Here is a 56459-nt window from a genome sequence, read left to right on the forward strand (position 1 = left end):
CGGTCGGCGCGCTCCGGCATGCGGGCCGCGATGGTGGTGGGGAGCGCGGCGGCCAGTACGTCGTCGATCTCGACGGCGGTGACGCGGTCGGCCACCTCCAGCAGGGCGAGTGTGAGGGAGCCGAGTCCCGGGCCGACCTCCACCACCACGTCGTCGGGGCGGACCTCCGCGGTGCGGACGATACGGCGGACCGTGTTCGCGTCGATCACGAAGTTCTGGCCGCGCTGTTTGGTGGGACGCACACCGAGGGCTGCCGCGAGCTCTCGGACGTCGGCGGGGCCCAGCAGGGCGTCGGGGGTGGGGCTGCTCACCCGACAAGGGTACGGGGCGCCGCCGGGCGCGATCGTCCGCGCCTGCCCGGTGAGCGGGGCCTCACCTGTGCAACCGGCCGCCGCAGTGCGGCCAAGGACTCGCGCCCTGCCGCACATACAGCTTCTTCGCGCGCATCGTCTGTTCCGCCGCCGGTGCGTCCTGTGGCCGGCCCTCGCCGCCGAGGCTTCGCCAGGTCTCCGTGTCGAACTGGTACAGCCCGCCGTACGTCCCCGACGAGTCCACCGCGTCCGCCTGCCCGCCGGACTCGCACGCCGCGAGGCCGTCCCAGTCCAGCTGACCGGCACCGCTGACGGACGTCGGCAGGGGCTTCGTGCCCACCTTCACCACCTGTGTCTGCGGCTCGCGCACCACCTCGCTCTTGAGCCGCCGCGGCTTCTGCCTGACGCCGTTGACGGTGCGCAGCGAGTACGTGATCCGCCGCAGGCCCGCCTGCCCGGCCCGCTCTACGATCTCCGTGCCCTTGAAGACCGAGGGATCCTCGATCCGCTCCACGGCGAACGGGAGCGCCTCGTCGCGGATCTCCTTGCGGCCGGTGATCCTCAGGACGGTGACCGTCTGCCCGTCGCGCGGGAAGCTGTCCAGGGGGACGGAGGTGGTGTCCTGCCCGCGCAGGGTGATCCCGGCCTGCTCCACGACCTCGCTCACCGTCGCGGCGTTCGTCCGGATGGTGCGTGCCCGCCCGTCCGCCATCACCGTCACCGCCCGCTCGGTCCGCACATCCAGCGCGAGCCCCTCACGCCCGATGCGCCGGGAGCGCGAGGTCGATAGATACGCGCCCTCGGCACGCACCCCGAGCTGGGTGAGCGCCTCCTCCACCGTGTGCGCCGTCGTCCACACCTCACGCCGCTGACCGTCGATCGTCAGTCGTACGGGGCGGCCGTAGCGCACGGCGACCTCGTCACCGTTGGCGAGCCCCGCGTCCGACGCGGGTGCAACCACGTCGTGCGCCCCCACCTCGACGCCCTCCTCGGTGAGCAGTTCGGTGACGTCGTCGGCGAAGGTGTGCAGACTGCGCGGCTTGCCGTCGACACTCAGCTCGATCGCCTTGTCCTTGGCGACGAACGCGCTCGTCCCGCCCGCGAGGAACGCCACGACCAGCGCCTGCGGGACGAGCCGGCGCATCGTCCCGTCGCCCCGCTCGGCCGCCCGCGCCCTGCGCCGGTGCGCGGCACGCCGCCCGCTGCTGGGGCGCACTACGGGCGGATGCACGGTCTCGATCGCCTCGTAGGCGGGCCGGTATGTGTCCTCGTACGCCCCGTAGGTCTCGTGCGCCCCGTGGGACTCGTATCTGTCGTAACCGGTTCCGTAACTGTCCGTACGCGTCTGGTAAGGGTTGGGCACCCCGTATGTCAGCGTCTGAGCGCTGTACGGGTCGAAGCCGTCGTACCCCCAGGGCTCATGGGCCGGGGTCGGGCCGTACGTCTCGAACTGCGCGTTGCTCACGACGACACGCTCCAGCGGAGGGGTCCGTTTCGGGCCCCCAGAACCTAGCGGAGGGTCGGTTGCACTCCAAAGCGACGCGGCTACACACAGTGGCGAGCGGCCCGGCGTAAATCCGTGCGAGCGTTACCCGGCGTTATCGGTCAGTAACCGAAGGCGTGTTTCGTGTTCGACCCCAGGGCCGCCGCCAGCGCGTCCTCGTCGATCCCTCGTACGGCCGCCATGGCGCGCACCGTGATCGGAATGAGATACGGCGCGTTGGGCCGTCCGCGGTACGGCGCCGGAGTGAGGAAGGGCGCGTCGGTCTCCACCAGGAGCAGCTCCAGCGGGGCCACCGCCACCGCGTCCCGCAGATTCTGGGCGTTCTTGAAGGTGACGTTGCCGGCGAAGGACATGAAGTATCCGGCGCGGGCGCACACCCCCGCCATCTCGGCGTCCCCGGAGTAGCAGTGGAAGACGGTCCGCTCGGGAGCGCCCTCCTCCTTCAGCACGCGCAGCACGTCCTCGTGGGCGTCGCGGTCGTGGATGACGAGGGTCTTGCCGTGCCGCTTGGCGATCTCGATGTGGGCGCGGAAGGACGCCTCCTGCGCCTCCTTGCCCTCGGGCCCGGTGCGGAAGTGGTCGAGGCCGGTCTCGCCGACGCCCTTGACCTGAGGGAGCGCGGCCAGGCGGTCGATCTCGGCGAGCGCCTCGTCGAGCGCCCGCACGCCCCCGGGCTCGCGCGCCCCCTGCCGGGACCAGCCGTCGGGGTCTCCGTGCACGATGCGCGGCGCCTCGTTCGGATGCAGCGCGACGGTCGCGTGCACGGCGTCGTACGCCGCCGCCGTCTCGGCCGCCCACTGCGAGCCGCGTATGTCACAGCCCACCTGCACGACGGTGGTCACCCCCACCGACGCCGCCTTGGCGAGCCCCTCCGCCACGGTGCCGGACTGCATGTCGAGGTGGGTGTGCGAGTCGGCCACCGGTACCCGGAGCGGTTCCGGGAGGGGCGGGGCGGCGTGCTTTTCGGCGGCGTTCGAAGGCATGCCCCGATCCTACGAAAGGGGCATGCCTTCCCGGCCCGGTGTCCGGCTCAGCTCGCCTTGCGCTGGAAGACGTGCAGGAGATCGGACAGATGCCAGTGGTGGTGGTGCTCCTTGGGCGCCGTACCGTCGGCCGGGACGCCCGGCACCTCCACCGGGCCCGCCGGCGGCACCCGGCGCTGGCGGTGCACCGCGTCGCGCACCGACGCCACCCGCCCCGACTGCATGATCCGTACGACGTGGTTGTCGCAGTTGGCACACGTGGGCCGGCTCAGCGGCGACGGCACGACCTGGCCGTCGGCCACGTACATCACGAACTCACGGCCCTCGCCGTCTATGTGGTGCTCTATCTCGTACGACTGCTCCCAGCCGTGCCCGCAGCGCATGCAGGCGAAGGAGTACGACTCGTTCACGATGGCGGTCGCCCCGTTGCGAAGGCCGGTCTGCCCAGTGATCTCGCTCATGCCAGCTCCTGTAGTCCGCTGGTGGGACGGGTCGCGTCCCACAACCAGTGGACTCCTCCGCAGGAGTCAACGCACGGGATCTGTCCAGTGTTGGCGCCGACTTGGACGTTCCTTGCCGAAAGTCCCAGGCCGCTTTACTCCGGCATGGGGCGCGCGCTCATGCGATATACGCCCTGCTCACAAGGCGTTTCACGCCCCGGCTTTCTTGGCCGCCACCACGGCGTCGAAGACCTCCCGCTTGGGCACTCCGGCCTCCACCGCGACGGCCGCGATGGCCTCCTTGCGCCGCTCCCCCGCTTCTTCACGGATGCGAACCCGGCGCACCAGCTCCCCGGCGTCGACCTCCTCGGCCCCCTTCTCCGGAGCCCCCTCGACGACGACGGTGATCTCCCCGCGCACGCCCTCCGCCGCCCAGGCCGCGAGCGCTCCCAGCCCGCCCCGCCTGACCTCCTCGTACGTCTTGGTCAGTTCCCGGCACACGGCGGCCCGCCGCTCGGCGCCGAAGACCTCGGCCATCGCGGCGAGTGTGTCGTCGAGCCGGTGCGGTGCCTCGAAGTAGACGAGCGTGCGCCGCTCCTCGGCCACCTCCCTGAGCCGCCCCAGCCGCTCCCCCGCCTTGCGCGGCAGGAACCCCTCGAAGCAGAACCGGTCCACCGGCAGCCCGGACAGCGCGAGCGCGGTGAGCACGGCGGACGGCCCGGGTACGGCGGTGACCTTGATGTCCTTCTCGACGGCCGCGGCGACCAGCCGGTACCCGGGGTCGGACACGGACGGCATCCCGGCGTCGGTCACCAGCAGCACCCGCGAGCCCGCCAGGAGCGCCTCGACCAGCTCGGGCGTGCGGGCCGACTCATTGCCCTCGAAGTACGACACGACCCGCCCCGCCGGCTGCACGCCCAGCGCCTGGGTCAGGCGCTTGAGCCGCCGGGTGTCCTCGGCGGCGACCACGTCCGCGCCGGCCAGTTCCTCGGCGAGCCGGGGCGGGGCGTCCTTGACGTCGCCGATGGGGGTGCCTGCCAAAACAAGGGTTCCTGTCACGTTTCCATCCTCGCAGGGCGCATCCACGCGACTGTCACAGACGTGTTCCCTACGATGGCGCGGTGACCAGTACCGCGTCCTCCATGGACACCCGGCAGGGCCAGGCGCCGCACGAGCAGCGGCCGTCGTGGCAGCAGCGGCTGCGCCGATTCGGCTACACGGCGGCGCCCAGAAGCGATGTACGCGACCAGCTGGTGCCGCCGTATGTCCAGCCCGGCCCGCGGATGTGGCAGTTCCTCGGCGTCTCCCGCCCGCTCGCCGAGAAGATCGCGCGCTGGTCGGGCTGGGGCGGTCCGCTGCTGGTGACACTGCTGGCCGGGATGCTGCGGTTCTGGAACCTGGGCAACCCGAAGAAGGTGATATTCGACGAGACGTACTACGCCAAGGACGCGTGGGCGCTCGTCCACCGCGGCTTCGAGGTCAACTGGGACAAGAACGTCAACAACCTGATCCTGTCGACCAACGGCGACGTGCCCGTCCCGACGGACGCGGCGTACGTCGTGCATCCGCCGGTCGGCAAGTACGTCATCGGGCTCGGCGAGCTGATGTTCGGGTTCAACCCGTTCGGCTGGCGCTTCATGACCGCGCTGCTGGGCACCCTCGCGGTGCTGATGCTGTGCCGCATCGGCCGCCGTGTCTTCCGCTCGACCTTCCTCGGCTGTCTCGCGGGCGGGCTGATGGCGGTGGACGGGCTGGCCTTCGTGATGGCGCGCACCTCGCTGCTCGACGGGGTGCTGATGTTCTTCGTGCTGGCGGCGTTCGGCTGTCTGGTCCTCGACCGGGACCGGGCCCGAGCGAAACTCGCCGCCGCGCTGCCGGCCGACGCCGACGGCCGGGTCCGCCCCGACGCGCACATCGCCGAAACCCTCCGCCTCGGGGCGCGCCCCTACCGCTGGCTGGCCGGTCTGATGCTGGGCCTGGCCATCGGCACCAAGTGGAACGGCCTGTACTTCCTGGTCGCGTTCGGCCTGATGACGGTGCTCTGGGACGTCGGCGCCCGCAAGGTCGCCGGGGCCCACCACCCGTACACGGCGGTGGTCAAGCACGACCTGGGCCTGGCGTTCCTGGCGACGGTGCCGGTGGCGATCGTCACCTACATCGTGTCGTGGGCGGGCTGGATCCTGTCCCCGACCAACGGCAGCGGCGGCTACTACCGCGACTGGGCCACCGCCAACGGCCGCTCCAGCGACTGGTCGTGGCTGTTCCCCGACTGGTGGCTCAGCCTGTGGCACTACGAGCACCAGGTGTACGAGTTCCACGTCGGCCTCTCGTCCCCGCACACCTACCAGTCCAACCCGTGGAGCTGGCTCGTCGTCGGCCGCCCGGTGTCCTACTTCTACGAGTCCCCCACCCCCGGCAAGGACGGCTGCCCCGTCGACGCGGGCGAGAAGTGCGCCCGCGAGGTACTGGCCCTCGGCACACCGCTGCTGTGGTGGGTGGCCGCGTTCGCGGTCCTCTACATCCTGTGGCGCTGGGCCTTCCGCCGGGACTGGCGCGCCGGCGCCATCGCCTGCGGCGTGGCGGCGGGCTACCTCCCCTGGTTCCTCTACCAGGAACGCACGATCTTCTTCTTCTACGCCGTCGTCTTCCTCCCCTTCCTGTGCCTGGCCGTGGCCATGCTCCTCGGCGCGATCATTGGCCCACCGGGCTCCAGCGACACCCGGCGGGTGGTGGGCGCGACGGGGGCGGGGGTGCTGGTGCTGCTGATCGTCTGGAACTTCATCTACTTCTGGCCGATCTACACCGGGCAGGCGATCCCGATCGACCAGTGGCGGTCGCGGATGTGGCTGGACACCTGGGTGTAGGCGGGGGTTGAGTGGGGCGGCGTCAGTCCTGGACGACGGTGTTCGGGCTGGTGCCGCCGTCCAGATGGTCGGTGCCGGGGCCTCCGTGCAGCTCGTCCGGGCCCGGTCCGCCGTACAGCTGGTCCGTGCCGGGGCCGCCGTACAGCTTGTCGTCGCGCTTCTTGCCGAGCTTCTCGTCCCGCGACAGTTCGAAGCCGTCGCCCACCCTGCGCTCGCCCCACAGCACGTCGTCGCCGTCGTCGCCGTACAGGACGTCGTTGCCCTCGTTGCCGGACAGCCGGTCGTCGCCGGGGCCACCGTGGATCGAGTCGTCGCCCTGCTCGCCGGACAGGACCTGGTCGCCCTCCCTGCCCTGGAGCACGTCGTCGCCGGGGCCGCCCGCGGCACTGGACCCGTCGCCGACGGCGTAGATCGCGTCGTCACCGGGGCCGCCCAAGGCACTTGCCCCGTCGCCGGCGTAGATCGTGTCGTCGCCGTCATTGCCGCTGACCTGCACGCCGTGGATCGCCGTCAGCTTGTCGTCGCCGGGGCCGCCGTAGACAGTCGAGACCCCGTTCGAGGTGGCTGCCCAGGTGTCGTTGCCGGAGCCGAAGCTGAACACGGTGTAGCCCATGCTCGATTCGCCGACCCGGTGGGCACTGGCGGTGTCCTCTCCATCGCCGAGCTCCACGAGCAGCGTCTGGTACGGACTCGTGGCCATCTCCTCGATCCTCACCCTGCAGGAGACCTTGGTGTGGTCGGCGTCGCTGAGGTAGGCGCAACCTCCCCCTGGGGAGATGGGGACCACGTCGTCGATCACATAGGTGATGTCGTAGGAGCCGGAAGACGACTCGGTGACGGCCACCTTGTTGTTCTGGCCCGGGGCCGCCTGGTACTCGAGCCCTGCTACCGGGGCCGCCCGGTCTTTGACCGGCCCCTGCACGCCGACCGTCGCAGGCGGCACCGGCTTGCCGCGCCCGGGGCCGAGGGCGGCCGGCAGGGCGAGGGCCGTGCCGAGCGCCAGCACCAGTACGAAAGCGGCATGAAACGTTCGGAATCCGGCGAATCGATACGGCACGGTAGGACCTCCGGGCCCGGTTGCGGTGACCGACGACCCGTCCGACTAGCGGACCGCGTACTTGGTTGCCAGAAATCGGTCAATCATTCGGACAACAAAAGAAAACAACTCCCCCAGGTTTCCGTCATGTCACTTACAGTGCTGAGGACTTAACGGGGAGGGGACCATGACCAAGGGGGTCAAGGCCGCCGTCATAGGCAGCGTGTTCGCCGTGATGGTGGGCGGAGCCGGGTACGGGGCCTATAACATCGTGTCGGCGCTGAACGGCGGCGGGGCGACGGGGGCGGCGGGGCCCGCGCCGGCCAGGACCGGGCCGCCGAGCGCGGAGGAGGTCGAGGAGACCACGACCAAGTTCTTCGCGGCCTGGGAGAAGGGCGAGGCGGCACAGGCCTCGACGTACACGCACAACGACGCGGCCGCCGAAGCGGTGCTGTCCTCCTACAGCGAGGACGCCCACATCACCGACGTGAAGATCACGCCCGGCGCCGTGAAGAACACCACCGTGCCCTTCACCGTGAAGGCGAAGGTGTCCTACGGCGGGAAGTCCAAGCCGCTGACGTACAAGAGCGAGCTCGGCGTCGTGCGCGGGCGCACCACCGGGCGGGCCCTCGTCGACTGGCAGCCGGCCGTCGTCCACCCGCAGCTGAAGCGGGACGACACCCTGGTCACCGGCGAGGCCGCGAGCCCGCCCATCGAGGCCCTCGGCCGTGACGGCACCGTGCTGACGAAGGAGAAGTACCCCTCGCTCGGCCCGGTCCTGGACGCGCTGCGCGCCAAGTACGGCGACAAGGCGGGCGGCGAGCCCGGCATCGAGCTGTCGATACGGCACGCCGACGAGTCGCCGGACACCTCGCTGCTGACCCTGTCGAAGGGCAGACCGGGCAAGCTGGAGACGACGCTCAGCGCGAGCGTGCAGGCGGCGGCCGAGAAGGCCGTGAAGCGGTACGCCCAGTCGTCGGTCGTCGCCGTCAAGCCCAGCACCGGCGAGGTGCTGGCGGTGGCGAACCACCGCGACGACGCCTTCAACGCGGCCTTCGAGGGACGTGTCGCCCCCGGCTCCACGATGAAGATCCTCACCTCGGCGATGCTCATCGACAACGGCGTGACCACGATGAACGGCCCGGCGCCCTGTCCGCCCACCGCCACCTGGCAGAGCCAGACCTTCAAGAACCTCGACGGTCTGAAGCCGAACGAGAGCGCGAGCGCCACCCTCGCCAACGGCTTCCTGCGCTCCTGCAACACGGCCTTCATCAAGCTCGTCGACGAGGAACCGCTCACCGACGCCTCGCTGATGAACGAGGCCCAGGAGCGGTTCGGGCTCGGCCGGGACGACTGGAAGACCGGCATCGCCTCCTTCGACGGCAGCGTCCCCGCCTCCACCGGCCCGGACCGCGCGGCCAACGCCATCGGCCAGGGCCAGGTCCAGATGAGCCCGCTGAACATGGCGTCGGTGACGGCCACCGCGATCACCGGCTCGTTCCACCAGCCGTATCTGATCTCGCCCGAGCTCGACGACCGCCAACTGGCCACCGCGCAGGGGCTGCCGGCGAGCACCGCGGCCCAGCTGAAGCAGATGATGCGGCTGACCGCGACCCAGGGCACCGCCGCACCGGCCATGGCCGGGCTGGGCGGGGACATCGGCGCCAAGACCGGTTCCGCCGAGGTCGACGGAAAGGCCACCTCGGACAGCTGGTTCACCGGCTTCCGCGATGATGTGGCGGCTGCGGCCATGTCCGAGCAGGGCGGCCACGGCGGCGACGCGGCGGGCCCGATTGTCGCAGCCGTGCTACGAGCGTCCGGCTGAACTTATCCGCCGCGGCACGGGACTCTAGGGTGGTCGTCGTCGTTGGTATGCGTGAGGTCGGTGGGGCGGCGGGGGCCCCTGGAATACGCGAGGGAACGGAAAGAAGTGGGTAACAGAAGGCGCGTCGCCGAGCGACGGAAGACCAACCCCGCCGTACTCGGCGGGATGATCGCCGTGGTGCTCGGCGGCGCCGGGATCGGGGTCTACGCTCTGCTCGGCAGCGGCGCGGCCGCCGAGAACGGCACGGGCTCGTCGAGCTCCAGCCAGCGGGCCAAGGCCGTCAAGACCGGCCCGCTGTCGGCCAAGGAGGTCACGACCGCGGCCGAGGACTTCCTCACCGCCTGGCAGCAGGGCAAGGTGACCGCGGCGGCCAACGCCACCGACGACACCGTGGCCGCGAAGGCCCTGCTGACCGGATACACCAAGGACGCCCACATCAAGGACGTCACCCTCACCGCCGGCACCCGCACCGGCGACAAGGTCCCCTTCTCCGTGAAGGGCTCGGTGTCGTACAAGGGCACCACCAAGCCGCTGGCGTACGACAGTTCGCTCACCGTCGTCCGGCGCGCCGAGGACGGCAAGCCGCTGGTCCAGTGGCACGCCGCGGTCGTCCACCCCGACCTGGAGGACGGCGACACCCTCGTCACCGGCGAGTCCGGCACCCCGCCGGTCAAGGCGCTCGACCGGGACGGCGGCGAGCTGACGGAGAAGGAGTACCCGTCGCTGGGCTCGGTCCTGGACAGCCTGCGTGAGAAGTACGGCGAGAAGGCCGGCGGCAAGGCGGGCGTCGAGCTCCAGGTGGTCCGGGGCAAGGAGTCCAAGAAGGCCGAGCTGTCCGACAAGACCCTGCTGGAGCTGAGCGAGGGCACGCCGGGCACCGTGAAGACGACGCTCAGCCCGGCCATGCAGGCCGCCGCGGAGCAGCAGGTCGCCTCGAAGACGAAGGCCTCGGTGGTCGTGCTGCGCCCGTCGACCGGCGAGATCCTGGCGGTCGCCAACTCCTCGCACGGCTTCAACACCGCGTTCCAGGGCTCCCTCGCGCCCGGCTCCACGATGAAGGTCATCACCTCCTCGCTGCTGCTGGAGAAGGGCCTGGCGTCGGCGGACAAGGAGCACCCCTGCCCGAAGTTCTTCACGTACGGCCACTGGAAGTTCCAGAACGACGACAAGTTCGAGATCAAGGGCGGCACCTTCAAGGCGAGCTTCGCCCGCTCCTGCAACACGGCCTTCATCAGCCAGGCGCCCGAGCTGGACGACGACAGCCTCACCAAGCAGGCCCAGCAGGTCTTCGGCCTCTCCCTGAACAACTGGTCCGTCGGCGTCTCCACCTTCGACGGCGCCGTCCCGGTCCAGTCGCAGGCCCAGATGGCGGCCGAGCTCATCGGCCAGGGCGGGGTGCGGATGAACCCGCTGAACATGGCGTCCGTCTCGGCGACCGTGCAGACGGGCACCTTCAAGCAGCCGTACCTGGTCTCCCCCGAGGTCGACGGACGGCAGCTCGCGACGGCCTCGCGCACCATGTCCGCGTCCACGCTGTCCCAGCTGCGCGAACTGATGGCCTACACGGCGGCCTACGGCACGGCGGCCGAGGCGATGTCCGGGGTCACCGGTGACGTCGGCGCCAAGACAGGCTCGGCGGAGGTCGACGGTCAGAAGAAGCCGAACGGCTGGTTCACCGCGTACCGGGGCGACCTGGCGGCGGCCGGCGTCGTGCAGCAGGGCGGCCACGGCGGCGACACGGCCGGCCCGATCGTGGCGGCGCTGCTGAAGATGGGCGGCTGAGCCTCAGCACCCCCGTTGAGCCTCAGTACCCCCGCTGGGCCTCAGCGCCCCAGTTGAGCTTCATGCCCCACGGGTGCGGCGGCGGCCAGATACGTCCGCCGCAGAAACCTCATCAGCGCCTTCGTCTCGAACTGCACCACCGAGACTCCCTGCGCGGAGTGGAACTCCACCACGGCCTGCACCCGCCCGCACGGCCACACCCGGATCTCCCCACTCCCCGCGGGGGCCCGCAGCCCCTGCTCCAGCAGAGAGCGCGAGAAGGTCCACTCATGGGCCTCGCGTCCCGGCAACCGCACGCGCACCGAGCGCGGATCGCTGTCCGGGTCGTACCGCAGGATCACCGGCACCGCGTCCTGCTCTTCCAGCAGGAGGTCCGCGTCCGTGACGATATGGGCTCGTGCGTACTGCTCGACTACAGACATCGGACCGGCCCCTTACACTGCGTGACCTGAGCGAAAGCTGTGCTTCCGCCCCCCTCCAATGTCGCATATCTTCCGGAAAGCGCCCTTCGGGGCCGCCGTATCTCACATGTGCGATACACAAGCTCCTCGCTCTTGCAAGTGGTTCGCATTAAGCCACTATCATCGAACGGTGCACGTACCTGACGGATTCATAGACGCCCCCACCTCCGCCGTGGCCGGAGTGGTCGCCGCCGCCGCCGTCGCCGTGAGCCTGCGCGGCGCGCGCCGCGAGCTCGACGAGCGGACGGCTCCGCTGGCCGGTCTGGTGGCCGCGTTCATCTTCGCCGTGCAGATGCTGAACTTCCCCGTCGCGGCGGGGACCAGCGGCCATCTGCTCGGGGGCGCGCTCGCGGCGATACTCGTCGGCCCCTGCACAGGGGTGCTGTGCGTCTCGGTCGTCCTGCTCATGCAGGGCATCCTGTTCGCGGACGGCGGGCTGACCGCCCTCGGCGTGAACATCACCGACATGGCGATCGTCACGACGGTCGTCGCCTACGCCGTCTTCCGCGGCCTGGTGAAGGTGCTGCCCCGCGGCCGCCGTTCGATCACCGTCGCCTCCTTCGTCGCCGCCCTGCTGTCCGTCCCGGCGGCCGCGCTTGCCTTCACGCTGATGTACGCGGTCGGCGGCACCACCGACGTCTCCATCGGCAAGGTCGCCACCGCCATGGTCGGCGTGCATCTGCTGATCGGCATCGGCGAGGCCGCGATCACCGCGCTGACCGTCGGCGCCGTCGTCGCCGTACGCCCGGATCTCGTGCACGGCGCCCGCGATCTGCGGCAGCGCCTGCAACTGCGGGTCAACGGCGAGCTGGTGGACGCGCCCGCCGCCGGGCCGGCCGTCCCGGTCGCCGCCCGCTCCCCGCGCAAGGTGTGGGCCGTCGGCCTCGTCACCTCCCTCGTCCTCGCCGGGTTCGTCAGCTTCTACGCCTCCGCCGACCCGGACGGCCTGGAGAAGGTCGCCGCCGACCACGGCATCGACAAGAAGGCCGAGGACCACGCGAACTCCGACTCCCCGCTCGCCGACTACGGCGTCAAGGACGTCACCGACGCCCGCCTCTCCGGCGGCCTCGCGGGCGTCATCGGCGTCGGCGTGACCGTGGTCGCGGGCACCGGCGTCTTCTGGGCGCTGCGCAGGCGGCGTACGGCCGACGCGTCCGACGTGTCGTCCGCGAGCACGAGCGTCTGACATGGGTGCGGGACACGCGCACCGGCTCTACCGGCACGGGCACTCGCCCGTGCACGGTCTGCCGCCGCACACCAAGCTCGCCGCGACGTTCGCGTTCGTGGTGGTCGTGGTGTCGACACCGCGGGAGGCGATGTGGGCGTTCGGCCTGTACGCCGGGCTGCTCGGCCTCGTCGCGTACGCCGCCCGCGTACCCGCCGGATTTCTGCTGAAGCGGCTGCTGATCGAGGTGCCGTTCGTCGCGTTCGCCGTGCTGATGCCGTTCGTGGCGGAGGGCGAGCGGGTCGAGGTGCTGGGCATGTCGCTGAGCGTCAGTGGACTGTGGGGCGCCTGGAACGTGCTCGCCAAGGGGACCTTGGGCGTCGCCGCCTCCGTACTCCTCGCTTCCACGACCGAGCTGCGCGAACTGCTGCTCGGCCTCCAGCGGTTGAAGCTCCCGCCGCTCCTGGTGCAGATCGCGTCCTTCATGATCCGGTACGGCGATGTCATCGCGGACGAGATGCGGCGCATGCGCATCGCCCGGGAGTCGCGCGGATTCGAGGCGAAGGGCGTGCGGCACTGGGGTGTGCTCGCGAAGTCGGCGGGCGCGCTGTTCATCCGGTCCTACGAGCGGGGCGAGCGGGTGCATCTGGCCATGGTCAGCCGTGGGTACGCCGGTTCGATGCCGGTGATCGACGAGGTGACCGCGTCCCGGGCGCAGTGGTCGTACGCCCTCGCGCTCCCCTTCGCCGCCCTTGTCGTCTGCGTGTTGGGATGGGCCCTGTGAGTACTGCTTCCCTGGAGGTCTCCGGCCTCGCCTTCGCCTACCCCGACGGCCACCAGGCCCTGTTCGGCGCGGACTTCTCCATCGCGCGCGGCGAACGGGTCGCGCTGCTGGGCCCGAACGGTGCCGGCAAGACCACCCTCGTGCTGCATCTGAACGGCATCCTGACCGGCGGCACGGGCACGGTGAAGGTCGCCGGGCTGCCCGTCGGCAAGGAGCACATGGCCGAGATCCGGCGCCGGGTCGGGATCGTGTTCCAGGACCCGGACGACCAGTTGTTCATGCCGACGGTCCGTGAGGACGTCGCCTTCGGTCCCGCGGCGGCAGGCCTCAAGGGCCCGGAGCTGGAGGAGCGGGTCGACCGGGCGCTGGAGCGGGTCGGCATGGCGGAGTTCAAGGACCGCCCGCCGCACCACCTCTCCTTCGGCCAGCGGCGCCGGGTCGCGGTGGCGACCGTGCTGGCGATGGAACCGGAGATCCTCGTCCTCGACGAACCCTCCTCCAATCTCGACCCCGCCTCCCGCCGCGAACTGGCCGACATCCTGCGCTCGTTGGACGTGACCGTCCTGATGGTCACGCACGACCTGCCGTACGCCCTGGAGCTGTGCTCGCGCTCCCTGATCCTCAGCGAGGGCGTGATCGCGGCGGACGGGAAGACCGGTGCGCTCCTCGCGGACGACGAGCTGATGCGCGCCCACCGACTGGAGCTGCCGTTCGGCTTCGACCCGCGGTCCGTGACAATGGGCGCGTGACACATCAAGAGGACGCGGGATCGCTGTTCCTGGACGACCAGCTCTGCTTCGCGCTGTACGCCGCCCATCGCGCGGTGACGGCCGCCTACCGCCCGCTCCTCGACGAACTCGGCCTCACCTACCCGCAGTACCTCGTGCTGCTGGTCCTCTGGGAGCGCGGCGAGACGACGGTGAAGGAGCTGGCCGGGGCGCTGCGGCTCGACTACGGCACCGTCTCCCCCCTGCTGAAGCGGCTGGAGGCGGCGGGCCTGGTACGCCGTGAGCGGTCGGCACGGGACGAGCGGTCCGTGCTCGTGGCCGTCACCGGGCGCGGCGAGGAGCTGCGCGAGCGCGCGAAGTGCGTCCCCGGCGCGCTGCTCACCGCGACGGGGCTCGACGCGACGGGGATCGCGCGGTTGCGCGAGGAGCTGTGGCAGCTCGCGCGCAGAGCGCACACCGCCGCGGACCGGACCTCCTGAACTCGGGTTACCCGCGGTTGCTACCCCCTGGTAACGGCCCCTGACCTACCGGCAAGTACCTTGTGCACGATGCACTTGTGCGCGCCTTTTCCGATGCGCGCTGTTCCGGGGGGAGGGCCACCCATGACCGACGAGGGCACCGCCGTCGACACCCGTCCGACGAAGATCATGTACGTCGCCGAGGCCACCGCGCACGGCGGCCGGGACGGCTATGTCACCAGCCAGGACGGTCAGATCGAGCTGAAGGTCGCGATGCCGCCGCAGCTGGGCGGCGACGGCAACGGCACCAACCCCGAGCAGCTGTTCGCCGCCGGCTACAGCACCTGCTTCCACAGCGCGCTGATCCTCGTCGGCAACCGCGAGGGCTACGACCTCACCGGATCCACGGTCGCCGCGAAGGTAGGCATCGGCCCCAACAAGCACCGCGGCTACGGCCTCGCGGTCGCCCTCAGCGTCTCCCTGCCGGTGCTGGACGCGGACCTCGCGGCCAAGCTGGTCGACGCCGCGCACGAGGTCTGCCCGTACTCCAACGCCACCCGGGGGAACATCGACGTCACCATCCTGCTTGGGTAGAGGGGCACCCCGCACCAGTCAGGACGAGGAGACGGACGTGGACGCGAACGGCACAGTGGCCGAGGGCTTCGAGCCGGTCAGGGAGGCGTTCGTACGGAACTTCGCCGCGCTCGGGGAGCGGGGCGCGGCCGTCACCGTGTACCGGGACGGGCGCAAGGTCGTCGACCTGTGGGCCGGCACGAAGGACGTCGACGGCGAGCAGCCGTGGCAGCACGGCACCGCGCAGGTCGTGCGCTCGGCGACCAAGGGCGTCGCCGCGGCCGTACCGCTCTTGCTGCACCAGCGTGGGGTGCTGGACCTGGACGCGCCGGTCGGCGAGTACTGGCCGGAGTTCAAGGCGCACGGCAAGGAGCGGCTGCTGGTGCGGCAGGTGCTGAACCACCGCGCCGGGCTGCCGGTCCTGGACCGCCCGCTCACGCCCGAGGAGGCGCTGGACCCGCACCGCGGACCGGCGGCGGTGGCCGCGCAGACGCCCGTGTGGGAGCCGGGCACCGACCACGGCTATCACGCGCTGACATACGGCTGGCTGCTGGACGAACTGGTGCGGCGAGTGACGGGCCGCCTGCTCGGCGAGTGGCTCGCGGCGGAGGTCGCCGGTCCGCTGGGCGCGGATCTGTGGCTGGGGCTGCCGGAGTCGGAGGCGGACCGGGTGGGCCGTACCGGCAGGGTCGAGGGGCCGGAGCCGGCGGGCGGGCTGCGGGCGCGGCCGAGGCGCTCGGTCACCGAGGCCTACCAGGACCCGGACTCCCTCACCCGCCGCGCGTTCGCCGCGATCACCCCCTTCCCCGACCAGAACGAGCCCGCCTATCACGCCGCCGCCCTCCCCGCGACGAACGGCATCGCGACGGCCGAGGGTCTGGCCCGCGTCTACGCGGCGCTGATCGGCGAGGTCGACGGCGTACGGCTCTTCGACCCGGCGACGGTGGAACTGGCCCGCGCCGAGGAGTCGTCGGGCCCGGACCGCGTCCTGGTCGTGAACACCCGCTTCGGCCTCGGCTACATGCTCCACGGCACCGCGTCCCCCCTGCTGGGCCCCGGCTCCTTCGGCCACCCCGGCCGCGGCGGCGCCCTCGGCTTCGCCGACCCGGAGACGGGGATCGCGTTCGGCTATGTGACGAACGGCTTCCGCAAGACGGTGACGGCGGATCCGAGGGCGCAGGGTCTGGTACGGGCGGTACGGGCGTCGCTGGCAGGCTAGGGCCGGAGCCGGTGGCTCACACGTGGATCGGGTGCGACGTGCGGCCTGACGCCGAGTCGATCTCGCTGTGCGCCTTGGTGAGCATCTGCATCGCGAGTTCGTTCAGCGCGCGGGCGCCGGCGATCTCCTCCCCGACACGTGGCTGATGGGAGTCGGTGTGGTGCCGTGTGGCGTGTCCGTGGGCCCGTACTTCGGTGCCGTCGGGAAGCCGCACCATCGCCACCGCCCGCGTGTGCTGGTCGTCCTCCAGGAACTCCAGCTCGACATGCCATCCCACTGTGGTGTGCATCATGACGATCACCTCCGGAAGAACTGCTTCCAGGGTGCTCCTTCCGGGGCGCCCGCGCCTAGTCGGGTGCCACGACGCTTTCGTGTACAGATGCCGCCCCCGGACGAACGGCGCAACTCGGGATCAGGTGACACTCGGCACAGAACCTACGACTGACGGTCGCGGCCTGCTTCCATGGAAGATGTCGCGCGCCGGACCTGGCCCCGCCGTCACCGCCACCTCCCCCGTTAACCACCCCGGGCCACACCAAGGACATGCGCTGCTGCTTCTCCGCTCATCTGCCCGCTCTCGCAGCACTGTCGGCCTTCCCCGGCCCCTGCGAGGTGCTGCGCTCCGGCGCGCGTCTCGCGCCTGCCCTGGCGCGGTCGGCCTCGGCCGCCGTACGCCGGGCCCGCTCCCATCACCCCGATGACCTGGCCGCCGTCAACCTGGAACTGGTCACGCTGACCGAGGACCGTGCCGTCATCACCTGGTACACCGCCATCCCCGGCACCAACGACGGCCTGGGCCACCCCCTCCCCGCGATCACCGAGGGCGAGGTCGTCTACGGCACCCACCCCGGCCGGCTCAACCGCACCGCGTCCGAGGGCCGGACGACCGCCCATCACCAGGTCGAGCTCACCGACCTGGAGCCGGGGCAGACGTACTACTACCAGGCCCGCTCCCGTGGCGTGGCCGCGACGCCCACCCCGCTGCATCTGGTACGCGGCAACGCGGTGGGCACCTCGACGTTCGGGTTCGGCTCCGGCGGCGGGCCGTACTCCTTCACCACCCCGCAGCCCCCGCCCGGCCGGCACCTGCTGTCGATCGCGCTCTGCAACGACCTGCACCTCGGCGAGACCACCGCCGGACTCGTCGGCGGGCTGCCCCTGCTGCGCGGGGTCGCGCAGCAGCCGGGGCGGGCGCCGTATCCGGAGCTCATGAGCCGGGCCCTGGTCGAGGAGGCCCGCCGGCGCGGGGCCGACCTGCTGCTGGCCGGGGGCGACATCTCGGCCGGCGGGGCGGCCGCCGACCTGGGCGAGGCCCGGCGGATCCTGGACGGCTTCGGCACGCACGGGCAGGACTACTTCGTCGTCCGCGGCAATCACGACCGCTCCCAGGACAGCGGCACCTTCCGCGCGGCCTTCCCGGTCGCCGACGGACCCGGCTACTTCGCCCGTGACCTCGGCGGGCTGCGGATCATCGGCCTCGACACCTACGCCAAGTCCGGCAACGGCGCCGACGCGGGCGGCCTCGGCCCCGAGCAGCTGGCGTGGTTCCGGGAGCGGCTGCGGGAGCAGCCCGACCAGCCGACGGTGGTGTTCGGCCACCATCCGCTGGCCGTACGGGACTCCCTCTTCCCGGTGACCCGCGGCCAGTGCCTGGAGCGCCGACAGGCCCGCGCCGTCGTCGACGCCTACGCCGCCGCGCCCGGTGTCTTCCTGCACCACGCGGGCCACACCCACCGCAACAAGCGCACGACGCTGCTGCGCGCCCCGCACGTCACCCATCAGGAGGTCGCCGCCGCCAAGGAATACCCCGGCGGTTTCACTCTTCTGCGCATCCACTCCGGCGGCTACGCCCTCAACCACTACAAGGCCGGCGCCACGGCGGCCCGGCAGTGGAGCGAGCGCAGCAGACGGGTCGCCGCCGGTCTGTGGCCGCACCACGCGCTCGGCCGCTCGGTCACCGACCGCAACAGCATGCGGGCGCACGACCTGTCCGGGGTCGCGGGGCGTGAATAGCGCGTGACGGTGGGTGTTCGTAGCATCGAGACATGGCGACCCTCTGGGAGCTCATGCGCGACTGCATCCCCGACGACCATGCCCGGCAGGTCACCTCGCGGTACTACGTCGACGAGGTGATGGCCGCCCCCGGCGCGCCCGGGCTGGTCGTCGACCTGGGGTGCGGCCGTGGCACCTCCGCCAAGCTGTTCCGCAGGCACGACCCCGATGTGCGGTGGGTCGGCGTGGACATCCGTGACTCGCCGGAGGCCGGCCAGCGCACGCCGGGCGGCGACCCGGTCGTGCACTACGACGGCGTCCACCTCCCCCTCGGCTGCGGCTCACTCCCGCTGGTCTACTCGCACCAGGTCTTCGAACACGTCGCCCGTCCGCGCGAGCTGCTCGCGGAGATCGCCCGGGTGCTGAAGCCCGGCGGCCGCTTCATCGGGTCGACGAGCCAGTTCGAGCCGTACCACTCCTTCAGCCTGTGGAACTACACGCCGTACGGCTTCCGGATGCTGGTCGAAGAGGCCGGGCTGGCGCTGGAGGAGATCCGGCCCTCCCTCGACGGGGTCGCGCTGATCATGCGCAGCTACCTCGGCCGACCGCCCGAGTACAGCCGCTACTGGGACGAGCAGTCCCCGCTCAACACCGAGATCGACGACTGGGCGAAGCAGGGCCGCCGCAAGACGGCCCTGGTGAACCTGCGGAAGCTGACGTACTGCGGCCAGTTCGCGTTCCGGGTCACCAAGCCGGCGCTCGCCGCCTAACTCGTGTGCAGCATCATCCCGATCCCGACAACGAGCAGCACCGCCGCCGCGATCCGGGGCGCACCGAAGCGCTCCTTGAAGAACACCGCCCCGATCGCCGCCCCCACGATGATGGACGACTCCCGCAGCGCTGCGATCGGCGCCAGCTCCGCCTTCGTCTGCGCCCACAGGACCAGCGCGTACGCGGTGACGGACAGCGCGGCGCCGAGCAGCCCGATCGCTGCGAACGGCCGCAGCAGGGCGACCGTCTCCCCGCGCAGGCGCCAGACCGTGTACGCGGGGACGACGAGCCCCTCGACTGCCATCAGCCAGGCGATATAGCCGAGCGACGACCCCGACGCCCGCACGCCCAGCCCGTCGAGGACGGTGTACGCGGCGATGCTCAGCCCGGTCGCCAACGCGGCGCCGATCGCGGCCCAGTCGGGCCGGCTCCCGCGCAGGCCCCACAGGGCCACGCCCGTAAGTCCCGCGCAGGACAGGGCGATTCCGGTGGCCGCCCAGCCGTCCGGCACCTCGTGCGCGAACACGGCGGCGAGCACGGCGACCACGAGCGGCGCGGTGCCGCGCGCGATGGGGTAGGCCTGTCCGAAGTCGCCCAGCCGGAAGGACTTCATGAGCAGCGCGAAGTAGACGATGTGGACAACGGCGGAGGCCAGCAGATACGGCCACGCCCGCGCCGCCGGGAACGCCCCGAAGGGCATCAGCGCCAGCCCGATCAGCACCCCGCCGCCCGAGATGAGCGTGAACGCCACCAGCTTGTCGGTGATCTTGTGGGCGATGGCGTTCCAACTGGCGTGCGTGACGGCCGCCAACAGCACGGCGGCGGTGACCAGCGGGGTCACGAAGTCAGCTCGCGCACGTCCACGAGGGTGGCACCGGCATGGGCGACGAGGTCCTTGGGGGCCATGGGGAAGACCGCGTGCGGATTCCCGGCGGCGGCCCACACGACCTCGTGCTCCAGCAGCGACCGGTCGGCGAGCACGCGCGTCTTCGTACGGTGCCCGAAGGGCGGCACGCCCCCGATGGCGTACCCGGTCGTCTCCCGTACGACGTCGGCCTTGGCCCGCGTGACCTTCTGAACGCCGAGTTCCTTCCGGACGAGCTCCAGGTCGACCCGCGACGCCCCGTCCATCAGCACCAGCACCGGCACCCCGTCCGCCGCGAAGATCAGCGACTTGCAGATCTGACTCAGCTCACACCCAACGGCCGCGGCGGCCTCGGCGGCGGTACGGGTGGCGTCCGGGAAGCGCCGGATCCGGGCGTGGAGGCCGGTCAGCCCGAGCTCACGAAGAGCCTCGTCGAAGCGGGTCATGCCCCGCAGGCTAGCTGGCGGACACGTGCATCACGAACGAATTCCAGGTGCCGGGGGCGACGGTGAAGTGGCCCCGGTCAAGAGGGTGTGGGCCGAGATCAGGAGTGGTACAGCACCCGCACGACCATCGTGTCCGTCGGCAGGGCGTCCAGGTAGGTGTTGAACCACTCCCGGTAACCGGGCCCGCCGTACTCGACCCAGCGGCCGTCCAGGGTGAGCAGCGCCGTGCTGGGAAGCACGTCGGCTGCGCGTTCTGCGATGTACGCCTCCCGGTCCCGGCCGAACGAGTCGTAGGGGCTGTGGGTGAACCGCTCCCTCAGCTCCGGGTCCCGGGCGATGGCCCGCAGCACCGACTCCGGACCGGTGTGGCGGGCCTCGAACCTCCGCCAGTCGTCCCAGCGGCGCGCGGCGTCCCGGGCCACCTCCGCCCGGTCGGTGTCGAGGTCGAGCAGTCCGCGTGGACCGCCGTGGCACCGCGACCGGGGCAGCTCCTCGGCCGGCTCTCTCCACTCGTCGTGCCTTACGAGGCGGGGGTCGTCCTCGTGCCCGGGCAGAACGGCGAACTCACACCCGGCGCCCGAGATGAACCAGTAGTCCCACTCCCCCACCCAGTCCGGGTGGGGGATGTCCTCGCGGTTGTAGTCGTACGGAGCCATGGCCCGTCCGATCGCCCGGCGCAGCGACTCGGGGTCCTCCGGGTCGCAGGCGGGTACACAGACGGTGACGCGTCCCTTGGCCATGGCTCCTTCTTCGCTGCTCTCTTTTTGCGGGCGGTCAGACGCGTGCCAGCTCCTTGTCCGGGTCCGCGCCCTTCGCCCGGTCCTCGTCCGTGCGCAGGCCCTCGCCCTCCACGTCCACGTTCGGCAGGGCCCGGTCCAGCCACTTCGGGAGCCACCAGGCGCGGCGGCCGAGCAGGGCGAGCACCGCCGGGACGATCGCCATCCGCACGATGAACGCGTCGAAGAAGACCGCAATCGCCAGTCCGAAGCCGATCATCTTGACCATGGACTCGGACGAGCCGATGAAGCCCGCGAAGACCGCCATCATGATCACGGCCGCGGCCGTGACGACCCGCGCGCCGTGCTTGAACCCGGTCACCACCGCCTGGCTCGGCTTCTCGCCGTGGACGTACGCCTCGCGCATCCGCGTCACGAGGAACACTTCGTAGTCCATGGCCAGGCCGAAGACCACGCCGACCATGAAGATCGGCATCATCGACATCACCGGGCCGGTCTCCTCCACGCCCATGAGGCCCGCGAACCAGCCCCACTGGAACACCGCGACCACCGCGCCGAGCGCCGCCATCACACTCAGCAGGAAGCCGAGCGCCGCCTTCAGCGGGACCAGGATCGAGCGGAAGACCACGATCAGCAGGAGGAATGCGAGGCCAACCACCAGCGCGAGGTACGGGATCAGCGCGTCGTTCAGCTTCTGCGAGACGTCGATGTTCATCGCCGTCGAGCCGGTGACCAGCACGGTCGCGTCCGTGTCGGCCTTCACCTCCGCGCCCTTGTCACGGATGGAGTGCACCAGGTCCTCGGTGGTCACCGACGACGGCTTCGACTTCGGGATGACCGTGATCGTCGCCGTGTCGCCCGCCTTGTTGGGCGCCGCCGGCGTCACCGTCACGACGTTCTTCAGGCCCTTGATGTCATCGCCGACCTGCTGGAAGACGGCGTCCGGATCGTCGTTCCCCTTCGCGTCGACCACGACCATCAGCGGACCGTTGAAGCCCGGCCCGAAGCCGTCGGACAGGAGGTCGTACGCCCGCCGCTGGGTCGTGGACGTCGGCTGCGAACCGTCGTCGCCCAGACCCAGTTCGAGGGAGCCCGCCGGGACGGCCGCCGCTCCGAGACCTACGACTGCCAGCAGCAGCACGGCGATCGGGCGGCGTACGACGAAGCTGGCCCAGCGGGTGCCCATGTTCGGCTTGGTCCTGCCGGAAGCCGCCTTCTTCTCGGCCCGGTTGCCGCCCATCCACCGGCTCTTCCTCCCGGCGGGCTGGACCTTCTTGCCGGCGTAGCCGAGCAGCGCCGGGATCATCGTCAGCGCGATCAGCACCGCGATCACGACCGTGCCCGCCGCCGCGATGCCCATCTTGGTCAGCATCGGGATGTTGACCACCGACAGACCGACCAGCGCGATCACGACCGTCAGGCCCGCGAAGACCACCGCCGAGCCCGCCGTGCCCACGGCCCGGCCGGCCGCCTCCTCGCGCTCGCGGCCCTCGGCGAGCTCGGCGCGGTAGCGGGAGACGATGAACAGGGCGTAGTCGATGCCGACCGCGAGGCCGATCATCATCGCCAGCGTCGAGGTCGTGGAGCCCAGCTCCAGCGCGCTCGCCAGGGCGGTGATCGTCGAGATGCCGATGCCGACGCCGATCAGGGCGGTGAGCAGCGGGAGCCCTGCCGCGATCAGCGAGCCGAAGGTGATGACCAGGACGACCGCGGCGACCGCGATGCCGATGATCTCCGTGGCTCCGGTCTCGGGCGTCGTCTGGAGCGCGTCACCGCCGACCTCCACGGTCAGCCCCGCGCCCCGCGCGTCCTGCGCGGCGTCCTCCAGAGCCTCGCGCGAGGAGTCCTTCAGCTCCATGCCGGAGACCTCGTACTTCACGGACGCGTACGCGATCGTGCCGTCCTTGCTCACGGCCTTCGCGGTGTACGGGTCGGCGACGGAGGCCACCTCGGAGCCGTCGGACAGCTCCTTGACGGTGTCCTGCACGGTCGCCTTGTTGCCCGGGTCGGTCATCTTCTGGCCGTCCGGTGCCTTGAAGACGACCCGGGCCGTGGCGCCGTCGGCGCTCATGCCGGGGAAGCGCTGTTCCAGCAGGTCGAAGGCCTTCTGCGCCTCGGTGCCGGGGATCGAGAAGGAGGTGGTGCCCGCCGCGGGCGCACTGGCCGCGCCCACACCGGCGAGGGTGAGCAGCGCGACCCATATCAGGGCGACGAAGTGCCGTCGCCGGAAGGCGAGCCGGCCGACTTTGTAGAGGAACGTGGCCACGAGGGCAACTCCCGGTCAGGTCGTGGGGGTTGGTACTTGGGCAGGGGTGATCAGCCCGACGACGTGAGCGGTTACGTCAGGAGGAGGGCTAGCTGAGGGGACTCGTCAGTTGACGCGAACGCCGAGGGCGGGGAGGACCACGGCGTCGATGTACGACGTGAGGAACGTCTGGGTCGGAGGCTGGTCGTCGATCAGCGTGCGGGTGGCGAACGCGCCGACGAGCATGTGCACCACGTAGCCCAGCGCGGGACAGTCGGCGCGGATCTCGCCGCGGTCGACGGCCCGCCGGACCACCCGGTGGAACTCCTCCATCTCGGGTTCGATCAGCAGTTCCTTGAACGCCTGGAGGAGGTCCGGGTTGCCGTGCACCGCCATGAACAGACCCCGCATCAGCGCGGCGTTCTGCTGCATGGTGCAGTCGTCCTCACGCGAGGTGAGGGCGTGCAGGTCGCCCCGCAGGGTCCCGGTGTCGACGTCGCCGATGCTGCCCGGCTTGTTGTGCCGGATCGCCTTCGCCACCAGCTCCGGCTTGCCGCCCCACTGGCGGTAGAGCGTCGCCTTGCTGGACCGGGTGCGGGCCGCCACGGCGTCCATGGTGAGGGCGTCGTAGCCGACCTCTCGGAGCAGGTCGAGCACGGCCGCGTACAGCTCGGCCTCGCGCTCGGGGGTGATACGGCTGCGACGTGCCGATGCGACCTCCGCCACCGCTGTCACCTTCCCTCTCCGAACGACACGGTTTCGTACACCACGACGATAGCGCACCCGCGAGCGAAACGAAACGGTTTCGTTCGTGTTCTGACTCACGCGACGGCTTCATGGGGGAGATGTCACGAGTTGCTCAGGTACGTCCACGGGAAAAGCATGGGGAGGTGAGCTATCTGCGCCTGCCGCACCTCCATGACGACGTGCTGTGCTTCGTGGCCGAGGACGACCTGTGGCTGACCCCCCTCGACCGCCCGGGCCGCGCCTGGCGGCTCACCGTGGACCGCACCAAGATCGGCCACCCCCGCTTCTCCCCCGACGGCCGGCACATCGCGTACACGAGCTGGCGCAGCCTGGTCCCCGAGATCCACCTGGTCCCGGTGGACGGCGGACCGGGCCGGCAGCTCACCCACTGGGGGTCGGCGGACACCCAGGTGTGCGGCTGGACCCCCGACGGCGTGATCCTCGCCGTCGCCTCCCACGGCGAGCCCTTCTCCCACTACACCTGGGCCTACAAGGTCCGCCCCGACGGCGACCCCGGCCGCAAGCTGCCCTGGGGCCCCTGCTCCGACATCCAGGTCGCCGACCTCGACGGCGAGCGCAAGAGCCTGCTCCTGACCGGCACCCCACCGCACGAACCGGCCTCCTGGAAGCGCTACCGGGGCGGCGCCACCGGCCGCCTGTGGCTGCACGGCGAACGCCTGCTCGCGGACCTCGCCGGGCACCTCGCCTCCCCCATGTTCGTCGGCGGCCGGATCGCCTTCCTCTCCGACCACGAGGGCGTCGGCAACCTCTACTCGTGCGCCTACGACGGCACCGACCTGCGCCGCCACACCGACCACGACGCCTTCTACGCCCGGTGCGCCTCCAGTGACGGCACCCGGGTGGTGTACCAGTGCGCGGGCGACCTGTGGATCGTGGACGACCTGGCCGCGGACTCCGAGCCGCGCAAGCTCGACGTACGGCTCAGCGGGCCGCGCGCGGGCCGGCGTACCTACCAGGTGCCCGCCGCCCAGCACGTCGACGGAATCTCCGTGGACGAGACGGGCCGCGCGAGCGCCGTCGTCGTACGCGGCAGCCTGTACTGGCTCACCCACCGCGACGGCCCGGCCCGCACGATCACCGACACCCCGGGCGTACGGGTCCGGCTCCCGGAGATGCTCGGCCCGGTCGGCCAGGTCGCGTATGTGACGGACGCGGAGGGCGAGGACGCGATCGAGATCGCCCACCTGCCCCGCGCGACCGGCGACCGCGAGCCTCGGCGCATGGCCTCGGGCGAGGTGGGCCGGGTCCTTGAGATGGTCGCCGACCCGAAGGGCGAACGCCTCGCCATCGCCGCGCACGACGGACGGCTGCTCCTGCTCGACGCGACCGAGGACTCGGGCGGCGAGGTCACGGAACTGATCCGGTCGGTCAACGGACCCGTGCGGGACCTGGCCTTCTCCCCGGACGGGACCTGGCTGACCTGGTCGCACCCCGGGATCGGCCGGACCCTGCGCCAGATCAAGCTGGCCCGCATAAAGGACAGTTTGATCGTCGATGTCACGGGCGGCCGGTTCGAGGACGAGAACCCGGTGTTCACCAGGGACGGCCGCTATCTCGCCTTCCTCTCCTGGCGGGGCTTCGACCCGGTGTACGACGTCCACACCGGCGACCTCTCCTTCCCGCTCGGCTGCCGCCCCTACCTGGTACCCCTGTCCTCCGCGACCCCCTCCCCCTTCGCCCTGAACCCCGAGGGCCGCCCGGCCGCCGGTGGCCTGGACCCGGTGGAGGACGAGGAGGGCGACGGCGGCGGCGCGACGACCGTCGAGGTCGAGGGCCTGGAGAGCAGGGTCACCCCCTTCCCGGTCACCGCCTCCAAGTACTCGGCGCTGTGCCCGGTCTCGGGCGGCGGGCTGGTGTGGCTGCGCTGGCCGATCTCGGGCGCGCTGGGCGAGACGTTCGCCAACCCGGACGACATGACGGGCCGGCCGACCCTCGAACACTTCAGCATCACCAAGGCCAAGAAGTCCGAACTCGTCGACCATCTCGACTGGTTCACCGTCAGCGGCGACGGCACCCGCCTGGTCGTGGTCGACGAGGGCGAACTACGGGCGGTGCCCGCCACCGAGTCCGGCGACGGCGACACCACGGTCTGGATCGACGCCCGCCGCATCCTGCACGAGGTGGACCCGGCGGCCGAGTGGAGACAGTCCTACGAGGAGGCGGGCCGGCTGATCCGGGCGTACTTCTGGGAGCCGAAGATGTGCGGCATCGACTGGAACGCGGTCCTCGACCAGTACCGCCCCCTGGTCGAACGGGTCGCCTCCCCCGACGAGTTCGCGGATCTGCTCCGCGAGGTCCTGGGCGAGCTCGGCACCTCGCACGCCTATGTCGCCGCCGCCCGCCGCAACGAGGGCCCATCGCACTACCAGCGCTGGCAGGGCCTTCTGGGCGCCAACTTCGTGCGCCGCGACGACGGCTGGATGGTCAAGCGCATCCTGCCCGGCGAGTCCTCCGACTCCAAAGCCCGCTCCCCGCTGGCCGGCACGGGAATCCGGGAAGGTGCGGTGCTCACCCACGTCGACGGCCGCCCCGTGGACCCGGTCGCCGGCCCGTATCCCCTGCTCGCCGGGGCGGGCGGTACGACGGTGGAGCTGACGTTCACCCCGGCCGAGGGCGAGGGGGGCCGGGCCCGCCGCGTGGCGGTGGTCCCCCTCATCGACGAACGCCCCCTGCGCTACCAGGACTGGGTCGCCAAACGCCGCGCCGTCGTACGGGAGTTGAGCGGCGGCCGCTGCGGATATCTACACATCCCGGACATGGGCGGCTCGGGCTGGGCCCAGTTCAACCGGGACCTGCGCATGGAGATGTCCCGGCCCGCCCTGATCGTCGACGTACGCGGCAACGCGGGCGGCCACATCAGCGAACTGGTGGTGGAGAAGCTGACCCGCACGATCCTCGGCTGGGACCTCACACGCAACGCCCAGCCGGTGTCGTACGCCTCGAACGCCCCGCGCGGGCCGATCGTCGCCCTGGCCGACGAGGCGACCTCCTCGGACGGCGACATGATCACGGCGGCCTTCAAACTCCTCAAGCTGGGCCCGGTGGTGGGCCAGCGCACCTGGGGCGGAGTGGTCGGCATGACCGGCCGCCACCGCCTGGGCGACGGCACGGTGATCACGGTCCCCATGAACGCGGCGTGGTTCGACGCGTACGGCTGGAGCATCGAGAACAAGGGGGTGAGCCCGGATGTCGAGGTCCTTCGCACGCCGCTGGACTGGGCGGAGGGCAGACACGCGCAGCTGACGGACGCGGTGACGCTCGCGCTTGAGCTCCTGGAGACGAACCCGCCGGCAACGCCCCCCGACTACGCGCATGTCCCGGACCGTTCGAGACCGAAATTGCCGCCACGCACTTAGGGCACGGCCGGGCAACTCCACAACACAAACGCGGGGCACCCCCAGAACCAGGGGGCACCCCGCGTTTCAGCGCAACGTCTGACTACCGGTCGTAGTCCTCGTCGAACCGCTCCTCGTCCTCACGCATCCGCTCGGACTCCTCGTCCCGCTGCGGCCGCTGACGGCGCTCCTGCTGGCCCTGCTGACCGTGCTGGCGCGCACGCTCCTGCAGCTGCTCGGACTTCTCCTTGAACTGGTCCTTCATGCCCATGTGGGTTCACTCCCGTAGTGGGTGGGGGGTTGGCCCCTCGCTGGGGCCTCGACCAGATTCACACGGGCGACAACCCTGCGCATGTCGATCAGTTACGCCGCGTAATACGCTCCTGCTCATCGGCGGCGCCGCCCGCTCCGACCAGCCCCGTCCGCACCCCCTGAAGCCGGTCCCCGAACCGCCGCATCTCCCGCTGCCCCACGGCCCCGATGATCCCCGGCAGATACCCGCGCACACCCTGCATCCCGCGCAGCCACCACTGCGCGTACACATGGCTCGACCGCCGCTCGATCCCGGCCACGATCCGGTCGACCGCCGGCCCCAGCGGATAGGTCTTGTTGGACGGCCACGGCAGCCGCCCCCGCAACTCCCGCATGACGTCGTCCTGATCGGCCCCGCGCACCATGTCAGTGTCGGTCCAGGACAGATACCCGACCCCCACTCGCACGCCCTTGTACCCGACTTCGGCCCGCAGACTGTGCGCGTACGCCTCCACACCCGACTTGGACGCGCAGTACGCCGTCATCATCGGCGCCGGGGTGATGGCCGCGAGCGAGGCGATCTGGAGCAGATAGCCCCGGCTCTCCATCAGCACCGGCAAGAACGCGCGGGCCGTCACCGCCGACCCGATGAGATTGACCTCGATGACCCGCCGCCACGCCTCCGGGTCGGAGTCCATGAACGGTCCCCCGCTGGCGACACCCGCGTTGGCGACGACGATGTCGACCTTCCCGAACCGTTCCTTCACCTCCTGCGCGACCCGCGCCATCGCCTCGTGATCCGTCACATCGGCGTACCAGTGGTCGCTGTCGCCGTGCAGTCGTTCGCAGACCTGCTTGAGGGCGTCCGGCTCAAGGCCCACGAGCGCCACCGTGGCACCGCGCGCGGAGAGCTTGCGCGCGAGCAGCTCGCCGACACCCCGCGCCGCGCCCGTGACGACGGCCACCTGTCCTTCGAGGCTCACCCTGCTCATGCGCCCTCCTTCACCTGCGTGTGCGTCCTGGTCTGCGGGTACGTCGTGACGAGTTCCCGTATCTTCGCGGTCACCAGCTCGGGCGCCTCGACGGGCGTCATGTGCCCGAGGCCGGGCAGTTCGGTGACACCGAGGCAGTTCGGCAGCGCGGCGGCCAGCGCGTGTGCGTGCACCGGCGGGGTCAGCCGGTCGGCCGTGCCCACGATCACGGCGGTCGGTGCCGTCAACTCCCGTACACCGTGGTCGAGATCGAGCAGGTCGAGCACCCGCGACCAGGCGTGGCGCACCTTGCGCGGGCACGCGTGCACGATCCGCGCGCACGCCTCGACCATGTGCGGGGCCGAACCGGGGCCCATCGTCGCGTACTTGAGGATCGCCCGGGCGATCGGCGTGACCGGCCCGAGCGGCGCCCGCGAGCCGAGGACGCGCCCGGTCAGCCAGGTGCGCAGCCGGCCCGCGCGCAGGGGTATCACCGTCGACTCGGCGACCAGCCGCGAGGCGCCCGTGCTGCACAGCAGGACGGCGGCGGCATGCTCGCGAAAGCACGGACGCGCGGCGGCGGCCATCACCGTCATGCCGCCCATGGAGTGGCCGACGATCACGGCCTTCTCGCCGGGTCCCAGCGTCGCCTTCAGTACGGCTTCGAGGTCGTCGGCGAGAGAGTCGGTGCTGTACGCCGAGCCGACCGGGCTGCGTCCGTGGCCGCGCTGGTCGTAGGCGATGACCCGGTGGTCGACGGCCAGTTCCCGGATCTGCGCGGCCCAGAAGGCGGTCGAGCAGGCCCAGCCGTGCGCGAGGACGACGGCGGGAGCTTCCATGTCGTCGACGGGTCCGTGCACCTCTATGTGCAGCCGGGCCCCGTCGGCGGACTCGGCCGTCAGCTCGCGGGCGGGGGCGGGAGGGGCGTACGGCCCGGAGGCCACGTTCATCAGGCGGCTCACGCGACGACCTCCGCGCTCTTGTCGTTGTCGGCCTTGACCGGCGCCCGCACGACGGCGTACTCCGCGAGATCCACCCGCCGTGTCGCCTGCCGGAACTCGCTCGTCGTACCGGGCCAGATGGTGGTGTTACGGCCGCTCGCGTCGAGGTACCAGCTCGTGCACCCGCCCGTGTTCCACACAGTCCGCTTCATCCGCTCCTGCACCCGCCGGTTCCAGGCCTGCACGGCGCTCGGCCGCGCGTCGAGCGCCACCCGACCACCCAGGACGTTCAACTGCCGTACGAAGTCGGCCAGGTAGTTCAGCTGGGACTCGATCATGAGGATCATGGACGAGTTCCCGAGGCCGGTGTTCGGCCCGATGATGGTCATCCAGTTCGGGAACCCGGCGGCCGACGCACCCCGCAGCGCCTCCATCCCGCCCTTCCACGCCTCGGCCAGCGTCTTGCCCTCCGCGCCCACGACCCGCTCGGCGATGGGCATGTCGGTGACATGGAACCCGGTGCCGAAGACGATCGCGTCGACCTCGGCCTCACTTCCGTCGGCGGCCACGACGGTCGAGCCGCGGATCTCGCTCAGCCCACTGGCGACGACGTCCACATTGGGCCGGGCGAGCGCCGGGTAGTACTCGCTGCTCAGCAGGATCCGCTTGCAGCCGATGCGGTAGTCGGGGGTGAGCTTGGCGCGCAGCGCCGGGTCCTTGATGGAACGGCCCATGTTCCGCTTGGCCAGGTTCTCGACGAGTCCCAGTTCGCCCGGACGCTTGGTGAACGCCTGGACCTGCAACTCCCGGATGCCCCACAGCAGTCCGCGGCGCAGCCGGCTGGTGAAGGGCAGGGCCCGGTGCAGGGAGCGCTCGGCTCCGCTGATGGCGCGGTCGATGCGGGGCATGACCCAGGGCGGGGTGCGCTGGAAGAGGGTCAGCCGGTCGACCTCGGGCTGGATGGCCGGCACGATCTGGATGGCGGAGGCGCCGGTGCCGACCATGGCGACGCGCTTGCCGCGCAGGTCGTAGTCGTGGTCCCAGCGGGCGGAGTGGAAGACCTTGCCGGGGAAGGAGTCGAGCCCCGGGATGTCGGGGATCTTCGGGTCGGACAGCGGCCCGGTGGCGGAGACGACGAGGTCGGCCGACAGACTCCCGCTACTGGTCTCGATGTCCCAGCACAGCCGCTCGCCGTTCCAGGTCATCCGCTTCACCTCCGAGTCGAAGCGGATGTGCGGCCGCAGCCCGAAGACATCCGTCACATGCTCCAGGTACGCGCGGATGTGCTCCTGCCCGGAGAAGGTGCGCGGCCAGTCGGGATTGGGCGCGAAGGAGAACGAGTACAGATGGGACGGCACATCGCACGCGCACCCCGGATAGCTGTTGTCCCGCCAGGTGCCCCCGACGCTGCCGGCCCGCTCCAGCACCACGAAGTCGGTGACGCCCTCGCGCCGCAGCCGTACGGCGGCCCCCAGCCCGCCGAACCCGGACCCGACCACCGCGACCCGCACATGTTCGCGTTCGGCCATGCCTGTGCCTCCACACATCGAACCGGAACCACGCCAGTGAACACTGGCGCAATGGGGAGAGTAGAGGAGGTCCGTACCGACCGGTAGGGGTCGGAGCCACGAAAGTTACCGCCGGTACGAATTAAGGTTCCCCAGTGACCGAGAAGCGTGAATACCGCATGGAGGAGCTCGCCCGTCTGGCCGGCATCACGGTGCGCACCCTGCGCTTCTACCGAGAACGCAAGCTGATCCCGCCACCGCGCCGCGAGGGCCGTATCGCCTGGTACGACGACCACCACCTGGCCCGTCTGCGCACCATCGCGGCACTGCTGGAGCGCGGCCACACCCTGACCGGCATCGGTGAACTGGCCGAGGCCCTCGACCACGGCCGCGACGTCGCCGACGTCCTCGGGGTCAGCCCGACCGAGGAGGAACCGGTCCGCCTCACCCCCGAGGAGCTCGCCGCCCGCTTCGAGGGCCAGGTCACCCCGGAGAACCTCGCCGCCGCGCTGGACCTGGGCTACCTGGGCACCGACGGCGACGAGATCGTCCACATCAGCCGCCGCCTGCTGGACGTCTCCTCGGCCCTGGTCCGCGAGGGCATCCCGCTCGCGGAGGTACTGGCGGCGGGCGCACGGGTCCGCGAGCACGTGGACGACCTGGCGGAGATGTTCGCCGACCTGGTCCTGCGCCACGCCCACGAGCAAGACCTCCCCCGCCTGCGCCCACTCGCCCGCAGCGTGGTGGAGGCGGAGCTGTCCCTGGCACTGGACCGGCGGCTGCGGAAGCAGCAGTAGCTCAAACCCTCTACAAAGCCCGGAGATTCACACTATCGAAGTACCTTTCCGCCTTTGGTACCCGGAATGACGTTCGCGCTCCGAGAGTGAGATCGAAAAGGCCCCGGCGGCTGTTCCAGCAGCCCCGGGGTATGGCCGACACTGCCCAAGGAGCGTCGACATGCCCAAGAGTAGCCCCCGACCAGCCCTGCGCACGCCCCACTCGCCCTCCGCCGGGCAGCCGAGGGCGCTTGCGGCCCTGCGTCTCAGTTGCCTCACGAGTGTGACCACTTCGCCGAGCCGACAGCGGTCTGCCATCCAGCTCTACGCCGAGAGGCTCGGCTTCACTCTGGTCGCCGAGGCGTCGGACCTTGGGATCTCGGCCCGCCGGACGTCCCCGTTCGAGAGGCCTTCCCTCTCGTCCTGGCTGCGTCGGCCTCACGACTACGAAGCCGTCGTGTGGTCACACGTGGATCGCGCCGTCCGCTCCGTGGCGCACATGGTGGAGTTGATCGCGTGGGGTCGACAGCACGCCCGGACACTCGTATTCGGCATGCCCGAAGCCGACCACCCGCTAGTTGTGACACCGCAGGCGGACGGCGCGACCATCCGGCGGTGCATGGACCTTGCTCACGACGCCGAGCAGGAGGCCCGCACCATCTCTGCGCGGCTCAGCAGCTGCCATGAGGCATTGCGTGCCGCCGGTCGCTACGGAGGCGGGTTGGTCCCCTTCGGCTACCAGAAGGCACCGCACCCCTCAGGCAGCGGGTGGTGCCTGACTCCCGAACCCGAGAGCGCAGCGCTCATCCGCATGATCGTGGACGATGTACATGCGGGACGGTCGCTGAACGCCATCGCACGCGAACTGAACGCCTCAGACATGCTGGTGCCACGCGACCGTCATGCCCAGCTCCGGGGACGCCCAACTGGCGGCCGTCGCCACGGACGTGACTTCGAACGATTCCGTTGGACTTCAAGCACTCTGTCCAAAGTGCTACGCAGCCCGTCACTGATGGGACATCGGATTCACGGAGGGAGGACGGTTCGCGACGCATCGGGTGCCCCGGTCCTCATCGGACAGCCGGTACTGTCCGATGAGGAGTTCCAGGCGCTGCAACACGCCCTTGACGCACGCTCCGTCGGCCCTCGTTCACCGAGCGACCGAACGACCGCGCTGCTCACCGGCGTTGTGCACTGCGCAAGCTGTGAGGGACGCATGTACTTCGCCGCGCGCAAGGGCTATCCGTACGGCGACTACACGTGCCGAACATCGACTCGGGGTGGAGTGTGCCCCGCCCCAGCGGGCATGCGGTCCGACTGGCTTGAAACGTACACGGTCGACCGCTACCGCGAGGCCGCGACGGACATCACCGTCTCGCGAGCACTTCTCCTAGCAAGCGGCGTGCGCGTCACCGTCGCCAAGGGCCACTGTGGCGGTGGCCCCGCCCGGCTGGCCGGGCCGGACATCTCACGCCTGACCTTCACGCTCGGTGAACGCCTCGGGGCACGCCCAAACAACTGAGGCCTGAGGGGCGGACCGAGCGAGGCATGCGATTTTCCCGATCACCTCGCTCGGCCCGCGTCACATCTCGAAGACCACCGATACCGGAGCATGGTCCGACCACCGCTCCTGGTGGCTTGCCGCTCGCTCCACGACTGCCTTGACGGCCCGTGCCGCCAGCCCAGGGGTCGCCACGGCAAGATCAATGCGCCACCCTGAATCGTTGTCAAAGGCGCGCCCGCGGTAGGACCACCACGTGTACGGCCCCTCGGTGTCCGGATGCAGCGCCCGCACGACATCGACGTAGCCGCCCGCGGCGGGGTCGAGCACCTGGGTCAGCCACTCCCGCTCCTCCGGCAGGAAGCCGGAGTTCTTGGTGTTGCCGCGCCAGTTCTTCAGGTCGGCCTGCTGGTGGGCGATGTTCCAGTCGCCGCAGACGAGGACCTCTCGGCCGTCGGCGGCGGCGCGCTCGCGCAGGCCCTTCAGATAGGCCAGGAACTCGCCCATGAAGCGGACCTTCTCGTCCTGCCGCTCGGTGCCGACCTCGCCGGAGGGGAGATAGAGCGAGGCGATGGTCACACCCGGCAGATCGGCCTCGACATAGCGGCCGCTGCCGTCGAACTCCGTCGACCCGAAGCCGACCTGGATACGGTCGGGCTCGCGGCGGGTGTAGAGGGAGACCCCGGCGCGGCCCTTGGCGGCCGCGGGCGCGTGCACGACATGCCAGCCGTCGGGCCTGCGGACGTGCTCGGGCAGCTGCTGCGGCTCCGCGCGCACCTCCTGGAGGCACAGCACATCGGCCTCGGTGCCGGCGAGCCACTCCACGAAGCCCTTCTTCGCGGCGGCCCGCAGCCCGTTCACATTCACAGAGGTCACAGTGAGCACTCCGGCACCCTACCGGCACACTGGACGGTGTCCGGTTCTGGAACCTCTTGACTTGAATTGATATACGGTATCTAGCATGTATATACGTCGCGTCCCCTTCGACCACCCCGACGCCGTGAAGCTCAACGACCAGGTCCAGGCCGAGTACGCCGTCCGCTACGGCGACGACGGCGACGCCACACCCCTGGCCACGAGCGACTTCACGCCGCCGAACGGCCTGTACCTGATCGCGTACGACGAGCTCGGCGTCCCCGTCGCCTCCGGCGGCTGGCGGGCCCAGGACGACAACGGCGAGGGCAACCAGGACGGCGACGCCGAACTCAAGCGGATGTACGTCGTCGAGGCGGTGCGCGGGCGCGGCCTAGCGAGACGCATCCTGGCCGCGCTGGAGGAGGACGCGCGGGCGGCGGGCCGTATCCGCATGGTGCTGGAGACCGGCGCCAAGCAGCCGGAGGCGGTGGCGCTGTACACGTCCAGCGGGTACGAGCCGTGCGAGAAGTTCGGCTACTACCGCTTCCACGAGCTGAGCCTGTGTTACGCGAAGGCGCTGTGAGCGGTCACTTCCGTGCCGCGTTGATGCGATACAGGTCCCGTACACAGAGGTTGAGGACGACGGCGGCGACGATGAGTCCGGCACACGCCACCAGCACCGTCCGGTCGTCCCACATGCCCGCCGCGAGAGCGGTGAGCAGATAGCCGAGCGGAATCGCCAGCCGCTCCCCGACGCTGTTGAAGGCGCTCATCCGCCCCAACTCCCCCGGCGGCACATGCTGCTGGAAGGCGGTCGTCCAGGTGACGATCGCCACATCCAGCCCGATCCCGGCGAGCAGCGCGGCCAACAGCAGCCAGGGCAGCGGCAGTCCCCAGCCCATGACGAGCAGCGGTGCGGCGAGGGGCGCACCGGCGGCGACGGCCACGACCATCAGCCGGTACGGGCGCCAGCGCAGGCACACCACGGTCCCGGCCAGCAGCCCGGCCGAGAAGGCGCCCGCCACGAGCCCCCAGTCCCGCGCCCCCGCGTACCGCTCCGCCGCGACGACGGGCCCGAGCAGCTGGAACCCCGCGAGCCACGCGGCGACGAGGACGGTGCCGCTCGCCGTATAGGTCCACAGCCAGGTCCGCGACCAGAAGCCGGTCCAGCCCTCCCGCAGATCACCGAGCGCGCTGCCGACGGTGACGGGCGCGTCCAGGCGCAGCCCGAGCAGCAGGAAGGCGGCCACGGCGAAGGTGAGCGCGTCCCAGGCCAGCGCCCAGGCCGGGCCGCTCACCGCGACGACGACTCCGCCGGCGGCCGGTCCGAGCACCTTGACCGCGTTGCTCGGCAGTCTGAGCAGGGCGTTGGCCTGCTGTAGCTGCTCCGCGGGCACGATCTGGGCGACGGCCCCCTGGGTGGCGGGCACGGTGAAGGCCAGGGCCGTCCCCGCGAGGAAGCCGCAGACCGCGATGGAGGTGGTCGTCGCGTGCCCGGTGGCGACGGTCACGGCCAGCGCCCCTTGGGCCGCGGCCGCCAGCAGGTTGCCGAGGAAGAGCAGCCGGCTGCGGGACACCCGGTCCGCAAGCACTCCGCCGACGAGGAGGAAGACGATGGTCGGAACGGAGTTCGTGGCGAGCACCACACCGAGGGCCCCGGCTCCCCCGCCTTGTTCGATCACGGAGTAGGCGAGTGCAAGGGGCGCCATCGCGGAGCCGGTGGCGGAGATGAGGCTGGCGGTCCCGAACCGGCGGAAGGCCGCGTTGCGCAGCGGCGTCACGCGTCTCGCCGGTAACCGTGCGGCGGTCCTTTCCACAGTCCCCCTCAACCCGTGGCCCCTTGGGAACAGCAAAGATCCCGCCCGATCAACCGATCGGACGGGATCTTTCCAACTCGCCAGATCTCTCTGAAGAGTTGTTGCGGTGGACCTGAGGGGATTTGAACCCCTGGCCCCCTCGATGCGAACGAGGTGCGCTACCGGACTGCGCCACAGGCCCTTGCAACGAGTGAAACTTTAGCACCCCGATCGGTCTGCTTGGAAATCCGTTCCCGGCCGGGCCGACCGGACCCGCCGGGGGCGGGTTCCCTGGTCGCGGCCGCTACTCGTTCGCCGCTCGGGGCCGGTCGCCGTCCTCGTACTGGTCGAACAGCGGGGTACGACCGCGCTCGCGGGCCCGGCGGGCGGAAGCGGCGGAGGGGGTCCCCCCGCGCGAACGCGACCGGGCGTGCGGGAGGGCGTCGCCCCGTCCGCTCCCGTCGGCCTTGCCCTCCCCGCGAGCCGTCTCGCCGGCGTCCGCGTCCCGCCCGGCGGGGGCCGCCTCGGCGCCCGCCTCCCGGTCCCGGGCGACGGAGCTCGACCGGGCCGAGCTCCAGGCGTCCGGCGCCCCGAGGTCCACGTCGGCGGAGGCACGCGGAGCGACCGGTGCGGTGACGTAGGTCGGCAGGGGCACCGGGACCGGGTCCCAGCTGTCCCCGTGGCCCGGCCGCCGCCGGCGCTCGCGCTGCTGGTCGACCCACTCGGCGTGATCGGTCTGCTCGACGAGGGCACGCCGGTCCGCGGCGAGGGCGGACAGCCCGGGATCGGTGCCTGGTTCGGGCCCCGCGTCGGGCTCGCCGGCACCGGGCCCGGCGTCGGCGCTGCCACGTCGGCGTGACTGCCGCGCATGCTCGCGCAGCCGCTGGGCTGCGGCCTCGGCACGGCGGCGGTCCATCTGGTAGGCGAAGCGGCGGCGCTCCTGGGTGCGCAGATGCGCGATGTATCCGCTGAGCATCACGGCGGGAATGCCGGGCGCCCAGAGGAACGCGAGCCCGCCGACGGCGGCGACGATCGCCCCGAGTGTGAAGGCGAGGAAGAGAACGACGGTCGTACGCCTGCGGCGCGCGAGTACCTTCGTGCGCCGGGCCCGCGCTGCGGCTGCCTCCCCCGAAGGCGGACGCCGGGCCGCGGGCACCCGCTTGCGCGCCTGGCCCGCCTGGCCGGCGCCCGGTTCGGCCGTGGATGCGCCGACGCGCTCGGACGCCGGCTTGGCGACCGGTTCGCGGGCGGGTTCACGGGCCGGCTCCGGGCGCCCGGATGCCTGCGCCTGGGCCGTCGACTGGGCGGTGGCCTGGGTCTGCGGACGGGTCGGAGGTACGGCGAAGGCCCGGACGTCCACCGACTCGGTGACGTCGCCCGGGTGATCGGCGCTGGGCTCCCCCTCCTCGGTGGAGCGCGCGCGCAGGTCCTTGGCGTACCGGCGCTCCATCCCCGCCCGTCCGGACAGCAACCGGATGGCTGTGCTGAAGCGTTCCGTCGGACGGGCCTCGTTCAGCTCGTCCTGCCTACGGAGCCACATCGGCACCAAGTAGGCGGCCCAGGCCCCGACAATGACTGCGTAGATGAGGCCGCTGCTGCTCACGCCTCACACGGTAGAGGGGTTTGCATGAGGCCATCTGCCAATTGAGCCGGTGTGTCGCACGATCTGGCTGATATTTCGAACTTTTTTTGTGACCGATGCGATCAGCAGCCCGCTCGGGGAGCGAATTTAATGCCCTGAGCCGGTCATCCGTCGATCAATTTCGAACACTTATTCAATTTACGAGACCGCTTCCCCCGCCGCATCCCCGGCTGTCTCCGTGGCCGCTTCCGCGCTACGCGGGATTCCCCTGCGAGTTCTGCCGGGTGTTCTGCGGGTTCGAGCGCTGCGTCTTCTCCGAGCGTGTCCGCTGCCAGCGGGCGAGCACCCCTTCCGGGACCTCTTCCGCGGTGAGCGCGAACACGAGATGGTCGCGCCAGGCTCCGTCGATGTGGAGATATCGCGGACGCAGCCCCTCCTCGCGGAATCCGAGTTTCTCCACGACCCGGCGGCTGGGTCTGTTCTCGGGGCGAATGCAGACCTCGATGCGGTGCAGACCAACGGTCCGGAAACAGTGGTCCACGACGAGCGCCACGGCCGTCGGCATCACCCCGCGGCCCGCCACCGCCTCGTCCACCCAGTAACCGACATGCCCCGAACACATCGAGCCCCAGGTGATACCGGCCACCGTCAATTGCCCGACCAACCGCCCCTGGTACTCGATGACGAACGGCAGCATCCGGCCCGCGTGCGCCTCGGAGCGCAGATGCCGGACCATCTGACGGTAGGTCGGCCGGTGCGCGATCGGCCCGCTGGGCGTGGGGGGCGGGATCGTCGCCTCCCACGGGCGCAGCCAGTCCCGGTTGCGTCGGTTGACCTCGCGCCAGGCCCGCTGGTCGCGCATCTTTATCGGCCGGAGGACGACATCGCCGTCCCCCAGCACGACGGGCCAGGATGGGGTGTTCAGCTCGCACCCCCGCTGCTGGGTCTGGGGTGGTCGCCGCCTCGGATCTGGTCGACGGCGTGGATCAGGAGGGGTTCCAGGACGGCCAGTCCGTCCTTCACCCCGCCACTGGAACCGGGCAGGTTCACGATCAGGGTGCTCCCCGCCACTCCGGCGAGGCCCCGGGAGAGCGCGGCGGTCGGCACCTTCCCCCTGCCGAACGCCCGGATGGCCTCCGCGATGCCCGGCACCTCGTGGTCGATCACCTCGCGGGTCGCCTCGGGGGTGCGGTCGGTGGGCGAGATGCCGGTGCCGCCCGTGGTGACGATGACGTCGTAGCCGGCCTCGACGCCGGCGCGCAGGGCGGCCGTCACGGGGTCGCCGTCGGGGACGACCTGCGGTCCGTCGACCGCGAAGCCGAAGCCCTTGAGGCCGTGGGCGATCAGCGGGCCGCCCTTGTCCTCGTAGACCCCGGCGGCGGCCCGGTTGGAGGCGGTGACCACCAGCGCGCGATACGTCATGCCCGGCTCCAGTCGCCCGACTTGCCGCCCGTCTTCTCCTCGACCCGTACGTCCGTGATGACCGCTCCCTTGTCGACCGCCTTCACCATGTCGATCACGGTGAGCGCGGCGACGGTGACCGCGGTGAGGGCCTCCATCTCGACGCCCGTGCGGTCCGTGGTCTTCACGGTGGCCTGGATCTCCACGGCGTCGTCCGCGACCGACAGATCCAGTTTCACACCGGACACCGCGAGCGGGTGGCACAGGGGGATCAGATCCGGGGTGCGCTTGGCACCCATGATGCCCGCGATGCGCGCGGTGGCCAGGGCGTCACCCTTGGGGACCCCCTCGCCGCGCAGCAGCTCGATCACGCGGGGTGAGACGAGGACACGTCCGCCGGCACGGGCCGTGCGCGCGGTCACGTCCTTGCCGGACACGTCGACCATGCGGGCCGCGCCCGCGTCGTCGATGTGCGTGAGTCGGTCCTGGGGGGATGGATCCTGCGTGCTCATGCTGGTGTGGCGCTCCCGGTCCGGGCCCGTCGCGGTGCGGCGCGAGGGCCTGCTGTGCGCGACACGGTACCGCCAACCGGGGCCCCTCAGCCGAGCAGGACCACCTCGACCTCGGTGCCGGGCTCGACGCTCTCCACGTCCTCGGGGACGACGATCAGCGAGTCCGCGTGCGCGAGGGCGGCGATGAGGTGTGATCCGGCGCCGCCGACCGGCCGCACCGCGCCGTCGGCGTAGGTCCCGCGCAGGAACTGTCTGCGTCCCTTCGGCGAGGTCAGCGCCTTGTCCGCGGTGAGGGTCGCGGTCGTGCGCGGCCGGTGGACGTCCTCCAGGCCCATCAGGGCGCGGATCGCGGGGCGCACGAACAGTTCGAAGGAGACGTACGACGACACCGGGTTGCCCGGCAGGGCGAGCAGCGGGGTGTGGTCGGGGCCGATGGAGCCGAAGCCCTGGGGCTTGCCGGGCTGCATGGCGAGCTTGCGGAAGTCGATGCCGCCGCCCGCCTCGTCCTCGTCGGCGACGTGCGACAGCGCCTCCTTGACGACGTCGTACGCCCCGACGCTCACGCCGCCCGTGGTGACCATGAGGTCGGCGCGCACGAGCTGGTCCTCGATGGTGGACCGGAGCGTCTCGGCGTCGTCGGCGACGGCGCCCACGCGGTAGGCGATGGCGCCGGCGTCGCGGGCGGCCGCGGTCAGGGTGAAGCTGTTGGAGTCGTAGATCTGGCCCTCGGCCAGCTGCTCGTCGGGCTGGACGAGTTCGCTGCCGGTGGAGAGCACGACCACGCGCGGGCGCGGGCGTACGCGTACGGTGCCGCGGCCGATCGCGGCGAGCAGGGCGATCTGTGACGGGCCGAGGACCGTGCCGGCTTCCAGCGCCCGGTCGCCGGCCTTCACGTCGCTGCCCTTCGCGCGCACATGCGCGCGTGCCTCGGCCGGCCGGTGGATGTGCACCTGGCCGTGCGCGCCCTCGGGGGCGAGGCTGCGGGCGCGCATCCCGGTCACCGGGCCCTCGCCGAGCCCTCCGTCGGTCCACTCCACCGGAACGACGGTCTCGGCGCCGGGCGGCAGCGGGGCGCCGGTCATGATGCGGGCGGCCTGGCCGGGGCCCACATGGAGGGGCTCGGCCTGGCCCGCCGCGACGTCCCCGACGACCTCCAGGACCGCCGGGAACTCCTCGCTCGCGCCCGCGACATCCGCGACCCGCACCGCGTACCCGTCCATGGAGCTGTTGTCGAACGGCGGCAGGGAGACCTGCACCGTGACGTCGTCGACCAGGACGCAGCCCTGGGCGTCGAGCAGTTGCAGCTCGATGGGTTCGAGGGGGCGGACGGTCGTGAGGATGTCCTCCAGGTGTTCGTCCACCGACCAGAGGTGGTCCTGGGCGGCGGGGCGGGGCGCGGCGGTGCTCAACTCGCTACATCTCCTCGGCTACGTAACTGCGAAGCCAGGTCCGGAAGTCCGGGCCCAGGTCTTCACGTTCGCATGCGAGTCTGACAATGGCACGCAGATAGTCGCCGCGGTCGCCGGTGTCATAGCGGCGGCCCTTGAAGACGACGCCGTGCACCGGGCCGCCGACCTTCTCGTCCTGCGAGAGCTGTTGGAGGGCGTCGGTGAGCTGGATCTCGCCGCCGCGACCCGGCTCGGTCTTGCGCAGTATGTCGAAGATGTGCGGGTCGAGGACGTAGCGGCCGATGATCGCGTAGTTCGACGGGGCGTCCGCCGCGGCCGGCTTCTCGACGAGGTCGTGCACCTTGACCACGTCAGCGTCCTCGGTGGGGTCGACGGCCGCACAGCCGTAGAGGTGGATCTGCTCGGGCGCGACCTCCATCAGCGCGACGACGCTGCCGCCGCGCTGCTCCTGCACCTCGACCATCCGCTTGAGCAGCGGGTCGCGCGGGTCGATCAGGTCGTCGCCGAGGAGGACGGCGAAGGGCTCGTGGCCCACGTGGGGGGCCGCGCACAGGACGGCGTGGCCGAGGCCCTTGGGGTCGCCCTGGCGGACGTAGTGCATGGTGGCCAGGTCGCTGGACTCCTGCACCTTCGCGAGCCGGCCGGCGTCACCCTTCTTCTGAAGGGCGGACTCCAGCTCGTAGTTGCGGTCGAAGTGGTCCTCCAGCGGTCGCTTGTTGCGACCGGTGATCATGAGGACGTCGTCGAGGCCGGCGGACACGGCCTCTTCGACCACGTACTGGATCGCCGGCTTGTCGACGACCGGCAGCATCTCCTTGGGAGTGGCTTTGGTGGCCGGCAGGAAGCGGGTGCCGAGACCCGCTGCGGGGATGACAGCCTTGCTGATCCGAGGGTGGGACTGAGTCATGCCCGCCACCTTATCCGGTGCCTTTGTAGGGAATCTGAGGCTCCGGTTAATTGGCTCTCATATGAGCGCATTGGGAAGGGAACGGGAGCGACCCATGAGTCACGCCGGACGCGCGGCCGAGCCTGACAAGCGAACGTTGCGGCGAGAACTCCTCGCGGTGAGGAACAGGTTGCCGGACGGTGACCTGCGGGAAACGGCGGCCGCGCTGGCCGTACGGGCCCTGGAGCTGCCCGAGCTGGCGCACGCGCGCGTGGTGGCGGCGTACGTCTCCGTGGGGAGCGAACCGGGCACGCTCGCGCTGCTCGACGCGCTGCGCGCGCGGGGCGTGGAGGTCCTGCTGCCCGCCCTTCTGCCCGACAACGACCTCGACTGGGGCGCGTACACGGGGAAGGACTCCCTGGCCCGTGTCCAACACGGCGGGCGGATGGCCCTCTTCGAGCCGGCCGGCGAGCGCCTCGGCCCGGACGCCGTGACCGGCGCCGACGTCGTGCTCCTGCCCGGTCTGGCGGTCGACGCGCGCGGACTGCGCCTGGGGCGCGGCGGGGGGTCGTACGACCGTGTCCTCGCCCGTCTGGAGCGCGCGGGTGCCCGGCCCGCGCTCGTGGTGCTCCTGTACGACTCCGAGGTCGTCGAGCGGGTCTCCGAGGAGCCGCACGACCGTCCGGTGCACGCGGTGGTGACGCCGTCGGGGGTGCGGCGGTTCGGCTGACGCGGGCGGCTCGAACGCGAAAAGCGGCCTCCACGCGCGTGTGGAGGCCGCTTTCCGTTCAGGAGCCCTGGGTCACGGCTTGAGCACGAGTGTGTCGCTCGTACCGTCGTCGACCGCCTTCTCGGTGAAGGACCAGTCGAGCAGCTCGCCGTCGGCCCACTTGTCCGTCTGGTCGGTGTAGTGGGCGTTGTAGGCGTGCCCGGAGGCGCCGGTGAGGTTGATCCACTTGGACTTGTCGAGGTCGCCGAGGTTGACCACCATGCGCATCGACGGCACCCAGACGACGCTGTAGCCGCCGGCCGCGTTCCAGCCGCTGGCGTTGACCGTCGCCTCGCCGCCGCTGAGCTTCCAGGGGCCGCGGTTGAGGGCGTACTGGAGGAACCCGGGGCCGTCGGTGCCGAGGGTCTGGTTCTTCAGGAACAGGCGGTGCAGCCGGCCCCAGCTCCAGGTGTCGATGTCCTTGCCGAGCTTGGCGGTCAGCTCCCAGCGGGCGTCGATCATGGCGCGCTTGAACAGGTCGTCGCGGTTGCGGTCCGCGCCCTCGCGGGCGCCCGAGTCGGGGGTCGTCCACCAGTCGCTGTTCTCGTCGTCCATGAGGCTGCGTACGACCTCGAACCAGCGGTCGCCGCCGTCCGGCTGCGCCTGGTCGGCGTCGCGCTCACCGCACTCGCGCACCTTCTCGGTCTCGTCCGCGGGCCCGGTGGTGTTGACCGGGTCGACCAGCAGGCACTGGCCCTTGACCCGCAGCTCCTTGGGCAGCTTGTTGCCGAAGGCGAGCTTGAGGATGTTGCGCCAGACCGAGTTGAAGTAGGCGGCCGCCGCGGAGTCGGCGTCCTGGGTGTAGTCCCAGCCCTGCAGGAGCTCCTGGGCGTCCCGGACGTTCTTGTCGTCGATGTCGATCTTCAGCAGCTTGGGCACGAGCAGCTTGGCGATCTCGCTGCTGTTGTCGAGCTGCATCTGGCGCATGTCGTCGGTGGAGATCTTGCCGCCGTCGTCGATCTTCGACTGGATCAGATCGGTGATGCGCTGGCTGCGGGCGCCGTAGCCCCAGTCCGTGGTGAGCGTGTAGGGGTACTTGGCCTGGTCGATCACGGCCTGGTTGGCGGTGACGATGTAGCCGCCGGCCGGGTCGTACTCGTACGGCAGCTCGTCGTCGTCGATGTAGCCCGTCCAGCGGGACTTGCGGTCCCAGCCGGGCGCCGGGACGGAGCCGTCGTAGCCCTGCGCGCGCGTGGGGATCTTTCCGGGCAGTGTGTAGCCGATGTGGTTCTCGGTGTCGGCGTAGATCAGGTTCTGCGAGGGCACGTCGAACAGGGCGCCCGCGGCGCGGAAGTCGTTCCAGTCCTTCGCCTTGTCCATGGCGAAGACGGCGTCCATGGTGGTGCCCGGGTCCAGCGCGGTCCAGCGCAGCGCGATGCCGTAGCCGTCGCCGCGGTCGGGGGCGGCGGTGTCGACGGTGGCCTTGCGGCCGACCTTGACGAGCTCGTCGCTGCGGTCGGACAGCAGAGGGCCGTTGTTGGTCTCGCGGACGACGATCTTCTTGGCGGTGCCGCCGGCGACCTTGATCGTCTCCTCGCGCGTGGTGAAGGGCACCGTCTTGCCGTCGTACATGTAGCCGTCGCCGGAGAGCTTCTCCAGGTAGAGGTCGGTGACGTCGACGCCGGAGTTGGTCATGCCCCAGGCGATGTTCCGGTTGTGGCCGATGACCACGCCGGGCATGCCCGCGAAGGTGTAACCGCTGACGTCGTACTGGCAGGCGCTGGAGACCGAGCGGCAGTGCAGGCCCATCTGGTACCAGACGGACGGCAGCGCGGCCGACAGGTGCGGGTCGTTGGCCAGCAGGGGCTTGCCGGTGATGGTGTGCTTCCCGGCGACCACCCAGGAGTTGGAGCCGATGCCGTTGCCGTTCACACCGACGGCCGTGGGCAGGTCGTCCAGGACGTTCTGGAGGCCCGCCAGCTGGCCCTGCAGGCCGGTGGAGCCGGAGGAGGAGCCCGCGCCCGTGGTGCCGTCCGCGGACGAGCCGGCGGTGGCCGAGGAGCCCGTCGAGGCGAACGTCTTGGTGACGTCGTCGTACTGACCTGCCTGGACGATCGTCTTGTTCCGGCTGTACGGGTACTCCGGGTACAGGTCGGCGATCTCCTTGGGGCCGAGGCGGCTGGTCATCAGGGCGCGGTCGATCTCGTCCTGCATGTTGCCGCGCAGGTCCCAGGCCATCGCCTTGAGCCAGGCGACCGAGTCGACCGGGGTCCACTTCTCCGGCTTGTAGTCGTTGGTGAAGCCGAGGGCCGCGTACTCCAGGGAGATGTCCTTGCTGTCCTTGCCGTCCAGGTAGGCGTTGACGCCCTTGGCGTAGGCCTGGAGGTACTTCTTGGTGGAGGCCGACAGCGTCTTGTCGTACTCCTGCTGCGCGGTCCGTTCCCAGCCGAGGGTGCGCAGGAACTCGTCGTTGTCGACCTGGCTCTTGCCGAACATCTCCGACAGACGGCCGGAGGTCATGTGACGGCGTACGTCCATCTCCCAGAACCGGTCCTGGGCCTGGACGTAGCCCTGCGCCATGAACAGGTCCGCGTCGGAGGAGGCGTAGATCTGCGGGATGCCGTAGTCGTCGCGCTTCACGTCGACCGGCCCGGACAGGCCTTCGAGCGTGAGCGATCCCTTGGTCTGCGGGAACGAGGCGCGCACGGTGCTGATGGACCAGTACGCCCCGCCGGCCACGCCCGCCACTACGGCCAGCACCAGCACGAGGACGAGCAGGCGGGCTCTGCGCCCCTTCTTCCTGCCGGACTTGCCGGGCTGCTGACCCGTGGAGGCGGTGGTGTTGGGGGGCATCGCTGTCCTTGCTGTCCTAACGCGAGCGGCAGGCGGTCCTGGAGTGCTGGAGCAACCATAGGCGCAGGGCTTGGTCGGACTTGACGCGGAGTAGGGAACCAGCACGGACTGACGTTCGATCATGCCTCCCTCTGCGTCAAGAAATCGTCAAGAGTTAGGTAAGGTAACGAAGTAGTTGGGTGCGGAGAACCGCCACTTCGTGTCCTATGTACGTGAGCTCACGCGCGTGTGCGTGTAAGCCAGGGAAGGGAACGGCCGCTGACTGTCCACGACCTCAACCAGCTCCTGCTCGTCTGCTCGCTCGTCCTGCTCGTCGCCGTCGCAGCGGTCCGGATCTCCTCGCGCAGCGGGCTCCCCAGCCTGCTCGTGTACCTGGGCATCGGCGTGCTCATGGGCCAGGACGGGATCGGCGGCATCCGCTTCGACGACGCCGAGCTGACGCAGGTCATCGGCTATGCGGCGCTGGTCGTGATCCTGGCCGAAGGTGGTCTGGGCACGAAGTGGCGGGAGATCAAGCCGGCCCTGCCGGCCGCCTCCGCGCTGGCCCTGCTCGGGGTCACGGTGAGCGTCGGGGTCACGGCGACGGCCGCGCACCACCTGGTCGGGCTGGACTGGCGGCAGGCGCTCATCATCGGGGCGGTCGTCTCCTCCACGGACGCCGCGGCGGTGTTCTCCGTACTGCGCAAGATCCCGCTCCCCTCGCGCGTGACGGGCACCCTGGAGGCGGAGTCCGGCTTCAACGACGCCCCCGTGGTCATCCTGGTGGTCGCCTTCTCCGAGCACGGGCCGATCGAGCACTGGTACGTGCTGGTGGGCGAGATAGCCCTGGAGCTGGCCATCGGCGCCGCCATCGGCATCGCGGTGGGCCTGCTGGGCTCCTGGGGCCTCAGACACGTGGCGCTGCCGGCCTCCGGCCTCTATCCGATCGCCGTCATGGCCATCGCCGTCACCGCCTACGCGGCGGGCGCGATGGCGCACGGCAGCGGCTTCCTCGCCGTGTATCTCGCCTCGATGGTGCTGGGCAACGCGAAGCTGCCGCACTGGCCCGCCACGCGCGGGTTCGCCGACGGGGTCGGCTGGATCGCCCAGATCGGCATGTTCGTCCTGCTCGGCCTGCTGGTCACACCGCACGAGCTGGGCGACGACATCCTGCCCGCGCTGGTCATCGGGCTGGTGCTGACCATGGTGGCGCGTCCGCTGAGCGTCGTGCTGTGCCTCACGCCCTTCCGGGTCCCCTGGCGGGAGCAGGCGCTGATGTCCTGGGCCGGGCTGCGCGGCGCCGTGCCGATCATCCTGGCGACGATTCCCATGGTGGGCGGGGTCGAGGACAGCCGGCGCATCTTCAACATCGTCTTCGTCCTTGTCGTCGTCTACACCCTGATCCAGGGGCCGACGCTGCCGTGGCTCGGCCGCAAGCTGGACCTCGGCCAAAGTCCCGAGCCCGCCGACCTCGGCATCGAGTCGGCGCCGCTGGAGCGGCTGCGCGGGCACCTGCTGTCCTTCGCGATCCCCGAGGGCTCCAAGATGCACGGCGTGGAGATCAACGAGCTGCGGCTGCCCGCGGGGGCCGCCGTGACCCTCGTCGTCCGGGACGGAAAATCGTTCGTTCCGCTGCCCACGACGGTGCTGCGGCGCGGGGACGAGCTGCTCGTGGTCGCCACGGATCCGGTGCGGGACGCCGCCGAGCGCCGGCTGCGCGCGGTGGGCGCGGGGGGCAAGCTGGCCGGCTGGCTGGGGACGAACGGGACGAGTTGATCGCTGATCCTGCTGTAGGTCCAGCTGATCCTGCTGTAGGTCTATTCACAGGTGGGGCACTGCATGGTGCTCATTTTCACAGGATCAACAACCGCTCTCCCTGTACTATGCAGGCGTAACCCAGATCGAACCAACTCTGCCTGACGCAGAGCTGGCGCGACCGTATGGCGGCCGGGACGTCCTTCCTCAAAGTGGGCGCCGGTATCTACCGCAGTTCAGCGCAAGAGGACAGCTCTCGGCGCCGCCCCCCACCCGAAGGGGCCGCGCTACCAGGCGGCAGAAAGGCACGGGCCGTGGCATCCACGGTCACCCACGAGCCGTCGAAGGAGTCGAAGGACTCGTCGGCCTCCGCCCGCCCCGGATACGGACAGCTGCTGCGCACCCGCGGCGCCTGGACGTTCCTGCTCCCCGGCTTCGCGGCACGCCAGCCATTCGCGATGCTGACCATCTCCATCGTGCTGCTGGTGCAGCACACCACCGGTTCGTACGGTGCGGCGGGCGCCGCCGCGGCCGTCACCGGCGTCTCCATGGCACTGTTCGCGCCCTACAGCGGCCGCCTGGCCGACCGCTACGGCCAGCGCGCCGTCCTGATCCCCGGCGTCCTCGTGCACGTCCTGTCGGGTCTGACGCTGACGGCGCTCGCGCTGGCGCAGGCGCCCCTGTGGGCGCTGTTCGTGGCGGCCGTGCCGACCGGCGCCTCGGTCCCGCAGATCGGGCCCATGGTGCGGGCCCGCTGGGGCGTGAAGCTCCAGGGCTCGCCCCTGATGACGACGGCTGCGGCCTTCGAGTCGGTCACCGACGAGCTGACCTTCGTCGTCGGCCCGCTGCTGGCCACCGCCCTGTGCACCACCGTCGACCCGGCCGCGGGCCTGGTGGCGGAGGCCGCGCTCACCCTGCTCGGCGGCCTGCTGTTCGCCGCGCAGAAGAGCACCCAGCCCTCGGTCGCCGTCGACGGGCACGCGCGCGTGGAGCACGCTCCCGCGCTGCGGATCCCCGGCGTGCGCGTGCTGATCGTGGCCTTCCTCGGCATCGGTTCCGTCTTCGGCGGCATGCAGGTCTCGCTGACCGCCTTCACCGAGTCGATCGGCGAGCCGGGCCTCAACGGCGTCCTGTACGGCACCTTCGCCGCGGGCAACATGCTCTCCGGCATCACCTGCGGAGCCATCGCGTGGAAGGTCGCCCCGCAGCGCCGCCTCCTCGTCGGTTACGCCGCCCTCGCGCTGACCGCGTCCGGGCTGTGGGCCGCGCACTCGGTGCTCGTCCTCGCGGGCCTCGGACTGCTCGTCGGCATGTGCATCGCGCCCGCGCTGATCACCGGGTACACGCTGGTCGAGGGTCTCGTCCCGGCCGGTGCCCGCACCGAGGCGTTCACCTGGCTCACGGGTGCGGTGGCGCTCGGCCAGGCCGCCGCCGTGACGGTCGCCGGACAGCTGGAGGACCGCCTGTGGGGCGGCGCCGGGTTCCTGGTGCCGATGGGCGGCACGCTGCTCGCCCTCGCGACCCTGGTGGCGCTGCGCTCACGGCTGGTCCCGCGCGCCGGCAGCCGTACGGTCGCACGTGGCGTCGGTCACCGCGTGCAGGTAGCAGTGGACTGATCGGCTGGAATACGTCACTATGGACCGTCGTTAGCACTCATCGAGTGAGAGTGCCAGGAGGAAGACAGTGCCCACCTACCAGTACCAGTGCACCGAGTGCGGCGAGGGCCTCGAGGCGGTGCAGAAGTTCACCGACGACGCCCTGACCGAGTGCCCCAACTGCCAGGGCCGCCTCAAGAAGGTGTTCTCCGCGGTCGGCATCGTCTTCAAGGGCTCCGGCTTCTACCGCAACGACAGCCGCGGCTCCTCGTCGAGCAGCTCGCCGGCGTCGTCGTCCAAGTCGACGTCCTCCTCGTCCGACTCGTCGTCCTCTTCCTCTTCCTCGTCCTCCTCGGACTCGAAGACGTCGAGCACCGGCACCTCGTCCAGCAGCTCCGCCGCGTAGAGGCCACCACTTCTTACGGGATCCTGTCGTCGTCCGACGACAGGATCCTCGGCGTTTGCGGGTGCGGTTAGGGTGCGGACATGGCGAACAAGGCGAACGTCGAACTCGGCGTGATCGGCGGCTCCGGTTTCTACTCCTTCCTCGACGATGTGACCGAGATACAGGTGGACACCCCGTACGGGCCGCCCAGCGACTCCCTCTTCCTCGGCGAGATCGCCGGCCGGCGGGTCGCCTTCCTGCCCCGGCACGGCCGCGGCCACCATCTGCCGCCGCACCGGATCAACTACCGCGCCAACCTGTGGGCACTGCGCTCGCTCGGTGTACGCCAGGTCCTCGGCCCGTGCGCGGTGGGCGGCCTGCGCCCCGAGTACGGGCCGGGCACGCTGCTGGTGCCGGACCAACTGGTCGACCGGACGAAGTCCCGGGTGGGGACGTACTTCGACGGGCTGCCGCTGCCCGACGGCACCGTGCCGAACGTGGTGCACGTCTCGCTGGCCGACCCCTACTGCCCCACCGGGCGGGCGGCCGCGCTGAAGGCGGCGCGCGGGCGGGACTGGGAGCCGGTGGACGGCGGCTCCCTGGTCGTGATCGAGGGACCCCGATTCTCGACCCGTGCCGAATCGTTGTGGCACCAGGCGCAGGGCTGGTCGGTGGTGGGCATGACCGGCCACCCCGAGGCGGCGCTCGCCCGTGAACTGGAGCTCTGCTACACGTCGTTGACCCTGGTCACCGACCTCGACGCGGGCGCCGAGACCGGCGAGGGCGTCTCCCATGACGAGGTGCTGCGGGTGTTCGCGGCGAATGTGGACCGGTTGCGGGGGGTTCTGTTCGACGCGGTGGCGGGGCTGCCGGCGAACGAGGAGCGGGACTGCCTCTGCACCACGGCGCTGGGCGGGATGGATCCGGGGTTCGAGCTGCCGTAAGGGCTCGCACCCCTGGGGAGACGGCCGCTGGGGAGACGGCCGCTGGACGGGCGGAACTCCTCGTTCGGGTGGGGGACTTGTCCACAACCGATCGGTAGTCCACGGGCTCCGACGGGCTTCGGCGCGATGCCTCATCGTGGGCTCGCAAGCAGTTCCGTCGTCCGTCGTCGCTGGTGGTGGTCCCCATGTCCGTTGCTCCGTCGTTCCCTTCCTCCTCCGCTCCCCTCGCTCCGCTACCGCCGGGCACGGACGCCCCGGCCACCTGCGAGGTACCGCACTTCGCCCCGGTGCGGGTGCGCGGCGGGCGGTACCGACCACGCCGGCTCGGCCGGCACCGGAGGCGGGCCGTGGCGGCCGGGCTCGCCGTGACCGCGGCGGCGCTCGTCGCTGCGGGCCCGCGGGAGGCCGACCCGGCGCGCGGGCATCCGGTGGCGGAGCCGGTGCGCCAACACCGGGTCGTCGGGCGGGTGTCCGCGCCGGTGCGGATCGCCGACGGCGCCACCGTACGGCTGTTGCGGCCCGGCGACCGGGTCGATGTGATCGCCGCCGAGGAGACCGCGACGGGCGGGGACGCCCAGGTGGTCGCGAGCGGGGCGCGGGTGACAAGGGTGCCCGAGCCGCTGGACACCGCTGCCGACAGCGGGGCGCTGGTGGTGCTGTCCGTGCCGCGCGCCACGGCGACACGTCTCGCGGGCGCGAGCGCCACGGCGCGGCTGGTGGTGACGCTGTGCTGAGCCGGATCAAGCGCGACCCGCTGTCAAGTCGTTCGATGCGGGGGACCGATTGGACAGAACGGCCGAGCGCTGACGTAGGTTGCGGAGCGGTCTGTTCCACAACGTGTGTGTGCGAGGGGTGGCTCCGAAGTGAGCGAGAACAAGGAACCGAGCGTCTGGCAGGGCTTCAAGGCCTTCCTGATGCGCGGAAACGTCGTCGATCTGGCCGTGGCGGTGGTGATCGGTGCAGCCTTCACCAACATCGTGAACGCGGTGGTGAAGGGGATCATCAGTCCCCTGGTCGGAGCGATCGGCACCAAGAACCTCGATCACTACAGTTCGTGCCTGAGCTCGACGTGCGAGGGCGAGCAGGGGATCCAGATCCTGTGGGGCTCGGTGCTCGGCGCCGCGCTCAGCTTCGTGATCACCGCTGCCGTCGTCTACTTCCTGATGGTGCTGCCCATGGCGAAGTACCTGGCCCGGATGGAGGCCCGCCGCAAGGCGAAGGAGGGCACGCAGGAGGTCATCGAGGTGACCGAGCTGGAGGTACTCAAGGAGATCCGCGACGCGCTGGTCGCCCAGCGCGGTTCGGGGCACGACGAGCGGTAGCGGCTCAGAGGTGGTGGGGCGGCTTCTCGTCGAGGAAGCGCTTCAGGTCGGCCGCGCTGTCGCCGGAGCCGCCCGGCCGCTCGCCCCACCCGCGGTCCGTGTCGTCCGAGGACTGCTGGTCCAGCGGGTCGTCGAAGACCAGCGCGGCCTTGGGCTCACGCGGCTCGGGGGCGTCGGGGGCGGGGGTGGTGCTCATGCGTCCAGGGTACGGCCCCCGCGACGACGGCCCCCGCCGCTGCCTCGCGGGTGATTCCCTGCGGGAGAAATTCCCCGCTCCATCTGCTGTGCTTGACCCCATGACGTCCAGTTCCACTCCCGCGCCGGACTCCCCTCGCCCGCCCGGAGGCCGTCGCCCACTGCGCAGGCTCACCGCCCGTGGACGGGGTGAGACGCACCGGGTCGCCACTCCGCTGGAACTCTTCTTCGACCTGTGTTTCGTCGTGGCCATCGCCCAGGCGGGCATCCAGCTGGTGCACGCGATCGCCGAGGGCCACCCGGGCCAGGGGATCCTCGACTACGCGATGGTCTTCTTCGCCATCTGGTGGGCGTGGATGAACTTCACCTGGTTCGCCTCCGCCTACGACAACGACGACATCCTCTACCGGGTCGTCACCCTGATCCAGATCGCCGGTGTGCTGGTCCTGGCGGCCGGGGTCTCCCAGGCGTTCGAGGACCACGAGTACCTGGCGGTGCTGCTGGGCTATGTGATCATGCGGCTCGCCATGGTGACGCAGTGGCTGCAAGCGGCCAGATCGAGCGACGGCCCGGAACGGACGATGGCCCTGCGGTACGCCGGCGGTGTGCTGCTGTGCCAGATCGGCTGGGTGGGCCTGGTGCTCCTGCCCGAGAACGCCAGACCCTGGCTGTTCCTGGTGATGGCCGTCCTCGAGATGTGCGTGCCGCCGTACGCGGAGAAGGACCACCCCACGTCCTGGCACCCGCACCACATCGCCGAGCGGTACGGGCTGTTCACGATCATCGTGCTCGGCGAGACCATCGCGGCGGCCACGGTGGCCGTCAAGACCGGCATCGACGAGAACGACGCGCTGGGCGAGCTGCTGCCGATCGCCGCGGGCGGACTGCTGATCATCTTCGCCGCCTGGTGGATCTACTTCGTGGTGCCGATCCACGGCCATCTGCGCTCCAACAAGCAGGCGTTCCTGTGGGGTTACGGCCACTACGTGGTCTTCGCCTCGGCGGCCGCGATCGGCGCCGGTCTGGAGGTGGCGGTCGAGCAGGCCATCGGCAAGGCGCACATCTCGACGCTGGCCGCGTCGGCCGCGGTGACCCTGCCGACGGCGCTCTATCTGCTCACCGTCTGGGCGCTGCACTCGCGTTACTTCAAGGTGGGCATCGCCCAGCAGACAGTGCTGCCGGCCACGGCCCTGCTGGTGATCTGCTGCACCTTCCTGGGTGAGTGGGCGGTGTTCACGGCCGGCCTGGTCACGGCGTGCGCGGTGGCGACCGGGGAGACGCTTGCGGCGCGTATGAGAGCCCGGGAGCGCGGGACGGCGGTGCCGGCGCCGATGGCCTGATCGACCCGGCCCGGTGCCCGACTCGGTGGGCGCGGCTGGACGAGACTGGCCCCATGACAGTTGACGCTCTGACAGATGTCGCCGGGCTGCGGGTGGGACACGCGACGCGCACCGGGGACGGTTGGCTCACCGGCACCACGGTCGTCCTCGCGCCCGAGGGCGGGGCCGTCGCCGCCGTGGACGTGCGCGGCGGTGGTCCCGGCACCAAGGAGACGGACGCGCTCGATCCGCGCAACCTCGTGCAGAAGGTCGAGGCGATCGTGCTGACCGGCGGCAGCGCGTACGGGCTCGACGCGGCGTCCGGGGTGATGGCCTGGCTGGAGGAGCAGCGGCGCGGGGTGCGCGTGGGGGTGGATCCGGCGCATGTCGTGCCGGTGGTGCCCGCCGCCTGTGTCTTCGATCTGGGGCGGGGCGGCGACTTCCGGGCACGGCCGGACGCGGGCACCGGGCGGGCGGCGGTCGAGGCGGCCGCGGCGAGCGAGGCCGGCGCGTCGGTGCGGCAGGGCTGCGTGGGCGCCGGCACCGGAGCCACCGTCGGGCCGGTCAAGGGCGGGATCGGCACCGCGAGCAGGGTGCTGGACTCGGGGATCACGGTGGCCGCGCTGGTGGTGGCCAACGCGGCGGGGTCGGCCGTGGATCCGGAAACGGGGGTGCTGTACGGGGAGTTGCTGCAAGGGCGGGTGGAGTACCCGCAGGAGAAGGTGCACCAGGCCGCGGGCCGGCGACTCGCCGAGACCGCTGCGCGCAACGCGCCGCCCCCGTTGAACACCACGCTCGCCGTGGTCGCCACCGACGCGGACCTGTCGAAGGCGCAGGCGCAGAAGCTGGCCGGCACCGCGCACGACGGCATCGCGCGGGCCGTGCGGCCGGTGCATCTGCTCAACGACGGGGACACCGTGTTCGCGCTGGCCACCGGGGAGCGCCCGCTCGACGCGGGGAATCCGCTCGCGCTGAACGAGATTCTCGCGGCGGGCGCGGACGCGGTGACGCGGGCGATCGTACGGGCCGTGCGGGCGGCGGAGTCGGTGGACGGGGCGGGTGGGGTGTGGCCGTCGTACGGGGAGTTGTACGGGAGCAACGGCGGCGAGAGCTGACGGACGGCTCACCCCCCTTCCCCGTCCCTTCCCCGCCCGCCCCTTCCCCGCCCGCAGCTCTCCCGCCACTGCGCGCGAGGGATTGTCGCGGTTCTGTCACGTGATGGCATTCACCGCGAACGCGGGGAACCCGCTCCAGTGGCGGGGGCCTCTTCCTCCGTGGAACGAAACGTATCCCGCAGATCGCATGAAGATGGAGCAGATCTTGACAACGCCGGACATAGCAGCGCGGCGCACGCTGGGGGCCTGTGCCGCCCTGATGATCGGCGCTCTGACGCTCACCGCCTGCGGTGGGGGCGCCAACGCCGACAACGACGGCAAGGGCGGCGAGGACTCACCCGGGAAGTCCGCCGCGAAGATCGTGATCTCGGCGAAGAACGGCTCGACCGGGGCGTCGATCAACTCGACCGGTGTGAAGGTCAGCGACGGCAAGCTGACCGAGGTGAAGATGACGGTGGCGGACAGCGGGAAGGCCGTGCCGGGCTCCCTGTCGGCCGACGGGGGCACCTGGAAGCCCGCGGAGCAGCTGGAGCGGGGGACGAAGTACCAGGTATCGGCCACCGCGAAGGACGGGGACGGGCGCAGCACGGCCGCCGACTCCACCTTCACCACCGTCAGTTCGAGCAACAGCTTCATAGGGACGTACACGCCCGACGACGGCACCACGGTCGGCGTCGGCATGCCGGTGTCGTTCAACTTCGACAAGGCGATCAGCGACAAGAAGGCCGTGCAGTCGCACATCTCGGTCACCTCCAGCAGTGGCCAGAAGGTGGCCGGGCACTGGTTCGGCACACAGCGGCTCGACTTCCGGCCCGAGGAGTACTGGAAGGCCGGCTCCAAGGTCACCATGAAGATCGACCTGGACGGCGTGGAGGGCGCGAACGGCGTCTACGGCGTGCAGAAGAAGACGGTCACCTTCACCATCGGGCGCTCGCAGGTCTCGACCGTCGACGTCAACACACAGACGATGACGGTCGTGCGGGACGGCGCGACGATCAAGTCGGTGCCGATCTCGGCGGGCAGCTCGGAGTTCTCCACCTACAACGGGCAGATGGTGATCTCCGAGAAGTACAAGAAGCTGCACATGGACAGTCGCACGGTCAACCTCGCCGACGCGTACGACATCAAGGACGTGCCCAACGCGATGCGGCTGACGACGTCGGGGACCTTCATCCACGGCAACTACTGGTACAACAAGGGCAATCCGCCCTTCGGCAGCCAGGGCACCAGCCATGGGTGCGTCGGCCTTCAGGACGTGAAGGGCGGACAGGGGGCCACGCCCTCCAAGTGGTTCTTCGACAACTCGCTCATCGGCGACGTGGTGATCGTCAAGAACTCCCCCGACAAGAACGTGACGCCGGACAACGGGCTCAGCGGCTGGAACATGACGTGGAGCGAATGGGTCGCGGGCAGCGCCGCCTGATCCACTCCTCGCCCCTGAAGTGCCGTCCGAACAGGGATTCTTGACAGTTCACCGGGCCGCGCGGGAACTTCTCGCGCGGCCCGCGCGTTTTACCGGACGTACGTTTTCTCGGTTCCCGGACATGATGTCCGACTGAGGGGCTACGGTATGCACCCACAAGGTGACATGCAGCAACGCCGGGAGAAACCTTGAGCGTTCCGTACGAGACGGCAGCGTACGAACCACCCGAGTCGCCGGAGTCTCCGGAGGAGCATCTCGCGCGACTCCTCGGCCGCGCCCTGAACTCCTTCGAGTTGCCCGACGAGGCGATACGGCGGCTCGACTGTGCGCTGGCTCACGACAGCTCGCTGCACTCCGCGCACCACAGCGCGGGGCTGCACCGCGAGACGTACCGGCACACCTGGCTGCTGGCCGACGGGTCGGCGCTGACGCTGTGGGAGCTCGTCCACAACACCGCGCGGGGCCGCGACCCGCAGCACGAGGTGTACGCGGACGAGGAGGAGCTGCGCGCCGCGACCGCGCGGCTGCCGCTGCCGCAGGACGCGCCGGACTTCGAACTGCCGGTGACGGTGCAGCTGTCGCCGATCCCCGCGCCCCGGCACGCGTATGTGCCGGACGACTCGGCGGACCACGCGCGCCGGCTGCTGCGCCGGGCGGAGAACGCCGACCGGCCGGGCACGGAGACGGCCGCGCTGCTGACCACGGCGTGCGCGCACCAGATCACGCAGGCCTTCGGGCGCCCAGGCCGTGCGAGCCGCGCCGGGCTGTGCTTCTCGCTCTACGAGCATGCCTTCCTGCTGCGCGACGGCGAGGAGGTCTCCCTGTGGGAGGTCGAGCACACGGCGACGCCGGACGGGCGGCACATGTGCGAGGTGTACACCAGCGAGGACGCGGCGCGTGACGCGATGGAGCGGCGGGCGGCCCAGGTGCCGTAACACGCGGCCTTTCAGCGGCCGTCGTTGAGCTGTCGCATGAGGCCCGCGAAAGCATCCCGTTCCGCCGGGGTGAGTTCGACGGCCTCCAGCGCGGGGGCGGTCTGCCGCTGGTGCGGGAGGCCGGGGAGCTTCGGGTCCGCATGCCATGAGGTCGCCTGGGGGCGGGTGCGGCGCAGGATGCGGGCCAGTCCGATCACCCACAGCGCGGCCGCCAGGGCGAGGACGACCGGACCCAGCAGCTGGAGGAT

54 protein-coding genes and 1 tRNA gene (2 of these 55 running past the window's edge) are annotated in these 56459 nt (G+C 70.8%); 26 read left to right on the forward strand and 29 right to left on the reverse strand.

Translation table 11 applies throughout. The features are described from left to right. From rsmA to rsmI, 5 genes are all read right to left on the reverse strand, one after another. Positions 1–311 carry the 5' end (the start) of a 16S rRNA (adenine(1518)-N(6)/adenine(1519)-N(6))-dimethyltransferase RsmA gene (gene rsmA / locus ACZ7NC_RS05595; protein WP_471485149.1) on the reverse strand. Its footprint begins 598 nt before the window's first position, so 311 of the gene's 909 nt are visible here — the first part of the coding sequence; the start codon lies at positions 309–311; its stop codon lies off the left edge, out of view. 61 nt (positions 312–372) lie between these two features. After that, entirely contained in the window at positions 373–1776 is a 1404-nt protein-coding gene (locus ACZ7NC_RS05600) for a ubiquitin-like domain-containing protein (protein WP_471485151.1), read from the reverse strand. A 140-nt stretch (positions 1777–1916) separates the two neighbouring features. Beyond that, positions 1917–2798 carry a TatD family hydrolase gene (locus tag ACZ7NC_RS05605; protein ID WP_471485152.1) on the reverse strand — a complete coding sequence of 294 codons (882 nt, stop codon included), beginning with the start codon at positions 2796–2798 and terminating at the stop codon, positions 1917–1919. Positions 2799–2845: 47 nt separating this feature from the next. Next, positions 2846–3259 carry a hypothetical protein gene (locus tag ACZ7NC_RS05610; protein ID WP_471485153.1) on the reverse strand — a complete coding sequence of 138 codons (414 nt, stop codon included), beginning with the start codon at positions 3257–3259 and terminating at the stop codon, positions 2846–2848. 189 nt (positions 3260–3448) lie between these two features. After that, on the reverse strand, positions 3449–4297 hold the full coding sequence (rsmI, locus tag ACZ7NC_RS05615) for a 16S rRNA (cytidine(1402)-2'-O)-methyltransferase (RefSeq protein ID WP_471485155.1): 849 nt from the start codon (positions 4295–4297) through the stop codon (positions 3449–3451). Between the two features lie 62 nt (positions 4298–4359). Here rsmI and ACZ7NC_RS05620 point away from each other — a divergent pair, with 62 nt between their 5' ends. Next, positions 4360–6102: a dolichyl-phosphate-mannose--protein mannosyltransferase gene (locus tag ACZ7NC_RS05620; RefSeq protein ID WP_471485156.1), complete on the forward strand. Its 1743-nt coding sequence runs from the start codon at positions 4360–4362 to the stop codon at positions 6100–6102. A 22-nt stretch (positions 6103–6124) separates the two neighbouring features. Here ACZ7NC_RS05620 and ACZ7NC_RS05625 read toward each other — a convergent pair whose 3' ends face one another. Beyond that, a complete protein-coding gene (locus ACZ7NC_RS05625) occupies positions 6125–7159 on the reverse strand; it encodes a calcium-binding protein (protein WP_471485158.1) in 1035 nt (344 codons plus the stop codon). A gap of 166 nt (positions 7160–7325) precedes the next feature. On the opposite strand from ACZ7NC_RS05625, the gene ACZ7NC_RS05630 reads away from it, so the two are divergent. Together ACZ7NC_RS05630 and ACZ7NC_RS05635 are read left to right on the forward strand one after the other, a co-directional pair. Next, positions 7326–8963, forward strand: a complete 1638-nt coding sequence (locus ACZ7NC_RS05630) for a penicillin-binding transpeptidase domain-containing protein (protein ID WP_471485160.1) — start codon at positions 7326–7328, stop codon at positions 8961–8963. Between the two features lie 105 nt (positions 8964–9068). Beyond that, positions 9069–10745, forward strand: coding sequence for a penicillin-binding transpeptidase domain-containing protein (locus ACZ7NC_RS05635; RefSeq protein ID WP_471485162.1), 1677 nt, complete (start codon positions 9069–9071; stop codon positions 10743–10745). 41 nt (positions 10746–10786) lie between these two features. On the opposite strand, the gene ACZ7NC_RS05640 is transcribed toward ACZ7NC_RS05635, so the two are convergent. Continuing rightward, positions 10787–11167: an SsgA family sporulation/cell division regulator gene (locus ACZ7NC_RS05640; protein WP_471485164.1), complete on the reverse strand. Its 381-nt coding sequence runs from the start codon at positions 11165–11167 to the stop codon at positions 10787–10789. A gap of 169 nt (positions 11168–11336) precedes the next feature. Here ACZ7NC_RS05640 and ACZ7NC_RS05645 point away from each other — a divergent pair, with 169 nt between their 5' ends. The 6 genes from ACZ7NC_RS05645 to ACZ7NC_RS05670 all read left to right on the forward strand — a co-directional run bounded on the left by ACZ7NC_RS05645 (position 11337) and on the right by ACZ7NC_RS05670 (position 16133). Further along, positions 11337–12392: an energy-coupling factor ABC transporter permease gene (locus ACZ7NC_RS05645; protein ID WP_471485165.1), complete on the forward strand. Its 1056-nt coding sequence runs from the start codon at positions 11337–11339 to the stop codon at positions 12390–12392. A 1-nt stretch (position 12393) separates the two neighbouring features. After that, positions 12394–13155 carry a cobalt ECF transporter T component CbiQ gene (cbiQ, locus tag ACZ7NC_RS05650; RefSeq protein ID WP_471485167.1) on the forward strand — a complete coding sequence of 254 codons (762 nt, stop codon included), beginning with the start codon at positions 12394–12396 and terminating at the stop codon, positions 13153–13155. After that, positions 13143–13904, forward strand: coding sequence for an energy-coupling factor ABC transporter ATP-binding protein (locus tag ACZ7NC_RS05655; RefSeq protein ID WP_471485169.1), 762 nt, complete (start codon positions 13143–13145; stop codon positions 13902–13904). The genes cbiQ and ACZ7NC_RS05655 overlap by 13 nt, the downstream gene beginning before the upstream one ends. Next, positions 13901–14362: a MarR family winged helix-turn-helix transcriptional regulator gene (locus ACZ7NC_RS05660; RefSeq protein ID WP_471485171.1), complete on the forward strand. Its 462-nt coding sequence runs from the start codon at positions 13901–13903 to the stop codon at positions 14360–14362. Before ACZ7NC_RS05655 ends, ACZ7NC_RS05660 begins: the two co-directional genes overlap by 4 nt. Positions 14363–14485: 123 nt before the next feature. Next, entirely contained in the window at positions 14486–14935 is a 450-nt protein-coding gene (locus ACZ7NC_RS05665; RefSeq protein WP_471485172.1) for an organic hydroperoxide resistance protein, read from the forward strand. 37 nt (positions 14936–14972) lie between these two features. Further along, complete coding sequence (locus tag ACZ7NC_RS05670; protein WP_471485174.1) at positions 14973–16133, forward strand: serine hydrolase domain-containing protein; 1161 nt, start codon at positions 14973–14975, stop codon at positions 16131–16133. A gap of 16 nt (positions 16134–16149) precedes the next feature. On the opposite strand, the gene ACZ7NC_RS05675 is transcribed toward ACZ7NC_RS05670, so the two are convergent. After that, entirely contained in the window at positions 16150–16425 is a 276-nt protein-coding gene (locus tag ACZ7NC_RS05675) for a DUF1876 domain-containing protein (protein ID WP_471485176.1), read from the reverse strand. Between the two features lie 251 nt (positions 16426–16676). Here ACZ7NC_RS05675 and ACZ7NC_RS05680 point away from each other — a divergent pair, with 251 nt between their 5' ends. Then, complete coding sequence (locus tag ACZ7NC_RS05680) at positions 16677–18146, forward strand: purple acid phosphatase family protein (protein ID WP_471485178.1); 1470 nt, start codon at positions 16677–16679, stop codon at positions 18144–18146. Between the two features lie 32 nt (positions 18147–18178). Next, positions 18179–18895 (forward strand): class I SAM-dependent methyltransferase, encoded by a 717-nt coding sequence (locus ACZ7NC_RS05685; RefSeq protein ID WP_471485179.1) that lies wholly within the window; start codon positions 18179–18181, stop codon positions 18893–18895. Here ACZ7NC_RS05685 and ACZ7NC_RS05690 read toward each other — a convergent pair. The 5 genes from ACZ7NC_RS05690 to ACZ7NC_RS05710 form a co-directional block, all read right to left on the reverse strand. Continuing rightward, positions 18892–19737, reverse strand: a complete 846-nt coding sequence (locus tag ACZ7NC_RS05690; RefSeq protein ID WP_471485180.1) for an EamA family transporter — start codon at positions 19735–19737, stop codon at positions 18892–18894. The genes ACZ7NC_RS05685 and ACZ7NC_RS05690 overlap by 4 nt on opposite strands. Then, positions 19734–20207, reverse strand: coding sequence for a YbaK/EbsC family protein (locus ACZ7NC_RS05695; RefSeq protein ID WP_471485182.1), 474 nt, complete (start codon positions 20205–20207; stop codon positions 19734–19736). The genes ACZ7NC_RS05690 and ACZ7NC_RS05695 overlap by 4 nt, the downstream gene beginning before the upstream one ends. Before the next feature lie 98 nt (positions 20208–20305). Next, a complete protein-coding gene (locus ACZ7NC_RS05700; protein ID WP_471485184.1) occupies positions 20306–20947 on the reverse strand; it encodes a hypothetical protein in 642 nt (213 codons plus the stop codon). Positions 20948–20981: 34 nt separating this feature from the next. Then, on the reverse strand, positions 20982–23210 hold the full coding sequence (locus tag ACZ7NC_RS05705) for an MMPL family transporter (RefSeq protein WP_471485186.1): 2229 nt from the start codon (positions 23208–23210) through the stop codon (positions 20982–20984). Between the two features lie 105 nt (positions 23211–23315). Beyond that, positions 23316–23915 (reverse strand): TetR/AcrR family transcriptional regulator, encoded by a 600-nt coding sequence (locus tag ACZ7NC_RS05710; protein WP_471485188.1) that lies wholly within the window; start codon positions 23913–23915, stop codon positions 23316–23318. Between the two features lie 164 nt (positions 23916–24079). On the opposite strand from ACZ7NC_RS05710, the gene ACZ7NC_RS05715 reads away from it, so the two are divergent. After that, positions 24080–27313, forward strand: a complete 3234-nt coding sequence (locus ACZ7NC_RS05715) for a S41 family peptidase (RefSeq protein WP_471485190.1) — start codon at positions 24080–24082, stop codon at positions 27311–27313. Between the two features lie 82 nt (positions 27314–27395). Here the strand turns inward: ACZ7NC_RS05715 and ACZ7NC_RS05720 are convergent, their stop codons facing one another. From ACZ7NC_RS05720 to ACZ7NC_RS05735, 4 genes are all read right to left on the reverse strand, one after another. Next, a complete protein-coding gene (locus ACZ7NC_RS05720) occupies positions 27396–27563 on the reverse strand; it encodes a hypothetical protein (RefSeq protein ID WP_471485192.1) in 168 nt (55 codons plus the stop codon). Between the two features lie 88 nt (positions 27564–27651). Next, positions 27652–28536, reverse strand: a complete 885-nt coding sequence (locus ACZ7NC_RS05725) for an SDR family oxidoreductase (RefSeq protein WP_471485194.1) — start codon at positions 28534–28536, stop codon at positions 27652–27654. After that, the gene (locus ACZ7NC_RS05730; RefSeq protein WP_471485196.1) at positions 28533–29477 is read right to left on the reverse strand and encodes an alpha/beta fold hydrolase; all 945 of its coding nucleotides are present in this window, start codon (positions 29475–29477) and stop codon (positions 28533–28535) included. Before ACZ7NC_RS05730 ends, ACZ7NC_RS05725 begins: the two co-directional genes overlap by 4 nt. Beyond that, positions 29474–30985 (reverse strand): flavin-containing monooxygenase, encoded by a 1512-nt coding sequence (locus tag ACZ7NC_RS05735; protein WP_471485198.1) that lies wholly within the window; start codon positions 30983–30985, stop codon positions 29474–29476. Before ACZ7NC_RS05735 ends, ACZ7NC_RS05730 begins: the two co-directional genes overlap by 4 nt. A 134-nt stretch (positions 30986–31119) precedes the next feature. Here ACZ7NC_RS05735 and ACZ7NC_RS05740 point away from each other — a divergent pair, with 134 nt between their 5' ends. Both ACZ7NC_RS05740 and ACZ7NC_RS05745 read left to right on the forward strand, forming a co-directional pair. Next, entirely contained in the window at positions 31120–31761 is a 642-nt protein-coding gene (locus ACZ7NC_RS05740; protein WP_471485199.1) for a MerR family transcriptional regulator, read from the forward strand. 160 nt (positions 31762–31921) lie between these two features. Next, positions 31922–33262 (forward strand): recombinase family protein, encoded by a 1341-nt coding sequence (locus ACZ7NC_RS05745; protein WP_471485201.1) that lies wholly within the window; start codon positions 31922–31924, stop codon positions 33260–33262. A 60-nt stretch (positions 33263–33322) separates the two neighbouring features. Here the strand turns inward: ACZ7NC_RS05745 and ACZ7NC_RS05750 are convergent, their stop codons facing one another. Next, positions 33323–34117, reverse strand: a complete 795-nt coding sequence (locus tag ACZ7NC_RS05750) for an exodeoxyribonuclease III (protein WP_471485203.1) — start codon at positions 34115–34117, stop codon at positions 33323–33325. Positions 34118–34202: 85 nt separating this feature from the next. Here ACZ7NC_RS05750 and ACZ7NC_RS05755 point away from each other — a divergent pair, with 85 nt between their 5' ends. After that, entirely contained in the window at positions 34203–34679 is a 477-nt protein-coding gene (locus ACZ7NC_RS05755; RefSeq protein WP_471485205.1) for a GNAT family N-acetyltransferase, read from the forward strand. 4 nt (positions 34680–34683) lie between these two features. Here ACZ7NC_RS05755 and ACZ7NC_RS05760 read toward each other — a convergent pair whose 3' ends face one another. The 8 genes from ACZ7NC_RS05760 to galU form a co-directional block, all read right to left on the reverse strand. Beyond that, a complete protein-coding gene (locus ACZ7NC_RS05760; protein ID WP_471485384.1) occupies positions 34684–35868 on the reverse strand; it encodes an MFS transporter in 1185 nt (394 codons plus the stop codon). A 152-nt stretch (positions 35869–36020) separates the two neighbouring features. Beyond that, positions 36021–36094, reverse strand: a tRNA-Ala gene (locus ACZ7NC_RS05765). Positions 36095–36196: 102 nt separating this feature from the next. Continuing rightward, entirely contained in the window at positions 36197–37495 is a 1299-nt protein-coding gene (sepX, locus tag ACZ7NC_RS05770; RefSeq protein WP_471485207.1) for a divisome protein SepX/GlpR, read from the reverse strand. A 232-nt stretch (positions 37496–37727) separates the two neighbouring features. Then, the gene (locus tag ACZ7NC_RS05775; protein ID WP_471485209.1) at positions 37728–38375 is read right to left on the reverse strand and encodes a GNAT family N-acetyltransferase; all 648 of its coding nucleotides are present in this window, start codon (positions 38373–38375) and stop codon (positions 37728–37730) included. A gap of 20 nt (positions 38376–38395) precedes the next feature. Further along, entirely contained in the window at positions 38396–38896 is a 501-nt protein-coding gene (locus ACZ7NC_RS05780) for a MogA/MoaB family molybdenum cofactor biosynthesis protein (RefSeq protein ID WP_471485211.1), read from the reverse strand. Next, positions 38893–39387 carry a cyclic pyranopterin monophosphate synthase MoaC gene (moaC, locus tag ACZ7NC_RS05785; protein ID WP_471485213.1) on the reverse strand — a complete coding sequence of 165 codons (495 nt, stop codon included), beginning with the start codon at positions 39385–39387 and terminating at the stop codon, positions 38893–38895. Before moaC ends, ACZ7NC_RS05780 begins: the two co-directional genes overlap by 4 nt. 86 nt (positions 39388–39473) lie before the next feature. Beyond that, positions 39474–40796 (reverse strand): molybdotransferase-like divisome protein Glp, encoded by a 1323-nt coding sequence (gene glp / locus ACZ7NC_RS05790; protein WP_471485214.1) that lies wholly within the window; start codon positions 40794–40796, stop codon positions 39474–39476. Between the two features lie 4 nt (positions 40797–40800). Continuing rightward, a complete protein-coding gene (gene galU / locus ACZ7NC_RS05795; protein WP_471485216.1) occupies positions 40801–41703 on the reverse strand; it encodes a UTP--glucose-1-phosphate uridylyltransferase GalU in 903 nt (300 codons plus the stop codon). 94 nt (positions 41704–41797) lie between these two features. Between galU and ACZ7NC_RS05800 the strand changes: the two genes are divergently transcribed. Then, positions 41798–42412, forward strand: a complete 615-nt coding sequence (locus tag ACZ7NC_RS05800) for a 5-formyltetrahydrofolate cyclo-ligase (protein ID WP_471485217.1) — start codon at positions 41798–41800, stop codon at positions 42410–42412. A gap of 72 nt (positions 42413–42484) precedes the next feature. On the opposite strand, the gene ACZ7NC_RS05805 is transcribed toward ACZ7NC_RS05800, so the two are convergent. Beyond that, entirely contained in the window at positions 42485–45244 is a 2760-nt protein-coding gene (locus ACZ7NC_RS05805) for a penicillin acylase family protein (RefSeq protein ID WP_471485219.1), read from the reverse strand. Positions 45245–45472: 228 nt separating this feature from the next. On the opposite strand from ACZ7NC_RS05805, the gene ACZ7NC_RS05810 reads away from it, so the two are divergent. The 6 genes from ACZ7NC_RS05810 (at position 45473) to mscL (ending at position 51224) form a co-directional block, all read left to right on the forward strand. Then, positions 45473–46999, forward strand: coding sequence for a potassium/proton antiporter (locus ACZ7NC_RS05810; RefSeq protein ID WP_471485221.1), 1527 nt, complete (start codon positions 45473–45475; stop codon positions 46997–46999). A 293-nt stretch (positions 47000–47292) separates the two neighbouring features. Then, positions 47293–48594: an MFS transporter gene (locus tag ACZ7NC_RS05815; protein WP_471485223.1), complete on the forward strand. Its 1302-nt coding sequence runs from the start codon at positions 47293–47295 to the stop codon at positions 48592–48594. 67 nt (positions 48595–48661) lie between these two features. Next, positions 48662–48979, forward strand: coding sequence for an FmdB family zinc ribbon protein (locus ACZ7NC_RS05820; RefSeq protein ID WP_471485225.1), 318 nt, complete (start codon positions 48662–48664; stop codon positions 48977–48979). Between the two features lie 80 nt (positions 48980–49059). Beyond that, complete coding sequence (locus ACZ7NC_RS05825) at positions 49060–49902, forward strand: S-methyl-5'-thioadenosine phosphorylase (RefSeq protein WP_471485227.1); 843 nt, start codon at positions 49060–49062, stop codon at positions 49900–49902. Between the two features lie 185 nt (positions 49903–50087). Next, a complete protein-coding gene (locus ACZ7NC_RS05830) occupies positions 50088–50636 on the forward strand; it encodes a hypothetical protein (RefSeq protein ID WP_471485228.1) in 549 nt (182 codons plus the stop codon). A 129-nt stretch (positions 50637–50765) separates the two neighbouring features. Beyond that, the gene (mscL, locus tag ACZ7NC_RS05835) at positions 50766–51224 is read left to right on the forward strand and encodes a large conductance mechanosensitive channel protein MscL (RefSeq protein WP_471485229.1); all 459 of its coding nucleotides are present in this window, start codon (positions 50766–50768) and stop codon (positions 51222–51224) included. A 4-nt stretch (positions 51225–51228) separates the two neighbouring features. Here the strand turns inward: mscL and ACZ7NC_RS05840 are convergent, their stop codons facing one another. Continuing rightward, positions 51229–51420, reverse strand: a complete 192-nt coding sequence (locus ACZ7NC_RS05840; protein ID WP_471485231.1) for a hypothetical protein — start codon at positions 51418–51420, stop codon at positions 51229–51231. Positions 51421–51520: 100 nt separating this feature from the next. Between ACZ7NC_RS05840 and ACZ7NC_RS05845 the strand changes: the two genes are divergently transcribed. From ACZ7NC_RS05845 to ACZ7NC_RS05860, 4 genes are all read left to right on the forward strand, one after another. Continuing rightward, entirely contained in the window at positions 51521–52759 is a 1239-nt protein-coding gene (locus ACZ7NC_RS05845) for a low temperature requirement protein A (RefSeq protein WP_471485233.1), read from the forward strand. A 53-nt stretch (positions 52760–52812) separates the two neighbouring features. Further along, on the forward strand, positions 52813–53853 hold the full coding sequence (locus ACZ7NC_RS05850; protein WP_471485235.1) for a P1 family peptidase: 1041 nt from the start codon (positions 52813–52815) through the stop codon (positions 53851–53853). Positions 53854–54058: 205 nt separating this feature from the next. Continuing rightward, positions 54059–55276: a L,D-transpeptidase gene (locus ACZ7NC_RS05855; RefSeq protein WP_471485237.1), complete on the forward strand. Its 1218-nt coding sequence runs from the start codon at positions 54059–54061 to the stop codon at positions 55274–55276. A 188-nt stretch (positions 55277–55464) separates the two neighbouring features. After that, complete coding sequence (locus ACZ7NC_RS05860) at positions 55465–56211, forward strand: DUF6227 family protein (protein ID WP_471485239.1); 747 nt, start codon at positions 55465–55467, stop codon at positions 56209–56211. A gap of 11 nt (positions 56212–56222) precedes the next feature. Here ACZ7NC_RS05860 and ACZ7NC_RS05865 read toward each other — a convergent pair whose 3' ends face one another. Continuing rightward, positions 56223–56459, reverse strand: the 3' portion of a protein-coding gene (locus tag ACZ7NC_RS05865) for a hypothetical protein (protein ID WP_471485241.1). The gene runs 18 nt beyond the window's last position; 237 of the gene's 255 nt are visible here — the last part of the coding sequence; its start codon lies off the right edge, out of view; it ends in the stop codon at positions 56223–56225.

It is taken from the genome of Streptomyces sp. NPDC111802, assembly GCF_055634335.1.

Excerpts from the sequence above, each read along its gene's own strand:
- ACZ7NC_RS05610 (WP_471485153.1), bottom strand. The coding sequence starts at position 3,259 with ATGAGCGAGATCACTGGGCAGACCGGCCTTCGCAACGGGGCGACCGCC.
- cbiQ (WP_471485167.1), top strand. The coding sequence starts at position 12,394 with ATGGGTGCGGGACACGCGCACCGGCTCTACCGGCACGGGCACTCGCCC.
- ACZ7NC_RS05825 (WP_471485227.1), top strand. The coding sequence starts at position 49,060 with ATGGCGAACAAGGCGAACGTCGAACTCGGCGTGATCGGCGGCTCCGGT.
- galU (WP_471485216.1), bottom strand. The coding sequence starts at position 41,703 with ATGACTCAGTCCCACCCTCGGATCAGCAAGGCTGTCATCCCCGCAGCG.
- ACZ7NC_RS05685 (WP_471485179.1), top strand. The coding sequence starts at position 18,179 with ATGGCGACCCTCTGGGAGCTCATGCGCGACTGCATCCCCGACGACCAT.
- ACZ7NC_RS05840 (WP_471485231.1), bottom strand. The coding sequence starts at position 51,420 with ATGAGCACCACCCCCGCCCCCGACGCCCCCGAGCCGCGTGAGCCCAAG.
- ACZ7NC_RS05780 (WP_471485211.1), bottom strand. The coding sequence starts at position 38,896 with ATGACGTATCGCGCGCTGGTGGTCACCGCCTCCAACCGGGCCGCCGCC.
- ACZ7NC_RS05805 (WP_471485219.1), bottom strand. The coding sequence starts at position 45,244 with ATGCCCCCCAACACCACCGCCTCCACGGGTCAGCAGCCCGGCAAGTCC.
- ACZ7NC_RS05640 (WP_471485164.1), bottom strand. The coding sequence starts at position 11,167 with ATGTCTGTAGTCGAGCAGTACGCACGAGCCCATATCGTCACGGACGCG.
- ACZ7NC_RS05755 (WP_471485205.1), top strand. The coding sequence starts at position 34,203 with ATGTATATACGTCGCGTCCCCTTCGACCACCCCGACGCCGTGAAGCTC.
- ACZ7NC_RS05725 (WP_471485194.1), bottom strand. The coding sequence starts at position 28,536 with ATGAGCAGGGTGAGCCTCGAAGGACAGGTGGCCGTCGTCACGGGCGCG.
- ACZ7NC_RS05720 (WP_471485192.1), bottom strand. The coding sequence starts at position 27,563 with ATGGGCATGAAGGACCAGTTCAAGGAGAAGTCCGAGCAGCTGCAGGAG.
- ACZ7NC_RS05665 (WP_471485172.1), top strand. The coding sequence starts at position 14,486 with ATGACCGACGAGGGCACCGCCGTCGACACCCGTCCGACGAAGATCATG.
- ACZ7NC_RS05845 (WP_471485233.1), top strand. The coding sequence starts at position 51,521 with ATGACGTCCAGTTCCACTCCCGCGCCGGACTCCCCTCGCCCGCCCGGA.
- ACZ7NC_RS05655 (WP_471485169.1), top strand. The coding sequence starts at position 13,143 with ATGGGCCCTGTGAGTACTGCTTCCCTGGAGGTCTCCGGCCTCGCCTTC.
- ACZ7NC_RS05800 (WP_471485217.1), top strand. The coding sequence starts at position 41,798 with ATGAGTCACGCCGGACGCGCGGCCGAGCCTGACAAGCGAACGTTGCGG.
- ACZ7NC_RS05830 (WP_471485228.1), top strand. The coding sequence starts at position 50,088 with ATGTCCGTTGCTCCGTCGTTCCCTTCCTCCTCCGCTCCCCTCGCTCCG.
- ACZ7NC_RS05735 (WP_471485198.1), bottom strand. The coding sequence starts at position 30,985 with ATGGCCGAACGCGAACATGTGCGGGTCGCGGTGGTCGGGTCCGGGTTC.
- ACZ7NC_RS05850 (WP_471485235.1), top strand. The coding sequence starts at position 52,813 with ATGACAGTTGACGCTCTGACAGATGTCGCCGGGCTGCGGGTGGGACAC.
- moaC (WP_471485213.1), bottom strand. The coding sequence starts at position 39,387 with ATGAGCACGCAGGATCCATCCCCCCAGGACCGACTCACGCACATCGAC.
- ACZ7NC_RS05605 (WP_471485152.1), bottom strand. The coding sequence starts at position 2,798 with ATGCCTTCGAACGCCGCCGAAAAGCACGCCGCCCCGCCCCTCCCGGAA.
- ACZ7NC_RS05675 (WP_471485176.1), bottom strand. The coding sequence starts at position 16,425 with ATGATGCACACCACAGTGGGATGGCATGTCGAGCTGGAGTTCCTGGAG.
- ACZ7NC_RS05695 (WP_471485182.1), bottom strand. The coding sequence starts at position 20,207 with ATGACCCGCTTCGACGAGGCTCTTCGTGAGCTCGGGCTGACCGGCCTC.
- ACZ7NC_RS05745 (WP_471485201.1), top strand. The coding sequence starts at position 31,922 with ATGCCCAAGAGTAGCCCCCGACCAGCCCTGCGCACGCCCCACTCGCCC.
- ACZ7NC_RS05680 (WP_471485178.1), top strand. The coding sequence starts at position 16,677 with ATGCGCTGCTGCTTCTCCGCTCATCTGCCCGCTCTCGCAGCACTGTCG.
- ACZ7NC_RS05630 (WP_471485160.1), top strand. The coding sequence starts at position 7,326 with ATGACCAAGGGGGTCAAGGCCGCCGTCATAGGCAGCGTGTTCGCCGTG.
- ACZ7NC_RS05700 (WP_471485184.1), bottom strand. The coding sequence starts at position 20,947 with ATGGCCAAGGGACGCGTCACCGTCTGTGTACCCGCCTGCGACCCGGAG.